This window comes from Candidatus Dadabacteria bacterium (assembly GCA_026705445.1).
Classification (GTDB): domain Bacteria; phylum Desulfobacterota_D; class UBA1144; order Nemesobacterales; family Nemesobacteraceae; genus Nemesobacter.
In genome coordinates this window covers 1-51,512 of sequence record JAPPAR010000020.1, presented here as the reverse complement: position 1 = coordinate 51,512, position 51,512 = coordinate 1, and the positions used below count along the sequence as shown (strand labels likewise).

The following is a 51,512-nucleotide window of genomic DNA, read 5'->3' as shown; positions in this document are numbered from 1 at the left end:
CATGGCTGCTGACCCTAAAAACCCTTCCATATCCCTATGCGGTGAGAAATGCGGGCTAAACACCCAGGAAGTAATTTGCCAACCTTTTCCTTCTCCACACGCAATCGCCGTCCACCAACCGACCCCGTAAACGCCATGTTGTCTTTAGCCTACGCATTGCTTACAAGGACTTTCACTACAATAATTTCGGCAGTCGGATTAGACCCTTATATGGGCTTCTACCACCGTCCCAGACACGGTCGCCCAGCATTAGCTCTTGACTTGATGGAACCGTTTCGACCCATCGTAGCTGATTCCTGCGTAATACAGGCCATAAACAACGGAGAAGTTAAACCGAAAGATTTCATTTTCAACGGACCAGCCTGCTCGCTGAAAGCTGGCGGCCGCAGGGCGCTTATTTCGGCTTTCGAACGTCGCATGGATCAGGAAACCACCCATCCGCTTTTCGGTTATCAGGTTTCCATGCGACGGCTAATAAATGTTCAGGCGCGATTAATGGCTAGGCACTTACAAGGTGAAATTCCCGTTTACCCTAACTATCTACCCCGCTAACAATGGCAAAGCAAAAGCTTTACATAGTTACTTACGACATCTCAGAACCTAAGCGGTGGAGAAAAGTGTTCAAGCTGATGAAAGGGTACGGCTATTGGTTACAGTTATCGGTATTTCAATGCAGACTAACTTCTAAACGCCATGCGCAAATGTGCGCACGCTTGGAAGAATTAATACATTCAACTGAAGACCATGTGCTGATCCTTGATCTAGGTGACGCTGATCAAGTCAATCCTAATGTCGAAAGTTTGGGAAAAAACTATAAAATGCCGACAAGAGAGGCTATAATCATATAGGTATGATTCATGGTAAGGGAAGAGTGCCGGACCTGTCACGAGAGCTTCAATGGAAAAATAATAATGGGGAGCACTCGCATCTCAGTTTTTCCTTATATTCGAGGGAGATATACAACACCACAGCAAATCTTTTTCGGGAAGTTTTAGCTCTTATAATCAAACGGATAGCAGCACTCGCAGTAAATAAGAATAATTTAATCTCCGTAGCAAGTTATGAAGGGGGCTGTTTTCCGAGGCAACTTTGCCTCGGCCTCATTGAAGCGAGTCCGAACCTTCTCGTCGTTTTGAGTCTCTGACATGGTTTTCCGAGGCAACTTTGCCTCGGCCTCATTGAAGCGAGTCCGAACCTTCTCGTCGTTTTGAGTCTCTGACATGGTTTTCCGAGGCAACTTTGCCTCGGCCTCATTGAAGCGAGTCCGAACCTTCTCGTCGTTTTGAGTCTCTGACATGGTTTTCCGAGGCAACTTTGCCTCGGCCTCATTGAAGCAAAGTTAACCCGGACAGTTACCTTGACCGTGGTATCCCGTTTTCCGAGGCAACTTTGCCTCGGCCTCATTGAAGCATTTTGGTGTCGGTACGAGTCGCTCGCTGTAGCTGTGTTTTCCGAGGCAACTTTGCCTCGGCCTCATTGAAGCGCAACGTGGAAATCCATGTTTTCCAACCTCGGATCGGGTTTTCCGAGGCAACTTTGCCTCGGCCTCATTGAAGCGGCGATTGTGCCAAACGTTGTCTGGAGCTCGGTATGGTTTTCCGAGGCAACTTTGCCTCGGCCTCATTGAAGCCAGGAATACGCGGAGGACATGTCCGCGGTGTTCGAGGGTTTTCCGAGGCAACTTTGCCTCGGCCTCATTGAAGCTGTCGCTGGTACGCTTTTGTCTCGTCGTGATAAGCAAGTTTTCCGAGGCAACTTTGCCTCGGCCTCATTGAAGCATGTTACAGTCTCGAAGAACACATCTTCCGCGTTATCGTTTTCCGAGGCAACTTTGCCTCGGCCTCATTGAAGCGTAAAGCAGGGCTCGCATTCCCTCGTGATCTTCCTCGTTTTCCGAGGCAACTTTGCCTCGGCCTCATTGAAGTTAGGTAATGATAGGTGGTTTCGTGGCGGTCCTGGCATTTCAATGGAAAGTTTCTCAGGACATAGGTCTGCTTCGAGAAAGAATGGCGAAGCTTGAGGGGATGATGGAAGTTCTTATGAAGACTTTTGTAGAGACTCGGCAGAACGGGTAATAGCTCCCTCCGTTTGACTTCACTCTCCCTTCCTGTAGACTTTTCGTTAAGGTGTGCGGCAAAATCTCCGTGCTCAATGCTGAGGAACCTCTGGGTCCAATAGGTTCCGTAGAGGGAGAAGGAGCCCCTCTCGCACATCCGGAGGCGACCAGGCGACGTCTCATCTTTTCTGCTTTCTCAACACCTTTCCTTCTGCCTTTTTTGCTTTCAGGAAATCTTCCTTTCCCTCCGTTTTCTTGAAAAACGTCTTCACCTGCAACCCGGTTTTCGTCGGCACGTGCGGGAAGACGTAAAGAACCTCGCCCACCTCGAGGAAAAATTCGCGCTTGAGGGGGTTTTTTTTGGGCTGTATAACCATTCCGTCGTCCACCGCTTCCTGCGCCCGGAGCATATCCTCTATCGTAATGTCGCTATGCTTGCCCGTGATTTTCCTCATGACCCCATGTCTCATTCTGACTGCCTGGAATTTTGCCTGCCCAGTGAGTCTTTTTGTTTCGGCGTTGAGTACCGCGACTGGAAACTTCTCGTTTTTTCCGCGAATTCTCTCCTTTTCAACGAACCTCTTGAGCACCGGTCCCGTAACCGCATCCTCAACATATTTGCGTGCGATATCGTAATCGTACTCTTCAAGGTCCGGCTGAAACATGGGCACCAAGTCACGGGCCATCCTGCTGTCAGACCAGCAGAGAAACAATCACCCGAGAATCACCCGAGAATCACTCTCAAGCAATACCAGAATATTCAGAAGAACATCGACTCCGCCGACCCTATGTGTCTGCCGGATAACCGAACCGGGTATTTGACGACGGAAAAGGGAGAGCAGCGTTTCACGGTCATAAAGACCACGCGGGACAAAAGAGAACTGTACCTTCTCTCGACGTATACGGTGAATGACCGGGCGGCCAGAAGCATCAAAAAGAAGAAGATAAAATGAGGCGTCGCCTGGTCGCCTCAGGGATACGCGAGGAGGGCTGCTTCCACCTCCTACGGAACTTTTGGGGTCCAGGATTCCCCTCAACAATCGTAAGCAGAATTTGCCGCATATCCTTGACAAAGAATCTACAGCAAAAGAGAGTGAAGTCAAACAAAAAGCCCTCGATTGCAAGGGCTTGGTTCTAAGATAGATTAGGAACTATTATTGATAGCTAGACATCTTGCTATCAACAACCAACTGACTGAAAAATACCCGCTATTCTCAACATTATCCTATCGTAAATGGGTTCAGAATATCATTTTGCTTCCGGCGGCACAAGTGTTTTAAGAAGGTCAATTAGCTGAGGAATATCATTCTTTACAATATCCCATACAACTTCCAAGCTTATCTGGAAATAGCCATGCGCTAGACGATTTCGAGTGCCTATAATATTTTGCCATGGAACTTTAGGATTCTTCCGCTTGGTTTTCTCCTCAACATGAGTTGCGGCCTCCCCGATGATTTCAATGCACTTGAAGACGGCATTCTGACGTAACCGGTCTTGGGCAAACTGCTGAAAGGTTAAACTGGATGAAAATTCCAAAGCGTCTTGAGCGGCCAGTAGCATGTCAAGCAAATAAGCGGCTTCATCGCGCTTCATAAAAAACCTCAGCGGATTTTAGAATGGCTTCACGCCGGATATAGTTTCGGCTGCGCTCAACATCGGGTCGAAAGACTAAATCGACCTCCCTCCCTAGAATGTCGCCCAATTCCCTCTCCATGCGTAATATATTGGAAATACTGTGACTAATTCCGGGATGTGGGTTTACAAGCACATCTATGTCGCTTTCTGAACTAAAGTCATCCCGCAAGACAGAACCGAAAAACGCAAGCTCTGCAATATTCCAGCGCTCGCAAAAAGCGACGGTTTCTTTTTTCGGTATTGAAATACGTATTCCCATCTTCAAACCTCTGAACTATATCAATATTATTCCTCTAAGTAATTATATCAACAACCAAAAACTGCTTAAGTCTTTTAGTTCACTCTATTTGCACTGGTCCTCCAATCTGTACTTAACACGTCAGAAAATCCCGCCTATGGATCTTTCAAGACCTGCCTGAAGATGTGGTTTTGCCTCTTCAAAGTCAAGATTAGCCTTGTTGGCAACGCTCACAATCCTGGTCCTGTAGATTTTCCACTTCACGTCATCAGTATGTGAAGTCTGCTTGGTCCGCGTCGCGGTACCCTGTGACGCATCGGTATCTTCAGTCCGATAAACAAGTTCTCCCTTCTGAACACGCCCGCTTATTTGAATATCTGTTACCATCGTGAAGAGATCATCCGTTACGAGAGCGTCAAAAAGAAAGCCCGCAACTCCGCCTGCAATAGCGCCCGCAACGGTGCCCTTGTTGATCTCGTCAATATCCCCGCCTATGGCGCCTCCTATAACTCCGCCGATAACCGCCCCCTCAACCACGCCTTGGTAACCTTCTCCGAACATGGCGTTTGTCTCTTCAAGATCAGATCTACCGACCTTAAGAATATTGGCCTGGAGAATGAAAGTCGCCTCGGCCGGATCTTCCGTGATCCTGTAACCGTTAGAAGCTATCCTGCCCTTGATTCCGTATTCAATTCCGGACAGTTCCTTGTCGGTCGTATTCTTTATGTCGACGTAAACAACCCTCTCCTTGGGCGACACCGGCTCAAGAAAAATCGTCTCCGACATCTTGGTCTCAACCCTGAGCTCTCTTTTCTCGATAAGGGTCCTGGTCGCCGCGCAACCGTTCACGATAAAAAGAAGACATATAAATACAGCAAAAAACAGGTTCCTTTTACAGACAAGATATTTTCTCATTCATCAAAACTCCTCGGGATTTTATTGCCGGAGAAAAATTCCCGACCTTCCAGATTAGAATGGTATGTAAAAAAAGGGAAAAAACAAGTAGAAAGAACGCGTGGAAAACCTCCGTACTCACATCTTTATCAGTTAGAAATACAAGACAAAAATCACGCCGTATACTCCTCATTAAGACATCACCGTGACCTTGCCAACGTAAATCAATCTAGTATGATTAGCCAATCCTTCTTTGCCGGGAGAACTGCGTTTTAATGCTTGAACTTATGGGAGAGTGGAAAAGATCGAATTTCTGCGGAGAGCTTGGGAAAAAACACGTTGACCGCTCCGTTACTCTCATGGGCTGGGTACAGTCACGAAGAGACCATGGCGGGGTAATTTTTGTTGATCTGCGCGACAAGGAAGGGCTTTGCCAGATTGTTTTTAACCCGCAGCACGACCCGAAGATCCATAAGACCGCTGAACAGCTGCGGGATGAATGGGTAATCGCGGTAAAAGGAACTGTAACCCCCCGGACCGAGGAAACTGTGAACCCGAGCCTCAAAACCGGCGAGATCGAGGTGGTAGCCGAGCAGGTAAGAATTCTTAACACGTCAAAGGTAATACCGTTTCTCATAGAGAACGAAGTGAACGCCGATGAGCTTCTCAGGCTTAAGTACCGCTACCTCGACCTCAGAAGACCCCCAATGCGGGACAACATAATCTTTCGCCACAAAGTCGCCGCCGCGGTGCGAAGTTACCTCAACGAAAACGGGTTTCTCGAGATCGAAACCCCCTATTTCACGAAATCGACGCCTGAAGGGGCAAGAGACTTTCTCGTTCCGAGCCGGCTTAACGAAGGTCAGTTCTACGCGCTTCCTCAGTCGCCCCAGACATTGAAACAGACCCTTATGATCTCGGGTTTTGACAGATACTACCAGATAGTTAAATGCTTCAGGGATGAGGACTTAAGAGCGGACCGCCAGCCCGAATTCACCCAGATAGACATGGAGATGTCGTTTGTCTCAGAAGACGACGTGATCTCAATCGTCGAAGGCATGATAAAAACAGTTCTTCGGGAAACAAAAGGAATTGACGTAAGCATTCCTTTTTCTAGAATGCCTTACGAAGAAGCCATGGAGAGGTACGGGACCGACTGCCCCGATACGAGGTTCGGCCTTGAATTAAAGGACATTTCATCCATATTCCGTGACTCGCAGTTCAAAGTCTTTCGCGGAGCCCTTGAGAAGGGCGGAGCGATAAAGGCCCTTAACCTCAAAGGAGGAGCCGAGAAGCTTACAAGAAAGGAAATAGACGATCTTACCGAGTACGCAATCTCGCTCGGAGCAAAAGGGCTTGCGTGGATAAGGGTCGGCGAGGACGGGTGGAACTCTCCCATAGTCAAGTTTCTAAGTGAAGGGGAGCGCGAGCTTCTGGCCGAGACCCTTTCGATGGAGAAAGGAGACATAGTGTTTTTCGGTGCCGACTCGGTTGATATGGTAAACCAGGTGATGTCAAACGTAAGGCTCAGTCTCGGTCGGACCCTCTCTCTCATTGACGAAGAAAAACTTGAATTTCTCTGGGTAGTGGATTTTCCGCTTCTTAAGTACAGCCCCAGAGACAAAAGATACGTCGCCGTCCACCACCCTTTTACCGCCCCCAAAGATGAGGACGTGGAGAAAATTGAGGATTCCCCGGACGATGCGGCTTCAAAATCTTACGACATAGTCTTAAACGGAGTGGAGATAGGCGGGGGAAGCATAAGGATTCACAGAAAAGACATACAGCAGAAAATATTTGACGCTATAGGAATCGGAGAGGATGAGGCAAGGGAAAAATTCGGTTTTCTCCTTGAGGCTCTTGAATTCGGAGCCCCTCCGCACGGAGGGATAGCGCTCGGTCTTGACAGGCTTTTGATGCTTCTCTCGGGCGGAGAATCGATAAGAGACGTAATAGCTTTTCCAAAAACGCAGAAGGGATCCTGTCCTCTGACGGAAGCTCCCTCGGAGGTCTCTCCAGAACAGCTCCTTGAAACCGGAATAAACACTATCGCAAAAAAATCAGAAGACTGACCTTCCCAGAGCCCTTTTCATACGCCACCTAGGACTGTTACCGCATCATTTTAACGAGAGCAAAAAATCCTTGTTTGCTTTATATTTTATGCTATGATTCTATGCGGTTACCGTTAGAGCAGGCGGAATTGTGAATAGCGTGGATCAGGCTTTCAGTCAGTTGAAATCCTCATATCTGCGTAATTCCCAGGAAGGTGCATGGACATCTGGAAAAACTTTCACGGGCTCAACTCAGGTTACGTAATGGATCTCTACGAACGTTACGTAAGAGACTCCTCTTCAGTAGATCCCGCCACGAAAACCATCTTTAAGGGATGGAAACCCGATAGCAAATACTCGTCTCTCAGGGTCGAGATAGAACCCGAGATCGAGAAGAACGGTTTCAAGCAGTCATCCGTAAGAGATGTAAACAAGGCCGTTGCGATCGCCAATATGGCTCAGGCAATCAGGAGGCACGGTCACCTGGCAAGCAGAATAGACCCCCTCGGGGGTCCAGTTCACGGAGACCTCACCCTGCACGCCGAAACCTTCGGACTTGACGAGGAGGAACTAAGAGACTTTCCCTCGACACTTGTAGGATGGCCTCTTTCGCAGAACTCACTTGACGCCCTTGACGGAATAAGAAAGCTGAGAAAAATCTACTCTTCCACCACGGGGTATAACTATGACCACATCTACGAAGCTGAAGAGAGAAGGTGGATGAGAGGCGCCATAGAGTCGGGTGTTTACCGCCCTCCCCTAAATCCCGTTAACGAAGTGGAACTTCTCGATACCCTCACCAAAGTGGAGGTATTCGAAAACTTCCTCCACAGCATCTTTCCCGGGAAATTCAGGTTCTCAATAGAAGGCGTCGACATGCTGGTGCCGATGCTGAATGAACTAATACTCCTCGCCATCAAAGCCGACATACACCAGATAATTCTCGGAATGGCCCATCGCGGAAGGCTGAACGTGATGCACCACGTGATGGAGAAAAACTACAAGTACACGCTGCTTAAGTTCAAGGACCCTGTTCTGGTAAGGGACTTCGCCGACGACATGGGATGGACCGGGGACGTAAAGTACCACGAGGCCGTAAAACGCGATATCCCGACGGGAGGCATGCTTGATCGCAACATGAGGATCACCATGGTTCCCAATCCCAGCCACTTGGAATCGGTAAATCCCGTAGTGCAGGGAATGTCGAGGGCATGCGGGATAAGCGATGATGTGCCTGGTTCTCCGCAATTCGACCCCTCAACGGTAATCCCGGTACAGATTCATGGAGATTCGGCATTCATGGGACAGGGGATAAACGCGGAAACGCTTAATCTCTCATCCCTTCCGGGCTACCGCGCCGGCGGAACCATACACATAATCACCAACAACCAGCTGGGCTACACCACGCTTCCCTGCGACAGCAGAAGCACTCTTTACGCAAGCGATCTCGCAAAGGGATTCGAAATACCGATTGTCCACGTAAATGCGGATGACCCGGTCGCCTGCATAGAGTCAATACGCCTGGCCTTCGGCTACACATCGAGATTCGAAAAACATTTCCTCATAGACCTTGTCGGCTACAGAAGGTACGGACACAACGAGGCGGACGAACCGGGATTCACTCAGCCCATGATATACAAAAAGATAGACAGTCATCCCCGGGTGATGGACATCTGGGCAAAGAAACTGATAGAAAAAGGCACCGTCTCGGAAAAGCAGGTAGAACAGCTACAGGAAGAATATATCAAGAAGATTGCCGAGGAATTCGAATCGATTTCCCCTGACGACTCCCCCGAGGAATCAACGGCGCCCTCCCCAGAACGCGAGATAGCGAAAAGAACGGTTACCAAGGTTCCCGACGAAACCCTGCGCGGACTAAACGACTCCCTTCTCTCGGTTCCCGAAGGATTCACGGTAAATTCGAAAATCGCCAGAATACGCGACAGAAGAAAAAACACTCTCGACGACCCGAAAGAAAAGACAATTGACTGGGCCATGGCGGAAGAACTAGCCTACGCTTCCATAATCGCACAAGGCATTCCCATCAGGATAACCGGACAGGATTGCGAGAGGGGTACTTTCAGCCATCGTCACGCAGTGCTCCACGACTCTGAGAACGGCGCAATTCATACTCCTCTGGAGAGGATCCCGCAGGCAAAAGCTGCATTCGAGATAAAAAACAGCCCGCTCAGCGAAAACGCCTGCCTGGGTTTTGAGTACGGATACTGTATCGAGAGAACAAACTGCCTTGTAATATGGGAAGCCCAGTACGGAGATTTCATAAACGGGGCTCAGACCATAGTGGACGAGTATCTTGTATCGGCAAGGGCGAAATGGGGACAGACCCCTTCCCTGGTTCTCCTGCTCCCTCACGCTTATGAAGGACAGGGCCCTGACCACTCGAGCGGGAGGCTTGAAAGATTCCTCATGTCGGCCGCCGAATACAATATAAGGATAGTAAACTGCACCACTTCAGCGCAGTTTTTCCACGTACTTCGCCGCCAGGCCCTGCTGCTTGAAAAAGATCCCCTTCCCCTGATCGTCATGACGCCCAAGGGACTTCTACGAAGCCCGATGATAAACTCGTCCCTTAAGGATCTATCCGAGGGAAAATGGCTTCCCGTAATCGACGATCCGATGACCACCAGACAGACGAAAAAAGTAAGAAGGCTGATATTCTGCAGCGGCAAGGTATACGTTGACCTCATCTCAAGTGAACTCAGAGCCAAATCGCCTGATGTTGCCATAGCCAGAATCGAGCAGCTTTACCCGAGACCCAAGGAAGAGGTAAGCGCCGTTTTGGAGAGGTATGGTAAACTTGAAGAGGTGGTCTGGGTACAGGAAGAACCTCAGAACGCGGGAGCCTGGAAATACATGCTGCCTTTTTTCAAAAGAAAAATCATCAAGAAACGGTTTCCACTCAGCTATATAGGAAGAAAGCGCTACTCAAGCCCGTCCGAAGGACTTTCCTCCATGCACAAATACAATCAGGGGTTGCTTATAAAGCAGGCGTTCAGCATAGACAAAGTAGTGGAAGGAAATGAGGAAAGCGGGATAACCTGGCACAGAAATATCTGAGACAAAGGCGCAAGCGAGGGAGAAAATGGCCAAGAACATCGTCGTTCCCCACTTGGGGGATTCCGTAATAGAAGCAACAATAATCAAGTGGACCAAGCAACAGGGAGACACGGTAAGACTCGGGGAAACCGTTGTTGAGCTTGAGACCGAGAAAGCTAACTTCGAAGTCGCCGCCGAAGCAACGGGAATCTTGGCGTCAATAGCGAAAAAAGCAGATGAGGATGTCGAAGTAGGAGACATCCTAGGAACCATTGAAGTATCCGAAAGCAAAAAGGATACAAGAAGCGGTGCAGAAGAATCTCCTAAGAAAACTGAAGCCTCACCCCAACCACCAACCGAAGGAACTCCCCAAGAAAAGCAGCCTGAAGAAGAACCCGAGACCAGAGTGACTCCCGTCGCGAGAAATATCGCCGAGCAGAACGAAGTCGACCTCTCCCAGATCGTACCCGAGGGAAACAGAATCACGAAAGAAGATGTGGAAAGGCACCTTGAGTCACAGAGAACCGGAGGGGAAATCCCGCAAGAAGCCCCCCCGGAGGAGGAAATTTCCGAAACCCCGGTATCGCCGGATATTTTCCCGTCCCTCTCACAGCTTACCGCAAACAGGGAGAGGAGAATGAAAATGTCGAGACGTCGCAGGACCATAGCAAGACGTCTCGTGGAAGCTCAGCAGACAGCCGCCATACTTTCCACTTTTAATGAAATCGACATGTCTAACGTAATGGAGCTTCGATCGAGAAAAAAAGACGCTTTCCGGGAAAAATACGGAGTGAGTCTCGGTTTTTCCTCCTTTTTCATAAAAGCCTCTATTGGAGCGCTCAGGCTGTTTCCTGAGATAAATGCCGAGATCCAGGAAGATGAAATAGTCTATAAGGATTACTATGACATCGGAATAGCCGTAGGGGCCGAGGGAGGACTTGTCGTTCCCGTCATAAGGGAGGCTGACAGAAAAACCTTCGCACAGATAGAAAAAGAAGTCAGGGAACTTGCCGAAAAGGCAAACACAAACACACTTTCACTCGATGAAATCTTCGGCGGGACTTTCACCATAACAAACGGAGGAGTGTACGGTTCGCTGATGAGCACCCCAATACTGAATCCGCCCCAAGTCGCGATACTTGGACTTCACAAGATAGAGGAAAGGCCCGTGGCGGTTAACGGAGACATAGTGATAAAACCGATGATGTACACGGCACTCAGCTACGACCACAGGATAGTTGATGGAAAGGAAGCCGTGCAGTTCCTCGTAAAGGTAAAGGAACTGATTGAAGATCCTGAAACTCTTCTTATCGAAGGTTAAGCCCTAAGATCGAATTAACAACCGCTCAATGCTATGAACTAGTATCCAGTTCAAGCATTTCGCCCCATTTCTCCGTTACATGCGCAAAGAGTTTTTCGTATTCCGCGTAATTATCCACCCTGTCCATCAGTTGGCGGGCACAGTCTCTTGATTCGTTAAGCAACGCGGAATCTCTTATAAGATTGGCAAAACTGAAACCGGGAACTCCAGACTGCTTCGTGCCCATGAATTCTCCAGGGCCCCTGTTGGCAAGATCAAACTCAGAGATTCTGAACCCATCTGAGGTCTCGCCCATTATTTTAAGCCTTTCTCCCGACTCCTCTCCCGATATGAACGAATATACTATATAGCAGGTTGATTCATGTTCTCCCCTCCCCACTCTTCCCCTCATCTGGTGAAGTTGTGAGAGCCCGAAACGCTCCGCGTTTTCTATAACCATTACTGTGGCGTTGGGAACATCGACTCCCACCTCTATCACAGTCGTGGAGACAAGAATATCACATCGCTTCGCAAGAAAATCATCCATCACCACGTCCCTTTCATCGCTTTTCATCCTGCCGTGGAGAAGAGAGACACGAAACTCAGAGAATTCCCTGCGCAGTTCCTCGACCATTCTGGTTACGTGTCTTACGCGTTTGAAATCCTGATTCTCGGATTCCTCTATAAAGGGATAGACGAAATACGCCTGGCGTCCCTCTTCAAGCTTTTTTCTTATCTGGGTGTAAAACCATGTTCGATTTTTCTGCGTATCCCCGAGAACAAAGGTCTCCACCTTTTTTCTTGAAGGAGGAAGTTCGTCAATCACTGAAACTTCAAGATCTCCGTACACGGTGATGGCCAGGGTTCTCGGAATCGGAGTAGCCGTCATAACAAGAACGTCGGGCACCATCGCTTTCTGTACCAGCTTGGCCCTCTGAATAACTCCGAACCTGTGCTGCTCATCTATTACCACGAATCCGAGAGCCTTAAAATCCACCGCTTCTGAGATCAGAGCGTGGGTTCCGACCACGATATCAGCCTGCCCGGTCTTTATCTCTTCGTGGACGCGGGATTTTTCCGCCTTCGAAAGCGCACTTTTAAGAAGAACTACGCTTATTCCCGTGTTCTCGGTCATCTGGCTAATATTTCGAAAATGCTGCTCGGCCAGTATCTCCGTCGGAACCATAAGTGCGGCCTGATAGCCTGACTCAACTGCCCGGAGCATCGAGACAAGAGCGACAAGAGTCTTTCCGCTTCCCACGTCACCCTGAAGAAGCCTGTTCATCGGTTGGGAGGAACCCATATCTGCCCCTATCTCCGAGATAGCCCTTTCCTGAGCATGTGTAAGGCTGAAGGAAAGTGAACGAAGAAGTTTTTCCGAAAGAGAACTGCCAGGACTAAAAGATATGCCCCGACTTTCGTCCACCTTTCGTTTTTTGGAGAAAAGGCCAAGCTGGAGAACGAAAAACTCGAAAAATATAACGGTTCTGTGAGGCCGCGAACTTGCAACCGAACCAAGGTCGTCAAAATCAACTGGAAGTACATCGCCAGGAGGGAAATGCACCTGCTCAAGGGCCTTGGGCAAGTCCATCAGGTCGTGCTTTTCCTGAATATCTTTCGGGATCAGTCCCTTGAAGTCCCGCGCGTAGCTGTCAAGAGCCCCTCTTACCGCCTCTCTCAGTTTCTTCTGAGTAAGACCTTCTGTAAGCGGGTAGACGGGAACAATTCTTCCAAACTGAAGAGGGTTTCCGACATCTTCTTCATCTTCTACTACCTCTATGTCCTGGGCAAGCGGATGAATTATCTGAAGAGCTCTGCCGCCAGGGGCAACCGATACCTTGCCGTGAATTATGAAGCTCAACCCCTTCTTAAAAATCCCCCTCAGGTAGGAAGGATTGTAATTAAACCAAGTGAGCCTGAGCCTGCCGGTCCCATCGTAAATCACCACCTGAAAAAAGCTTCTCTTTCTGTTTCTTATGTCCGCCACGGAGACAACTTCGCCCCGAACAGTGCAGGAATCCCCGGGAACGACCTCCGATATGTCCGCTATTTTCCTGCGGTCGTCATATTTTCTCGGAGAGTAGAAAAGAAGATCAGAGACGGTACGTATGGATTTTTTCGCGAGAAATCCCGCAATCCTCGGTCCGATTCTCTTAAGATTCGTGACGCTTACAGAAAATGGGCTCCCGCCTGGGGGAAGCTTTTTCCTGGAAACGGCTGCTTTCCTGGAGATATCCTTGCGTTCACTTTTTCTAACAAGCTTCATCGTTTCGCGAACGACCGATAGCGCAGAAGATATTCTTTTGGCTTTTTCTGGACGCGTCAGGGTTTTGAAGTCAGAGAAAGAATTCCTCAGTGACGCTACAGGAGTTTTTACTTCCTCGGGAAACTTCCCCGTAAGAAGTTTCGTCGAGATTTTCCTTATGTCCTCTCCAAGTTCGGGAACCTTGTCAAGATTTGAAAAATTATTCCTTGAGGCAAAAAGAAGTGGAGTTTGCAGAGAACGCAGGATTTTTTCCAGCTCGCCCCGCATAATGAATCAGACTTCTTCCGCTTTAGTGGCTTTTCTAACTATATTGCCGTCTTTATCGAGGTTGAGGGTGCTTTTGCACTTTGGATAACCGCTGCAGCCGAGAAAGCGCCCGCGGCGGCTGCGGCGAACAACCATGGGTTTACCGCATTTCTCGCATTTTATATCTTCACGGACCTCGGGAGGTTCTTTCTGCTTTATGACGATCCTGCCGTCCTGCCTCGTGAATTCCTTGGGATTTTTACAATCGGGATACTTTGAACAAGAAAGAAACTGCCCATAGCGCCCTTCTTTTATCACCATGGGAGCCCCGCATTTGTCGCATTCTATATCATCGCAGATCTCGGGGTCGGTTTTCTTGCCCACGACAATCTCTCCATCCTCCGCCCTTGTAAAGTCCTTCGCGTTCTTGCATTCAGGATATCTAGAGCAGGAAAGAAATTGCCCGTAGCGCCCTTCCCTTATAACCATCGAAGCTTCGCACTTGTCGCATTCTATATCGGTCGGAATTTCCAACTTGCGCCCCTCGATTTCCTCCTCGGCTCTGGTCACGCTCTTTGAAAACCCGTCGTAAAAACCCCGTAGGAGTTCAACCCAGTGAACTTCGCCTTCTTCCACCCTGTCAAGATCGCTTTCCATCCGGGCCGTAAACTCCTCGTTCATTATTCCCGGGAAACCCTCCACCAGAAAATCGTTCACGGAGAAACCCAAGGGAGTCGGAACGAACCTTGCCTTCTGCCGTTCGGCGTATCCCCTGTCCTGTATTGTCGAAAGGATGGAAGCATAGGTCGAGGGTCGTCCGATACCTTTTTCCTCAAGCTCTTTCACGAGCGAACTTTCCGAATATCTGGGCGGCGGCTGAGTGAAATGCTGCTTGGGGTCAAGCTTTAAAAGAGAAAGAATATCTTTTTCAGAAAGCTCGGGAAGCCGTTTGTTCTGGTCTCTTTTCGAGTTCTTATCAGTATCGCTGGTTTCTTCTTTTTCAGTTGCCTCCTCGTAGGCGGCTGTAAAACCCGGAAACTTCATCACGTTGCCAGTGGCCCTAAAAACGGCTTCACCCGCTGTGATGTCAACACGAGTCTGGTCGTACACAGCCGGAGACATCTGCGAAGCAATGAACCTTTTCCATATAAGGGAATAAAGCTTGTACTGGTCTTCTGTGAGAAACTTCCTCAGGTCTTCCGGACGCCTTGAGGGAAAAGTGGGCCTTATGCATTCATGGGCGTCCTGCGCGGATTTTTTTACCTTAAAAGTGTTTGGACGCCTTGGCACGTAATCCCCTCCGTAGTTCTCGGATATGAATCCCCTTGCTTCTGCTACGGCGTTATCAGAAGCCCTCACCGAATCGGTCCTCATGTAAGTTATAAGTCCTACGGGCCCCTTACTTCCAAGTTCAACCCCCTCGTAGAGCCCTTGGGCAACCAGCATAGTTTTTTTCACGGAGAAGCGGTATTTCTTCGAGGAATCCTGCTGAAGGGTGCTTGTTATGAAAGGGGGAAGGGGGTTTCTTTTACGTTCTTTCTTTTCGATCTTCCCTATGACAAAATCTTTTCCTGAAAGCGCAGAAACTATTTCTTCTGACTGCTGAGCATTTTCAATCTTGGCTTTTTTCCCCCGGAACATGTGTAGCGAAGCCGTGAAAGCATCCGCATCGGGATCTGCAATCTTCTTAACAAGCGCGTCAAGGGTCCAGTATTCCCGCGGCTTGAAATTCTGAATCTCCCTTTCCCTGTCAACGACGAATCTGAGAGCAACGCTCTGAACCCTTCCGGCGCTCAGTCCCTTTTTAACCTTCTTCCAGAGAACAGGACTCACCTTGTAGCCGACGATTCTGTCAAGAATTCTTCTTGCCTGCTGAGATTCGAAGCGGTCTATGTTAATAGCAAGGGGTCTGCTCATCGATTCCCTTACGCCCGCTTCCGTTATTTCGTGTATAAGAACCCTGTGGACCTTGTCCCAGAGATTAAGGCGGTTTGCGATGTGCCACGCGATCGCTTCCCCTTCCCTGTCCGGGTCGGAGGCAAGATACACTTTTTCCGCGTCCCGCGACGCTTTTTTCAGATTCTCAAGATACTTGGTTTTGCCCTTTATAACGCTATATTTGGGCTTGAAATCGTTTTGGATATCCACCCCGAGACTGCTGCTCGGAAGATCTACAAGATGTCCTGAAGATGCTTCCACGCGGAAATCCCGGCCGAGATACTTCTTTATTGTTCTCGCCTTTGAAGGAGATTCGACTATGACAAGGGATTTAGCCATAAGAATAGTTGTTCCGCAAAATCTATCTAAATCTTATAAAAAACCCACGGAATCTGTCAATACCGATTTAGACCATTCCCCCAAGGCATCCACAGCGTATCAAATTTCTATACTCCGTACAAGGGCCTTATTGGCATTATACCACCTAAGCGAGTTTTCAATACCGGTCTCGATATCAAAGCAAGGCTCCCAGTCCAAAATCTTTTTCGCCTTGTCTATACTTGCCAAGGTAACCCTGATATCGGAAGGATGCGGGGCACTGCAAGTAACTTTAGCTTTTTTGCCGGTTCCGCGTTCTATCACGTCTATGATTTCGTTTAGGGATACGGAGGCCGCGCTTCCGAGGTTTATTATCTCAAAGCCCAGATTCTTTATCGCCAGGACAGTACCCGCCGCGATATCGTCAACGTAGGTAAAATCCCTTTTCTGTTCTCCGTCGCCGAGTATTACTATTTCCTCTTCCTCATTTATCCACTTTATGAACCGAAAAACGCTCATGTCTGGCCTTCCCGCGGGACCGTAAACCGTAAAGTAGCGAAGCACCGAGATATCTAGTCCGTAAAGAGAGTTGTAAACCGAGCAAAGGCCTTCGGCCGATTTCTTCGAGGATGCGTATTGAGAAAGCTGATAATCGGTCTTCATATCCTCCCTGAAGGGGATTCCGTTTTCCCCGTAAACGCTCGAAGTCGAAGCGAGCACGAACTTGCTTATTCCTTCTGAGCGACAGAACTCAAGGAGATTAAGAGTCCCAGTCACGTTGGTAGAGTAATATATCCAGGGATTCTCAATGCTCTGGCGAACTCCGGCACGGGCCGCGAGGTTAATAACGCAGCCAATTCGGCCGCCCCCGCAAAGAGCTTTTATTTCCTCGCACACGGAAAGAAGTCCGGGATTGTCCGATATGTCGCATTCGAAAAAACTGAATCTCTCAAACCCTCCGAGAGTCTCAAGCCTGTGATGCTTGAGCCTCACGTCATAAGCATCGGACATGTTGTCGAGCCCGAAAACCAGATCTCCGCGCTCAAGAAGAAGCTCGCACACTTTGGCGCCTATAAATCCTGCGCAACCCGAAACGATTATGTTCATGACGGTAAAGACCGCTCCCAGTCTGTTCTCATTACCTGCCGATTCCGAAATACTTGATACCCATGGCCTCAAGTTTCATGTGGTCATAGATATTTCTTCCATCAAATATCACAGGGGTCTTCATCAGCTCCTTTATCATCTCGAAATTGGGCTGTCTGTACTGACTCCACTCGGTGTGAATCACAAGGGCGTCCGCCCCCCTGCAGGCATCGTAGTAGGACTCGAAATAATCCACGCTGTCTCCTAACACGGTTCTCGCGTTTTCCATGGCGGCGGGATCGTGGACGGCAACAGAACATCCCGCATCAAGAAGCCTTTCTACCACGTAAAGTGATGGGGCCTCTCTTATATCATCCGTGTTGGGCTTAAACGAAATTCCCCACACGGCAACTCTTTTTCCTCCAAGATCAGAGAAAAACCCGGCTATTTTATTAAAGAACCTCTCCCTCTGAGCTGCATTCACGCCGTCAACCGCGGCTACAACCCTAGGTTCATAACCTACACCGCGCGCCATTTTCTCAAGAGCTTTTACGTCCTTTGGGAAACACGATCCCCCGTATCCGATTCCCGGATAGAGATAATATCTGCCTATCCTCGCATCAGAACCTACCACCGAGCGGACCTCGGACACGTTCGCACCCAGAAGTTCGCACAGATTGGCTATATCGTTCATAAACGATATCCTGGTGGCAAGCATTGCGTTTGAGGCGTACTTTGACATTTCGGAAGATCGGATGGAAACCACTATCGTCCTGTCGGCAGACCTCATAAAGGGAGAGTAAAGTTCCCTTAGAACCGAGCCTACTGATTCATCCTCAACTCCTATTACCACCCTGTCGGGCTTAAGGAAGTCCTCAATCGCCGCTCCTTCCTTGAGAAATTCAGGATTCGACGCCACACCGAATTCCTGATCCGTGAGGGATTTTATAGTGTCGCGCACCTCCTCGGTAGTGCCGACGGGAACCGTGCTTTTGGTTACCACTATTTTGTATCCGTTAAGGTTGCTCCCTATCGACCGCGCCACGTCGAGAACGGAGGAGATATCCGCCTCGCCGTCTTGTGCCTGAGGAGTTCCAACCGCAATAAATACGAGAAAAGATTCCCTGACGGCCGAAGCTATATCGGTTGTAAATGAGAGTCTTCTCTCATCTATATTGGTGCGCACCATCTCATCAAGACCCGGCTCGAAAAAGGGAACTTCGGCGCGCCGAAGGCTCTCGATTTTGCTTTCATCTATGTCGACGCACACAACGCTCTTCCCGCTTCCCGCTAGACACGCCCCCGTGACAAGCCCCACGTAACCCGTTCCTATAACGGCTATTTTCATCTGACAAGTTTCCTCGGATAAATACACGGACAATCCCGCGCAGGAATTTTCAACCAATTAAAAGACAAGATAGGGTACAACAAATCCTCAAAAAATAAACAGACCGAGTTGGCAGTTGATATTATCAGTGACTATAAAAATAAAGATTAGCAAGCCGACTAAAGAAAGGTGATTTAAGTCCGTTTTTAACTGAGTCCGCCGTTGATTCGGCTTCAATAATACTTCCCTGATTTGCCCATGTTTCTAATTGTGATTCTGGCATTGCCATATCATATAAATTTCCAAATATCCTTGCAGAGTAGTTGATCTAAACTCTGGATGTGGTCTTTCAATATGTCTTCTGTAAGCATATTTGGGCGAATATCGCAGTAATAAACACCATCAAGGGGATTAAGCTTGACCGAGTAACCGCGGAAATGTCCAGGCAGGAAAGTTGAACTGATACCGTACTTGTTTTTCTTGCTGGTTTTCTTTCGCTGAACATCATTTAAAAACACAGCAACGTGTGGAATATTCGTATCAGTTAACTTGCTGTACAAAAACTTGTCGATGAAAATCTTGTCTATTCTATCTTTGCTGGAAGTTTTTATTGAACCAATAAGTTTTACCTCTTCATCGCGTTCAATAATCAAATCGTGCTGATAGCTCATTTGGAACTGCTTTTCTCCCTGAAGCATAAATGGGATTTTCACTACACCGGATTTGCACTCAACACCGGTCTCCTTGATGACAAGATGAATTAAGCGTTCAAAAAGGTCTCCGTTGATCTTTCTTGCTTTATTAGAAGCTCCTACCAAAGCGTCAAGGGTTGAACCGATGGCCATTTGCAAAGTATAAACTGTCTTATTGATAGACTCTCTTTTCTTCTTGGATCTTATATCTTTAGCATTGTTCAGTATTTTAGCAAAAGACTTTTTGGCAACAGGAAACTCAGATGCATTGTACATAAGTTTTGAATTTATGGGACGAGTAATCTGATAGTCACCGTCTGAACCGTATTGATAAAAGTGGTAGTGATTCTCGTTCTGGGAAACTATGACTGCTTGAAGTTTGGTAGCAGCATATTCTAAGTATTTCTCTGCGAAGTCCAAGAAATCAGGAATCGTGCTAAATTTTGTTTTGTCTGTTGCGATATCAGAGAGTTGGGTAATTTTCATCGTATTGAATTTCTGCGTTTAAGATTCTCGAAATCATATTGCCTCCATTTTTGTATAGGCCAATCTTCAACCAGTTCAACACGTTCTACTGCCCAATCGAGATATTCCTGAGACAAATCACATCCTATCCATTTCCGTTTGAGTTGCTCCGCGCAAACGGTTGTAGTTCCAGAACCGAGGAACGGGTCGAATACTACATCGTCTTCTTTAGACGAAGCAAGAATGATTTTACGTAGAAGTTCCTCCGGCTTTTGCGTAGGATGAGGGGTTTTTTCGTGCATTCCGTTGCAAGTCGTCGGGATTTCCAGAACATCTTTCGGTTTGGCTCCTTCAGGATTGGGTTCCCAGTAGTGCTGTTTGCCGTTTCCGTATTGACTTGTAGCTGCTTGTGGGTGCGAGGGATACTTCAAAGTGTGCTCCGAGTAAGGTATTCTCACAGCATCAACATTGATCTTATGCTTTTTTGTTTTTCGAAAATGCAAAATGCTCTCATGTGACCTCCCCCAGTCATTCGCTAGGCTCGCTTTGTTTTTATAGTGCCAGATTATCCAACGGCATTTGTGAAAAAAGTTCATCGCCGGAGATTTAATATCAGCCACTATTTCCGAAAAACCGCAAATGTAGAGCGAACCTGTTGGCTTGAGAATTCGGGCCGCCTGTTCTATCCAGACGCATGACCAGTCAATGTACTCTTTCTGTGAACTGAAGTGGTCCCAGTCAGCTTTTTTGATATTATATGGAGGGTCGGCAAAAACCAGATCGACAGATTCGTCGTCAAGGTCTTTCATTACGTTCACACAGTCCCCTAGATAAAACTTTCCATTTGGGTGAATGTAGTAAACTTGGGGGGAAAAAGTTTCTTGTTGGGGCAACTCTAGAATCTTGCCTCTGAGTTGCTTCCGGCCAAAGAACTCATCTAAATCGGCTTTCCGTTTGAAAGACTGTCCAGTGCTTTTTCCCATACTTGTCTAATTAAATAATCTGAACAACTTCGCATGCTCCAGAGCTTATAAACAGAGTCTTACAGGCTAACCCTACCTAGCTTGTGCTCTTTTACGAAGACAACCTTCGTGATAAGCTGACAGCTTTTTCCCTGCGAAATTACTCAAGATAACCATAGGAACTGACATGATTACCAAACACTCTTATAGAGTATAGATTATAATCCAGATTTCATAAAATTTCTAACCTGCTTTCTAAACCCTCACGGCCTATTAACGGCCACCCCGCAGCATGAAATCATTATAAATCTCTTAGAAGAATCTCGCCGCGTCCTCAAACATCCATTTCCAACGTTACAGCACTCCATTCTTTCTCCTTGCCATTGTAAAATCCGAGAACCTTGAAGGTGGCATCTTTCATGACAACCGTCCGCTTACAGTCAGGCTGCTTGCGTATACAGTCACCGCAGAGGAAAACCCGCAATAGACAAAGTATAGTTACAGGGAAAAAGCTTAAGGAGGTGCATCTTGAAATCTCATACCGAGTATCTTTGGTTTAACACGGACAAAAAAAGAGAGTTCGTTCATATAACTCCGACGGTAAGACAGATCGTGCAGCAAAGCGGCATAACAGAGGGTTTTGTCCTCGTATCCGCGATGCACATAACGGCTTCTGTCTTCGTAAACGACCTCGAGCAGGGGCTTTTTGAGGACATTTGGGAGTGGCTTGAAGGCATCTCCCCCTTCAGGGAAGATTACAAACATCACCACACCGGAGAAGATAACGGTGACGCTCATCTGAAAAATCTCCTCATGCACCACCAAGTGGTGGTTCCCGTGACGGAAGGAGACCTTGACCTCGGCCCCTGGCAAGAAATCTTCTACGGGGAGTTTGACGGCAAGAGAAGAAAAAGGGTGGTCGTGAAAGCTATCGGGATATGAAAAACAGACAAGAGAACAAAAAGCCCAGGATATTCATAGACAGTCGTGGCAGGTGGTTTCACGACGGGGTCAGAATAACCCACAGGTGGACATACCTTGAGAACAACAAAAACCTCGACATAGACACAGACGGAAAGCTTTTTGTTCAAGAACAAGGGAGCAGGGTTTACGTCGAGTGCGAGGATACCCCTTTTGTTGTTACTATGGTCACCAAAACGAAGAACGGTTTTTCCATAAGGTTAAACGACGAATCCGGGGAAGAACTGGATTTGACGACTCTCACCATAGCCGAGCAGAACATACCTTACGTAAGAGTAAAGAACGGGAAATTCGAGGCTAGGCTGCTTAGCGCGGCCTACTACGAACTAATGAAATACGCAGGAAAAGACGAGAAAGGCTTTTACCTGGAATCCGGACGGAGCAGATCCTATCTGCACCACAACTCAAGAACCGTCTAATTATTTGTGTGAAACCTGTTGGGGCATAGGTTACACTGTCTTTGCAAACTATCGGCTCCATCTGCTCAAAAAACAGATTTTGCAGTGCAGGCCATAAAACCGTGTATTGAAATCGCCATCAGCTTTGGCAATGCGATTGGAGAGAAAATGCCGCAAATTGAAATTATTACGGTTTCGTCGCAATCGGGACAGTCGAGGTCTTTAATGCCTGCAGTTTCGGCAACGGCTATGCGTATTATGCTAGTGATATCCGCACTCACGAAAACCCATGCGGGAATGCGTCATGGAGGACTGGGTTGACTTGCTGGGGTTATACCGGGGCCGAAGGTCCCGATAACTGGGGCTCGCTCTCACCGGATTACGCAACCTGCGCTATCGGACGCATGCAGTCACCGATTGACATCACCGATGCCTTTCCCGTCAAGGGACCGGCACTGAAATTCGATTACAGGCCTTCTTCTCTGAAGATTCTAAACACCGGACATACCCTCCAGGTAAATTACGCACCCGGCAGCACATTGACTGCAGCAGGTGAAATTTACGAACTGTTGCAGTTTCACTTTCACGTTCCGAGCGAGCATGCCTTTGATGGTTCGCACGCGGCGATGGAGGCACATTTCGTACACAAAAATCCAGCAGGCGTACTGGCAGTGGTTGGTGTTATGATGGAAGTAGGCACACGAAACCATGCTCTGGCTGCGGTGTTTGACAACGTACCGACCGAGGCAGGAGTGGAAATTGATGTTGCGGGCGCGACAGTGGACGCATCTGCGATACTGCCGACGGCAACCACCAGCTACTTCCATTACAAGGGGTCACTCACCACTCCTCCCTGTAGTGAGGGAGTACACTGGTTCATTTTTCCGGACGCAATTGAAGTGAGCGCGGAACAGGTCGCAAACTTTGAGCGGATGTTCGGACACAATGCACGTCCGTTACAAAAGTGCAACGACCGTCTGCTGATTGTATCTTCGTAGCTTCAGTGAAAAACCCCGCACACCCTTGCAACCAACTCATCGTTGAATACCCTTCCCTTGGCGGTGAGCCTGAGACGGTCGCCGTCGGTGAGAATAAAACCGTCAGATTCAAGGTATTCTAGGCCAGAGGCATCAGGTTCGCAGCCGAAGCGCTTCTTCAGGCCTTCAATTCCTACCCCGTCGCTTAGCCGAAGTCCCATAAGAAGCTTATCTTCAAGGGCTGTGGTCCGCGAGAGATCATAAGAGGCACAGACGGCATTTCCGTCGCCCGTAACTCGCTTCATGTAAAGCTCGGGATTCCTTATGTTTGACCATCTTATTCCCCAGCCCTCTTCTCCACCGCAGCTAATGTGGGAATGGGCTCCGGCACCCACGCCTAGGTAGTCATGACAGTTCCAGTAAATAAGGTTATGCCTGCACTCGTAGCCGGGCCGGGCAAAATTCGATACTTCGTAATTTCCGTACCCCTCTGCCTCGAGAATCTCCCGCGCGCTCCGCATGAACTCAACCAGAACTGAGTCATCGGGAAGAGAGAGTTTCCCTTTGCGCCAAAGCGTCGCAAACTCGGTGCCGGGCTCAATTGTAAGGCAGTAGGCGGATATATGGGCCGGAGAGAATCTCAGGGCAGTGCGGATATCTTCTTCAAACTCTTCCCGGGTTTCCTGAGAGCTTCCGTATATAAGATCAAGATTGTAGTTGTGAAAACCGGCGTCCCGGACGTCAACAAGCGCGCGGACACAGTCATCTGGAGTGGTGAATCTCCCGTAGAAATCAAGCTTTCTCTGCGAAAAAGACTGCACGCCGACGCTTATTCTGTTTACCCCAACGCACATCAGTGAAACGAGCTTTTCCCTGTCAGCAGTTCTCGGGTTTACCTCAAGGCTCACTTCTACCTTAGGCGAGAAGGAGGCAATCGAGGCGAGTTTCTCCATTACCATCCCTACGCTTCTGGGCTTTAAAAGCGACGGGGTCCCTCCCCCGAAAAACACCGTGCTTATCTCTCTGCCTTCAATAATGCCCCGGAAGTTTTCAATTTCCCGCTCCAGAGCACGGACGTAATCATCCTCCGGAAAGTTGCCATTAGTCCCATAAGAGTTAAAATCACAATAAGGACATTTGGTAAGACAATACGGAATATGGACATATACGCCAAGGGGCGCTTGGTATTTATCGATATTCTCTTTCATCCGCACTCAAGCGACACACCGCAGTTGCCACATGATGAGTATACCGAAAAATTTCCTCTTTCTTCTCAGTTCACTACTGCTGCTTTCCCAGACCGCGTGGACGCAGCAAGTAATCCCAATTGAACGGGCCGTCGAGATAGCACTGCTTAACAGCCCGGAACTCCGGATTTCCCGTTCCGAGGTCGACATCTCGAAGTCAATACTCAGGCAGGCAAAAGCTCCCCTTTATCCCCAGCTCAGCGGAAAACTCGTAGTACCGTTTGTGGGAAGAGAGTCCGGTTTCTACGTCGACCAGATGATATGGGACTTCGGAAAGACAAAGGCCAGGATAAGGGCAAAAGAACATCATCTGGAATCCGCAAGATACTTGTTCACGGGCTCAGAAACGACGCTCGTGCGCGACACGCGCATCACCTACTATCAGGCGCTTTCCGAGAAAAACCGGCTCGATGGAGCAGCTACAGAAACCAAGCGCAGGGAATGGCTCCTTGAGAAAACAGAAGAGCTTTTCGCCGTCGGGAAAAAGTCCGCCCAGCAGCTAAGCCAGGCGGAAATCGACCTGCAGCAGGCAAAACTCGAACTGGTCTCAAGAGAAAACTCCTACGAACTCGCCATGCTTAGCCTAAGACACCTGATGAATGACCCCTCGCTCGGACAGTTCGACATCCGTGAGGATCTTGCCTATGAGAAGGTATACGAAACCAGAGAAGATCTTGTAAGCTTCGCCCTTTCTGAAAACGCAGAGATAAAGAGCCTCCTGGCGGACCATGATGGAATAAGGGCCTCGATTGCGGAGAACAGGGGGAAATTTCTTCCGTCGATATTCGGCAGGGCAGCGTACAGATTTGAAGGAGAAGGCGCCGAGACGCCAGCTTTTATAGCCGGACTCGGCGTTAAGATTCCCATCTTTGAGGGATTCTCAAGGTTTGGCCAGATGGCGCAGTCAAAGGCTGAACTCACAAGAAACGAGGCGCAGACCGAGCTGCTCAAAAACAGAATAATCCTCTCGGTCGGGGAACTCTATCTCGAACTCAAGCACCTCGAGAAAAAAATAAAAATACTTGAGGACTCAGAATCGATATCGGAGAAAAACCTGCTTCTGGTCAAGGAAAGGTACAAGTCGCGAAGCGCTTCGAAAATAGAATTTGCCCAAGCGCAGGCGCTCTACGAGGAGGCGGTAGCGGACTACAAAAACTCCATATACGACTATAAAATGGTAAGGTTAAGGCTGTTAAGCCTCTGCGGAAAAGAGATACAATGAAAAATTTCCCCCGCTCAAACCTTCTCTACGCCGTCGCCGCCGTAGTAGTCATCGCAGGATACTTCATCTTTTTCGGAGGAAAGGAAGGCAAGGTAGAGTACGTAACGCAGAAAATCGAGAGAGGAGACATAACTTCCCTTGTAAGAGCTTCGGGAACCTTAGAACCGACTAAGGAAGCAAGGATATATTCACAAATAAACGGAACGATAAAAGAAGTCCGCTCCGAGGTAAACGACGAGGTCAAAAAGGGCCAAGTGCTGGCCCTTATGGAAGAACCGGAGGGGCTCTCAGGAGACGTCGAATACTTCAAGGAGATACTTAAGAAGACCACAACCGACCTTGAGATTTCAACCAACTCCCACGGGGCAAATAAGAGACTTTATGAAAAAGAGCTTATTTCCCGGGAGGAGTTCAACTTATCTCTCTCAGAACACAGCGCGGCAGTTGCCGCACGTGAGAAAGCCCAAGCCGACCTGGAAACGGCGCAGAGAAAACTTGACGCGACCCGAATCACTTCCATGCTCGACGGCATGGTGCTTGAAAAGAACATCATAATCGGCGAACAGATACACCCGAACAAATCCGAACCCCTGTACGTACTGGCTGAAAATCCTCGAACTCTTCACCTGGTCTCAAACGTAAGCGAAGCGGACATAGGAAAGATAAAAGAGGGTCAGGACGTCCTCTTCAGAGTTGACGCATTTCCGGGCAAGAATTTCAGCGCGAAGATAAAACAGGTGGCAAACTCTCCGAGCATAAAAAACGATGTCGTCACCTACGACGTAAAGTGTCTTGTACAGAACCCGGAACTCGAGCTTAAACCCGGGATGACCGCCGAAGTAAAGAAAGTCATATCAACCAAAAAAGACGTGCTTAAGGTTCCCACCGCCGCACTTCGCTTCATTCCCCCAAAATCTTCAGCCGTCGCTGCTGAGGCAGGCGAAAACGTCTGGGTCCTCAAGCAGGGAAAACTCTCTCCAGTAGTAATAGAGACCGGGATTAGCGACGACTTCCACACAGAAATTCTAAGCGGTCCGCTTTCCGAAGGAGACCCGATAGTGGTTGAGTACACGATTTCTGGCGGAAACAACAAAGGACCGGGCTTTGCGCTTCCCCAGCCGAAAAGATTCTGATGACACCGCCCGTAATCAAGCTCAAGAACATCGGCAAAACCTACTCGAACGGAAAAGTCGAGGTTGAAGCACTCCGATCCATAAACCTTGAGATAGCACAAGGAGAATTCGTCGCCGTCATGGGATCTTCGGGGTCCGGCAAAAGCACTCTTATGAACATTCTCGGCTGTCTAGACACGCAGAGCAGCGGAGACTACATGCTTGACGGTACCGACATAATGGAGCTCGGAAGCGATGAGAAGGCGGAAATACGGAGCACGAAGATTGGCTTTGTCTTCCAGAGCTTTAACCTGCTGCCGCGAACCACTGCACTTGAAAACGTGGAACTGCCGCTGGTCTACTCAGGCATGTCTGGAACCCAGAGAAAAAAACTTGCATCGGCCTCACTTTCCCTCGTGGGACTCGCAGACAGAGAGGATCATCTTCCCAACCAACTCTCTGGGGGACAGCAGCAGAGGGTGGCAATAGCCAGGGCGGTCGTAAACAACCCGAGGATGATACTGGCAGATGAACCAACCGGAAACCTGGATACGGCAACGAGTTATGAAATAATGAAGATATTCAAAGAACTGAACGAACAGGGAAAAACGATAATAATGATAACGCACGAAGAAGATATAGCTTCCCGTTCAAAGAGAATAATAAGCCTGAAGGACGGGGAGATCATCGAGGACAGACCGAGCGGCCCGATTTAACTCTGTCGACCCTCGCAAGCCGTGAACCACAGTTCGGGACATTCCAACTGAGAACACAACTGGGTTGCAGCCTGCCTCTGGACGCCCACGGTTCGGGCTGGAGGATTATCCTGACACTCTAATCAGTCCTCTTCCGGCATCACCACAAATTCTGGATAGGCTTCGATGCCCAGCTCGCCCACGTCTTGGCCGATGGTCTCGACATCCTTTGAAACCCGCAATCCCAAGGTCCGGTCGATGACAAACCACAACAGCATCGATGACCCAAACACAAACACGCCGATGGCCAAAATGCCGATGATCTGAGCAGAGAGACTTCCACCGGCGGCGATGCAGACCGCCAATGTCCCCCAGATGCCAGTGCAGAGATGAACGGGGACAGCACCCACGACGTCGTCAATCTTTACCATTTCCAAAGACTTCATAGACAACAGGCAAACCATGCCCCCGATTGCTCCGATCACTACTGCCCAGTGATGCTGGACGATATCCGGCGCCGCTGTGATCGCGACGAGACCGGCCAGAGCGCCATTAAGTCCGGCGAACAGATCGACACGGCCGAGTACGGGCCGGGAGAGACTCAGAGCCGCTAGGACCCCAGACCCCGCAGCTAGATTGGTGTTGGAGAAGATGTTGCTCACCGCCACGGCATCGAATGCGCCGCTGAGGGCCAGCTGCGAACCGCCATTGAAGCCGAACCAGCCCAGCCACAGGATAAAGACACCAAGAGTGACGACCGGAACATTGGATGGAGGGGTCGGCTTGACACTGCCATCAGCCCGGAACTTGCCCGAGCGCGGTCCGAGCATTATGGCCCCCGCGAGTGCCGCCCAGCCTCCTGTGGAGTGGACCACCGTGGAACCGGCAAAGTCCTTGAACCCCAATTCAGCCAACCAGCCCCCGGCCCAAGTCCATGCGCCAACTATTGGATAGATGACCGCGGTCAGTACAGCGATGAAGACAAAGAAAGGCCACAGCTTCACGCGCTCGGCCAGAGTACCCGAGACAATCGAAGCCGTGGTCGCCACGAACACCATCTGGAAGAACCAATACGACATCGCCGAGTAACCGCTCTCGACGACGGCCGCGGTGGCTGTTTCCTCGCCACCCAGCAACGCCACTTCATCGATGGTCGTGCCGTACAGGAATTCGAACGAACCAAACCAGCCGCCCGGCTCGACACCGACATACATGATGTTGAAACCGATCAGGTAGTACGCCAGTCCGGCAATGGAGTAGAGACCAATGTTCTTCAGGCAAATGACCGAAGCGTTCTTCGTCCGTACCGAACCCGCCTCGAGCATTGTAAAGCCTGCTGCCATCCACATCACGAGGGTACCCCACACAAGAAACCCAAACGTGTTGAAGACGAACTGCGCCTCGCCCTCGATGGCGGCCCATGCGGACACGGGCGACAAGACCAAGACCATTAGCATTGCGACAATGCCGAATCTAGTCACAACCCAGGCGGCAGAACTCCGACAGCCCTTAAATAACCGAAAGTCATGGATGATCATAGCTGATTCCTACCTCCTCCTACGATAGACAGCGGCCGCACAACGAGCGACAAGACGAAGACGCGGTTTTAGTAGAAGATCATAGTGCTTTCCGGTGTTCGTGTTGAGACCAGACCCAAAATAATGCCTGATTGCCCGGTAGCCGAAAAAATGTTTCTCTATCCTCTATTAAAACACGTTTTGAGCAACCCCTCAATAGAAAACAGCGAACTGTCAAACCATGATGACTTGAAACCATGTAGGGGCCCCAAGCTGATTCTACACCGCAGTGAACAAGCGATTCTGCCGGCTTTATTGTGAAATCCAGATGCCTGTAACTTCCAGACGTGACAGAAGGTCCTTGTTCCGCGTTGGAGACTGTCACCTTTGTGATGCCGGTTTTACGACATGTTTGAAAAATAGTTCCAATTCCGTACAATCAAACCCAAATCAGAGTTTGCGCTTTATAGTTGAACAGGCAACTCAAGAGGGAACAAAGATGTCAAAGATAAGCAGAATAAAAGCAAGAGAGATACTGGACTCAAGGGGAAATCCAACGATAGAAGTAGAGGTAAACTGCTCAGACGGTGCCTTCGGCCGGGCGATGGTTCCCTCGGGAGCATCGACCGGAGAACACGAAGCGCTTGAGCTTCGGGACGGGGAAAAGCACAGGTATATGGGAAAGGGGGTTTTGAAGGCGGTAGAGAATGTTCACGACATAATAGCTCCGCGCCTTGAGGGTCTTGAAGCGTGCAACCAGGCCATGATAGACCGGGTCATGATAGAGCTTGACGGGACGGAAACAAAGTCCCGTCTCGGAGCGAACTCCATTCTGGGCGTGTCGCTTGCCTCGGCGAGGGCGGCTGCGAACTCCAGGGGAACCTCCTTTTTCAGCTATCTAGGAGGCGAAGATGCCGATACCCTCCCTGTACCGCTTATGAACATAGTCAACGGTGGCACTCATGCGGACAACAACCTTGATTTTCAGGAATTCATGATAGTTCCCCATGGTTTCTCCACTTTCCGGGAAGCCCTTCGGGCGGGAGTGGAAACCTTCCACACACTCAAATCCATACTCAGCGCCAAGAACCTCTCGACGGCCGTCGGAGACGAAGGAGGTTTTGCACCTTCCCTGGGATCAAACGAAGAGGCGCTCGAATTCATAATAGAGGCCATATGGAAAGCTGGATACAGCCCCTCAGAGCAGATATCAATAGCGCTTGACGTAGCTTCAAGCGAGTTCTTCCGCGAGGGAAGTTATCATGTGGAGCGAAAAACCGTGCCGGTCGCCGGTTTAATGGAAATATACGAGAAGTGGATAAAAAAATACCCTGTTGTTTCGATAGAAGACCCCCTGGATGAAAACGACTGGGAAGGCTGGAAGACGCTTATGAAAAAAATAGGCTCCGACGTACAGCTTGTCGGAGACGATCTTTTTGTAACGAACACGAAGAGACTCTCAGACGGAATAGATTCGGGCGTGGCAAACTCCATACTCATAAAGGTAAACCAAATAGGAACGCTTACCGAAACCCTCGAGGCTATTGAGATGGCCAAGCAGGCGGGTTATAGTTACATAATATCCCATCGCTCGGGAGAAACAGAGGACTCGACGATAGCGGATATTGCAGTTGCCACAAACGCCGGTCAGATAAAAACCGGGTCGGCATCCCGAAGCGACAGAATAGCAAAATACAACCAGCTTCTGCGCATAGAGGAGGAGCTTGGGGAAAAAGCGCGGTTCGGGAACGAAAAGACAGTGCTCTGGAGCAGTTAACGATGGCAGGAAAAACTCTTTTTGACAAAATCTGGGAATCACACCTCGTTCACGAAGAAGAAGGTAAACCGTCCCTTCTCTACATAGATCTTCACCTAGTTCACGAAGTTACCTCTCCCCAGGCGTTTGAAGGGCTGAGAATTACGGGACGAGAAGTAAGGAGACCGGATCTTACTTTCGCCACCATGGATCATAACGTGCCGACCACCGACCGTAGCGGACCGATTTCGGACCCCATATCCGCAAAACAGATAGAAGCCCTGCGGCAGAACTGCACAGATTTCGGAGTAACGCTTTTCGGAATAAGAATCAACAACCACTCCCAAGGCATAGTACACGTTATCGGTCCGGAACTCGGCCTCACGAAACCCGGGATGACGATAGTGTGCGGAGACAGCCACACCTCAACCCACGGGGCGTTCGGAGCGCTCGCTTTCGGCATAGGAACAAGCGAGGTTGAGCACGTTCTGGCGACGCAGTGCCTGAGACAGAACCGCCCGAAGGTGTTTGAAATAAGGGTCGATGGCGAACGCCAGTACGGGGTCACAGCGAAAGACATAATCCTTGGGATAATCGGACATATAGGAACCGCGGGGGCCACCGGGACAGTTGTCGAGTACCGGGGGGAAGCTATAGAAGCCCTCTCCATGGAAGAGAGGATGACGGTGTGCAACATGTCGATAGAGGGAGGAGCGAGGGCGGGAATGATAGCGCCGGACCAGAAAACCTTTGAGTACGTAAAGGACCGCCGGTACGCACCGAAAAACGACAATTACGAAAAAGCGCTTGAGCACTGGCAGACTCTCCGAACGGACCCCGACGCCGTCTTTGACAAATCGGTCACTCTTGACGCCCGCAAAATAGCTCCGCAGGTAAGCTGGGGGACCAACCCCGGGATGGTGACGGACGTAACTTCAAAAGTGCCCGACCCGAGGGACTGCGAGGATCCGGGCGAGAGAAAATCAATGGAGCAGGCCCTTGAATACATGGACCTAAAGGCAAATACCCCGATAACGGACATAAACGTCGACAGGGTGTTCATAGGCTCCTGCACGAATTCCAGAATGGAAGACCTGCTGGCGGTCGCGAAGCTCGTAAAAGGCAGAAAGGTCGCAGACAGTGTAAACGCCATGGTGGTTCCAGGCTCCCAGATCGTAAAGAAAAAAGCGGAGGAAATGGAGCTTCACAGGATATTCACCGAGGCAGGATTCGAATGGCGCGAATCGGGATGCAGCATGTGTCTTGGAATGAACCCGGACATACTGGCCCCCGGGGAGAGGTGCGCAAGCACATCCAACAGGAACTTCGAGGGACGCCAGGGAAAAGGCGGGAGGACCCATCTTGTGAGCCCCATAATGGCGGCCGCGGCGGCGCTTTCGGGACATTTCGTGGACGTCAGGGACTGGGATATAGAAAAGGGAATCTGAGATATGGAAAAACTAAAGAAAATATCGGGGAAAGTGGCGGCTCTTGACAGAATGAACGTCGACACCGACCAGATAATTCCCAAACAGTTTTTAAAACGCATCGAGAGAACGGGTTTCGGCGAATTCCTGTTCTTTGACTGGAAGTATAACGACGACGGAACCCTGAACAAGGATTTTGAACTCAACCAGACTAGATACGCGGGGGCGTGCGTACTTCTTGCCCGGGACAATTTCGGAAGTGGAAGTTCAAGAGAACACGCGCCGTGGGCTATAAGGGAAGCGGGATTCCGTGTCATTCTGGCCCCTTCCTTCGCGGATATTTTCTACAACAACTGCTTTAAGAACTCGATACTTCCAATAGTTATCTCCAAGAACAAAACGGATGAGCTTTTCGGCCTTGTGCGGGAAAACGAAGGTTATTCCCTTGAGGTTGACCTTGTCAAAAGGTCCGTAACAGGGAAAGGGGTAGAGTTTTCATTCGAGATAGACGATTTCAAGAGAAAAGTGCTTCTTGAAGGGCTTGACGACATATCGCAGACCCTTGAGATGGAGACAAGCATAGAGAGGTATGAAAAACTCTTTATGAGCGAAAGGCAGTGGGTTCTTCCCGACGAGCGCAAGAACCCCTGACCCTCACCTTGGCTTACCCCTTTATTTTCTGAAGAAAAGATTGCCGAGAAGCGTAAGCAGAATGCTCAGCACCACGCAGGTCGCAATCGGAAAATAGAAACTGAAGTTCTCTCTTTCGATTCGTAATTATGCATTTGACAAACTAATGCACAACATGTAGAATTATCTACATGCTAAAGAATTCAGTTATTTCAATCTTTTCCTTCGGTTCTTCCGAGGTAATTTTGTCGAGTTCCTTCATTACTCGCTTGCCGAAAATACATTCCATAAGGTATCTGTCGTCTTTTTCGAGTATGTCTTTGGGGAGCTTTTTTCTTTTCTTAGGGGGTTTTTGAACCATGTTAAACCTTGTTTCCTTAATGGATAAATTTCAAACCGACGACGATTGCCGCGAAGCTTTGGAGAAAATTCGTTGGCCTCATGGTATACATTGTACCCGATGCGGATGCGTAGAGGTACTGAAACTTGAAAAACAGAACCGCTGGAAGTGCCTCGGTTGCAATTACCAGTTCTCGGTAATGAGCGGAACCATCATGCATGATTCCCACCTCCCGCTCCGCAAGTGGTTTATTGCCATCTACCTGATGTGCGAATCGAAAAAAGGCATTTCGGCCAACCAGATGAAACGCACCCTCGGGGTACAATACAGAACCGCGTGGTATCTTTGCCACCGAATCCGCCAAGCAATGGGCAATGAACCGTTTGAGGGCCCTACGCTTGTCGGAGTTGTCGAGGTAGATGAAACCCTTATCGGAGGCAAAACGAAGGGCAAGGGTCGGCGTTACACGGGAAATAAGACTTGGATTGCTGGAGCCATCCAGCGTGGTGGGAAGGTTCGCATCGAGAGAATCCCCAACACGAAAAGGGAAACGCTTCACGGGTTTATCAAACGGGCGGTGAAGGATGAAGCTGAAGCGGTCTACACGGACGAATGGAAAGCTTATCTCGGAGTTGAAGATTCCGACACTCGCCACGAAACGGTTAACCACTCCGAGGAAGAATGGGTCCGGGGGGATGTCCATACCAACAGCATCGAGGGCGTGTGGAGCCTGTTCAAGCGTTCAATTATCGGGGCGTTTCACAAGATGTCCGTTAAACACATGGACCGCTACATCGAGGAGCTTGAATGGCGGCTTAACAACCGAGATAACCCGCATATCTTCATTGATACTTTAAAGCGGATTATGAATACCGAAAATCTTACTTATAAGGAGCTTGTAGCTTAATGTCAACGAAAACCGACAAGATGAACTTAGATGAACTAATCGGTGTTGCCAGTGAGTTATTGAAATTGGCACATTTAGAACTTGCTTTTCCGGTGGAACAGCAATCACTTCGTGCTTTCGATAGAGGTTTTCTTTCAAAACCAGAGGACGACGTGTTAAGAACTCTTTTTAACGTGCAAGACAGATTAAGTCCCCTAATAAAAGAAATCGAACGTTTAGATAAACACGTAGAAACCAGAGCCTTTGAATTGATAATAAAACACAAAGTGCTTCCCCGGTACTTAGAAGAAAAGATTACATCTGGCGAAGCTGTTTTAGATTCCCACATAAAACGATGTGAGGAACTTTGTCAAAAGTTTAAGGTAAACCCCTACGATATTTCAGAAGAATAACCGCCAATGGGAATTATAATTTTCGCTGTCTTAATCGCTATCCCCTTGTGCTTGATCCACCACGGAAAAGGGCGCTGGGGAGCCTATGTCTTTGGGGTATATCTCATAGTGGCATATCTTCAAAACAGAGAAGGTCCCTGGGTAGTAGCGGCTCCGCTTTTCTTTATCTTGATAATTTTAGTCTTATATTGGCAAGTAAAACAAGATCACTAAAGGGATTATGATTTCTCATCAAAAGGATTTGGATTATCGCGGGTAAAAATACCCGGAAACATTTCCTCGGCTTTTTTTATTCTCTTTTCGAGCCGCTCCTCTTCCGTAAGCTTTTCTGCGAGAATTTCATTTACCGTCTGTTGCCTGACAATTTCAACAACGGGTTTGCTGGAATAGCTTCCCCCTCCTTCCTTCTGAATAAGCAAATCAAGTTTTTCTTCTAAACGTTTTTGCTCTTTGTCGGGCCAGAGAAGCCTTACAAAAATCAAAATAAAACCAAAAGCTATAACCGTCAGAACCCTCTGTCCTTCCGCATCTAGTATTTCCACTATGACACCACCCATAATTGCCGAAAGGAGGGAAACAATATCTCGTGCTGTCTTATTTTCCACAATGCGGGTATTCTATATTTTGTGTTGTAGTTAGTCAAATGCATAATTACGTTTCGATTTTTATGTCCCCTGGAAGTTTTCCGAGAAAACCGAGCTTCGCCACGTAGGGAAGCAGCACACCGAGCGCTATGAGCCCCGCGCCCAGAATGATAAGAACTCTCGCTGCTTCCGTAATGTTCATACAAGGAACGTTAACCGCAGAAAAGCAACAGGCAAACCGCGGACGCAGATGTCCGCGCGCGGCGCTACGCAAGACCGAGTTTTCTCCGTGCTTCTGACTTTTTGAGAGAAGAGGCTTTTTCAAGCGCCAGGACCGATTTCCCCCTCAGATCAAGCCTGCCCTTTCTGCTTTCCCACAGTCTGACCGAACCGACGCTTACTCCCGCAAGCCGTGCGAACTGCGCTGCGTTAAGACCCAGCCGCCCGCGAAGCTTCACAACATCCTCTCCCCTGAAAACAGACGGCTCGACCCGGGTAGGTTCCGTCGGCTTTTCGCTTTTTTTCTTGAGCGCCGACCGGGGCGTTCTGTCCCCCGCTTCGCCACTGTCCTCTCCCTCGCCGCTGTCTAGATCAACCCCGAACACATCGCCGACATCGTCTTTTATGCGCCTGTGTCCGCCCTGATTTTCGGGTATGGGGATATCCTCTCCTACCATATCCTCGTGGTTTACGCCACGGAGCCTGAAAAGCAGTTCGGGCTGCCTGTCAAGCGTTGTCCCCACGCCGTACAGTACGGCGGAGAGGTGTTTGCAAAGCGACGACCAGTCAGGACAGTCACAGTCAAGTTCTATTTCCCCGGGACGCGGAAACAGTCCGGTTTTGGGATGCGTAACAACCCCCATGACATTATCGGACAGTCTTCCCTGAAGCAGTTCCAGAACTGATCCTATCTGTCCCATGCACCGCTTTTTTATATCATCCCAGCGCCGGGGTGGAAGCGGAGTGATTGACACGTTGACCATGTACAGGTCCGAACCGCTGACAATGGCCCTTATTTCCCCTTCGCTTATTTCCATATTAAGCACCAGACCATTGCGCAGGTAGCTTTTCCCCCTGGGCAGACGGTTTGAGTAGTCGCTGAATTTCTCAAGATGATCGCACCACGCCCGTCCCCAGAATGTTCTGGCGATTTTTCTGCCCTCAATTTCAACAGGATGGAGTTCAATACCCTGCTTTCGAAGCTTCGCCACATCCCTGCGGGCCTTGGCGCGCCGCGCGGAAACAGAAGCCTGAGGCTTCCATGAACGATAACCCATACCGCGTACTCCTTCTCTAGGTAAGCACTCTGTCAACGTCAAGACTGACAATGTCTATGAGCTCGTCATTGCTCATTTCCGTCAGAATCGCTTCGCCGCCTCCGCTCAGTATATCATCGGACAGCGCACTTTTATCCATTATCATCCTGTCTATCTTGTCTTCTATAGTACCTTGGCAGACCATTTTGTGCACAAGAACATTGCGCTTCTGCCCTATGCGAAAGGCACGGTCCGTAGCCTGATTCTCCACCGCCGGGTTCCACCAGCGGTCAAAATGGATCACGTGAGACGCCTGGGTAAGATTGAGTCCGACACCTCCGGCCTTTATGGAAAGCACGAAGAAGGGCGGGCCGTCTTCCCGCTGAAACTGCTCGACTCTCTCCTTTCGGCGCGCTACCGGGGTGGCGCCGTGAAGTACCAGTCCCGATTGCCCGAAACATCCGGCAAGATACTCTGCAAGAGGCCTTGTCATCTCGCGGAACTGCGTGAATACCAGAACCTTTTCCTGGCGCGAAGCTATCTCCTCGCATATCTCGCCGAGGCGGGAGAACTTGCCGCTGTCCCGCGCGGTGTAGTTCCCGTCCCCGAACCACTGGGAAGGATGGTTACATATCTGCTTGAAGCGCATTATGTAGGAGAGCACAAGCCCCCTTCTCTTCATGCCTTCCGTCTCCGCACTGAGAGCGGTCTTCAGCTCGCCCACGGACTTTGCGTAGAGGGCCGCCTGTTTCTTGCTGAGACCGCAGTAGGCGTAGACTTCGGTTTTGTCCGGCAGGTCGGCGATAATCGTCTTGTCTGTCTTGAGGCGGCGCAGAATATACGGCCTCACAAGATTTCTAAGCGGCGCGTAACGGTCCCTGTCGCTGCCGTCCAGTGATTTAACAAACGCATGGAAGCGTTTCGCCGAGCCCAGAAGCCCCGGACAGATAAAATCAAACAGAGACCACAGGTCCGCAAGACGGTTCTCCACAGGGGTGCCGGTAAGAGCTATTCTGGATTCGGCTTTAATTTTTTTCACGGACCTGCTCTGCCGTGTGCCGGGATTTTTTATGGCCTGAGCTTCGTCAATAACGCCAAGATGCCACTGCTCCCCGAGCAGCCAGTCGTGACGGGACAGCATGCCGTAGGTGGTAATAACCAAATCCCTGCCGGCAAGGCAGTTGTCTTCCCCGTCCGGCCCCCACCCGTCGTTTTCCGGGGAATAGGACGGATGAACGAGAAGATAGCTTATCGAAGGAGCAAACCTGTCAAGTTCGCTTTTCCAGTTGCTAAGCAGGGACGCGGGCAGCACAAGCAGGGACGGTTTGCGGACTCCCTGTTTCTTCAGAGCGAGAAGCAGGGCTATGACCTGAATTGTCTTCCCGAGCCCCATGTCGTCAGCAAGACAGGCCCCCAGCTTCAGCTGCGAGAGATACCAGAGCCAGCCAAGCCCTTTTTCCTGATAGGGACGAAGAGTCGCGTCAAGTGTGTCGCCCACAAGCCCAAGAGCCCGCGTACCGGGGTTGGCGAGGTTGTCGAGAATCCTGCGAAGACCCTTGCCCGCCTGTACAGACGACCACTCTTTTTCCGCACCGCCTGCGTTAACCGCAGACAGGTCGGCGGGAGAACCCGCAAGCAGCCGCATTCCCTCGATAAACGAAATTCCGCCCTCGGCAACACTGTCTTCGACTTTTTTCCAGTGCTCAAGCGCCTCGTTCAGTTTTTCTCCGTCAACTTCCACCCACTGCCCCTTGAACATTACAAGCCCCTCGCCTGATGCCGTAAGTTCCTCCCATTCCTCCCTGCTCAGGGTAGAGCCGCCGAGAGTCAGGGCAATGTTGAAGTCAAGCAGGGTGCCGGCCGTGAATTTTCTCTCCTCCGAACTGTCTATTCTCACGGTAACCTGAGGACGGCTGCGCTTTTTCCACCAGTCAGGCAACCTGATCGAGAGACCTGCCTTTTCATAAACCGGAAGATCCCTTATAAACTTGCAGGCTTCAGAAGGCGTCCAGGCAAGCGGATAGTAAATATCTCCCGATTCAAGCAGTTCCCTGACCAGAGAGCTGGTTTCCGAAGCGAGATAAACCGGTGAGAGCAGATTAATCAGTTCCTCCTTGCGATTGTCCCCGGCGTACTGGCGCAGGGCTTCGCCCAGAGGTTTGTGCTTTACCCCTCCCCGGTCAGAAAGACGCGTGGTGTAGGTTGCCATGAAGGCGAAAGGATAATCTTCATCTCTTTTGTTCTCCGCAAGATGAAAGCAGACGCGGCCCACTTGATGCCAGAGAGGAGCCCGTTTTCTCAGAAATTCCGCAAAATCGCCTCCGGTTCTGCTGACCGATTCACAGAGCCAGAGGTCGAGTGTGGCCCACGCATGTTCGAAAACCGCGTGGGAGAGATACTCCGCCCCCTTCATGGGCGGCGCGCTCCGGAGCAGTTGGTCAAGCTCCGGGGAACGGGAAAATCCAACAGGCTTCATGGACCGCGCGGAAGATGTGGAGAGATTGCATCGCACTGTCAGGTAAATACACGCAAACTCTCCCCAGAACTGAAAGCCCGAAGAAAGCTCTGCGGTGTTCCTGCGGGCGGCAAGAGCAAACAATCCGTCGCCGATACCTTTCTCAAAGGCTTTCAAGACGGAAGAAGGCACCTGGACCTCGACCGATTTGTCTTCCGAAGAACTGTAGCAATGCAGACGCCCATGCGGCGTTATACCAAGCTTGATTGTCATCTTGAACTATTTCAGACGGTCCTGCATTCATCCAGCAGCTACACAGATATATGGAAAAGCGGGATACGGAGACCGGTTACTTAAATTTCTTTAACCATCTCATTCCTGCACCATACCCGGCCCAAGAAGCATATTCAGCTTTCCTAATACTTCCGCTATAAGGTATGACGGTGTCTTGCACTCGAAGCTTGCTTTTCTTGCCTGCCAGTCCAAGCTTTTGACTTGGTCAATCAACACGACTCCTTTTACCGTAATCGCGGACGGCAGCACAACCTCAAAAGGGTATTCTTAACTTTGGAGGCTATGGGACATAGCAACGCCAGTCTGGTCTTCTCGTTGTATTTTCGCGGACTAATCACCAAAGCGGGACGTCATCCTGCCTGCTCATGTCCGGATTGAGGACTAAGGGTAACCCATACTATATCGCCCGCGACCGGTACATATTTCGGTTTTACCATTGTTCGTTGCCCTGAGGTGGTCCGGTATCCTGTTCCACATGAAGATTGTTTTCTGTTATTTTGGCCAGCAAGTCATCGACTTTCCCGGTGAACAATCATACGGCCTCCAGACGATACGATCTCTACGGCAGAACCTTCATGAATACCCAACTGTTCGGCTACAGGCCTGGGAATGCGGATAGCAAGCCCCTTGCCCAAACTGGCAACATGCAACTTAGAAACCATTTTTAATACTCTCCACTATAACCCGTCTTATCACATAGGGACGGGCAAATTGACTTGATTTCCCAAACATCACAGTGCTATAACATCTCCTTGACATCAGAACTCCTGCAAAAAGAAAATCTCGCTACCAACAAAAACAATGTACTCTGCCTAAAACATTTTTCAACCGTGCAGCGGTTGCGTTTCGACTGCTTTTCGGGAATTTTATTAGGGATATTCACAGCCTTTCAAACTTTTCAGGAGAAACTCAGATGAAATACAAAAAAACTTTCCTGTTCCTAGCAATGATAGTCGCGGGACTCTTCATAGCCTCCTGCGGAGATGACGACGATGAGGATGCCCTGACCATACTTTTCTGGCAGGCCCCTACAATTTCCAACCCTTATCTCGCAAGCGGGACCAAGGATGTTGATATCAGCGCTCTTGTTCTTGAGCCTCTGGCAAACTACGACGAGGAAGGGGAACTGGTTCCTCGCCTGGCCGAGGAAATTCCGACTGTGGAAAATGGCGGAGTATCAGAGGATATGACCACGATAACCTGGAAACTTAAAGAAGGAGTACTCTGGTCCGACGGCACTCCTCTTACAGTCGAAGATATTATATTTACCCACAGGTACCTGTGCAGCCTGGCATCGGCGAACGATGTGTGTAATACCGTTCCCCTAGGGAATGTAGGCCCTGTAGAAGATTCCCCGCTCAGCGTCAGAATTACCTTCACCGAAACCGTGATCTATCCGTATGTTCTCTTTGTAGGGACATCCTCCCCCGTTCTGCAGAAAGCGCAATTTGCAGACTGCGTCGGTGAGCAAGCGGCCCGGGAATGCCAGATGGAGAACCTCCACCCGGTCGGCACCGGACCATACAGAATCACCGACTTCACGGTCAATGAATCTGAATCGGGAGCTGTCTCATCCTCTCTTGCTTATGAAAAAAACGAACACTTCCGCGCAGCCGGGAAACTTTTCTCCAGAGTTGTTGTAAAGGGGGGCGGGGATGCCGTTACCGCGGCGCGGGCTGTTCTTGAGACGGGTGAAGCGGACTACGGCTGGAACATGCAGGTAGAGCCCGGGACACTTAGAAATCTGGAAGATGGCGGCAAGGGGATGGTCAGCCCGGCCTTCGCGTCTCTTGTCGAGTCCCTGGTAATAAACTTCACTGATCCCGACCCGGATCTCGGAGACGGGCGTTCCGAGTGGTCAGGCGGAAATAACCCTCATCCCTTCCTGACTGACCCCGCCGTGCGCGAGGCCCTCTCGCTGGCTATTGACCGCCGAGCTATCGTCGAGCAGCTTTACGGAGCGGCGGGCAGGGTTACATGCAACATTATTCCGGCACCTGTACGGTACGCTTCTCGGAATAACGAGGACTGCCGTACCCCGAATACTCAGAAAGCGAAATCTCTGCTTGATGAGGCAGGATGGATGCCCGGGGCAGACGGCATCCGGGAAAAAGACGGAATCCGCCTGGAAATTCTTTACCGTACATCCGCCAACAACGCGGTTCGCCAGAGCACCCAGGAATTTATCCAGAAATGGTGGAAGGATATAGGGGTTGAGACCGATATCGCGAACAACATTGACCCGGGCACCTTCTTCAGCGACGGTCCGGACAATCCCGACAATGTCTGGAGATTCTATGCCGACATTCAGATGTATGCAGACAGCGGAGCATCCGTTGATCCGCAGAACCATCTTTCAAACTGGCAGACCAAAGAAATTCCAAGTGCCGAGAATGGCTGGATGGGCGGCAACGTACCGCGCTGGTCTTCTCGGCAGTACGATGATCTCTATCGGCAGCTTGTGGGTGCCCCTATCGGTCCTGACCGTGAGAACCTGGTTATCCGGATGAACGACATGCTGGTTCAGAACCACGTGATTATTCCCCTGGTTAACCGCGCCTCAGTCTCAGCTTTTAGCAACAGCTTGAAGGGGGTACGGGCAAACAACTGGGACTCCGAGCTCTGGAATATCCACGAGTGGTACCGCGAGTAATACGGCCCGGTTCCAGGATTCTGAACAAAAAATCTGCCGCTTCTCTGCCGCCCGTTTCCTCATGTCCCACGGCAAGGGTCGCTCCTTGCACAGCTCTCCGCCGCTTCTGCCACAGATTCCTGAAATTAAATAACAGATCAAATGGTGTTATAATTTAAACGGGTCGGTTTTACAGGAAACAGGGAAAGGAGAAAGTCATTTAAATGAGCGGATTCGGTCTTTCGCAGACCCCTAATGCAGCACAGAAGCAAAAGTTCATACTCACCCAGCATCTCAGGCTTTTCCTGAGCCTGGTACAGATGAACACAGTTGAACTCAGAGAGTACCTTGAGGAACAGTTAATAGAAAACCCCGCCCTGGAAGAAGACCCCGATTCACCTCCGGAGACGGAAAAAGACGATCAGGGAGAATCCCTTCTAAACGAGCTCGGTCAGATGGAAACCGACTATCCGCCACCTGGAGAGTTCTCTGCGGAAACAGGCGATGAAACCACATGGGAAAACCAGATCCCCAACCAGGATTCCCTGTTCGAACACCTGCACTGGCAGCTTGAAATGACCGATTTCAGCAAACGGCAAAGGCAGATAGCTTCGCTTGTTATCGGCAACATAAACGAGGACGGGTATCTAGAGATCGGTCTTGAGGAGATAGCAGAACTGCTTGAAGCAGGAGACTCATCAGAGGCAGGCGGTGACCGCATGGGGGAGATAACACGGGTAGCCGAGAATATACGCACCACGTTTGATCCCATCGGAGTCGGTTCCCGCTCCCTCTCCGAGTGTCTCGCCGCGCAGGCTCTTGATCTCGGGTATGAAAGGGAAAGCGTTATTATGCGGGTGGTGGAGAGTCATATCGACGATCTCGGCAGAAAAAACTACGACAATATCTGCGCCGAACTTGACATAAGCAGGGAAGAGATACTGGAAATTGAAGCCGCAATAACTTCCCTTGAACCAAAACCCGGGCGACCTTATTACACCAAGGACACAACCAGAAACATCGTTCCCGACTTCTATGTTTACAGGGTGGGAGATGAACTGCAGATGCAGTCAAACAGGAGTTTTCCGAAACTCAGGATAAGTTCCTATTGCAGAAAAATTCTCGCCGACCGCGCGAACCTGACAGGAGAAACCACGGACTATCTGCGGGAAAAAATCGAGGTAGCCCAGAGAATCGTCCGCTGCATCGAAGAGCGGGAGATGACAATACGCAAAGTCATGGAGAAAATCGTCGATGAGCAAAGGGAGTTTTTCGACCACGGCAGCGCTCACATAAAACCCCTGAAGCTAAAGGACATAGCTGATAAAGTGGGCATTCACGAATCAACCGTAAGCCGTATAACAAGCAGAAAATACATACAGTGCCCCCAAGGAGTTATAGAACTTAAAAAGCTTTTCTCAAGAGGAGTCCGCTCATCCAACGGACTAAAGGTTTCGATTGAGCGGATAAAATCAATGATCAGGGAAATAGTTGATGAAGAACCGGCCCAGTGTGCGTTCTCGGACGAAGATATATCCAGAATACTCTCCATGAAAAACGTAAAAGTCGCGAGAAGAACGGTCGCGAAATACAGAAAGATACTTGGCATACCCAGTTCATCAAAAAGACTCTCAAAGGAGGTTTGAACCATGAAAACCGATATCATTACGAAAAACATTCCCGACAAAAGAAGGTCGGAACATTTCAAACGTTACGCGATGAAGAAAATGCCGAAGATAAACAGATACATAGACCCGCAGAGAAATCCCTCGGAAGCAAGGATAGTCCTCTCCGCGGAGAAACTCAGAAACAGCGCGGAAATAACGCTCAGCTCGGGTTCCCTGAAAGCGGCGGCTTCGGTAGAGACAGATGAAATGCACTCGGCCATAGACAAGCTTTTCGACACGATCATAAAGCAGCTGAGAAGAAGAACTGACAAGCAACTGGCGCTCAGAAGAAGAAGTATCTCAAAAAAGCCCTCCGCCGCACGTAGAGACAGATATCAAGGGGAAAGCAGCGTCAGGGTGGATCACCAGCATCTCAGCCCCAAGCCCATGAGCGTTACGGAAGCGCTACTGCAGCTTGACGCGTCCGAAGAGAACTTCGTGGCTTTCAGAAACAGCGAAACACTTGAGATGAATGTCGTTTACAAAAAAGCGGATTCGAAAAAGGCAGGGCTTCTTACGCCCTGAGTGCGGAAAAAGTGAAGATTTCCGAATGTCTTGAAAAGAACTCCGTGTTTCCCCGGCTCGTTTCGACTACAAAGCAGGATTTGCTGCGGGAGCTTTCGGAGAAAGTCGGCGAGATTCTTCCCAGGATCAACGTGCAGAGGCTAAACGAGACACTGGCTGAACGGGAAGAAATGTGCAGCACCGCGATTGACTCGGGAGTGGCAATTCCGCACGTAAAACTCCTCGACATCCCTGATATGACCATGGCTCTTGCCAGAAGCGAAACGGGGGTTCGTTTCGACTCTCTTGACGGAGAGAAGACCCATCTTTTCGCACTGATAATAATCCCCGAGAGCTGCTCTGCGGAAACCCGGACAACCCTGCTTGCACGCATATGCAGGATACTCGCACAAGGTGACGTAAGGTCAAAGCTTATTGCGTCACAGGAGGCTTCTGATATTTACAGCCTGCTGATTGAAGAAGATGAGAGACTCTGAGAACAGTTATTCCCTTTCGGTCGGGGACTTCTACGGGGAATTCGGTGAAATACTCTGCCTTGAACCGATAGGCGGGGAAGCCGGATTTGAAAGACGCATAATTTCACCAAGCGCCAAGAAGCCGGGACTGCGGATGATAGAAAAGAAGATAGAGCTTGAGAACGGAAACGTACAAGTGCTCGGCAGAACGGAAATCTCCTACATAAACGGATTCCCCGGAAAAACGCAGAAAAAAATAATAACGAACCTTCTCTCAAACGACATTCCATGCTTCATACTCTCAAAAGATGCCCGTCCGGATGCGTCCTTTACCGCACATTTTGAAAAAAAACAGGTTCCGCTTTTTACCACAACTCTCGGCACGGGGAAATTCATAACCATTCTCAATGAACTGCTCGCTGAGGAATTCGCGACTCGCATAACAGTTCACGGAGTGCTTCTTGACGTGCATCGCAGGGGAGTTCTGATACTCGGGAAAAGCGGAATCGGAAAAAGCGAATGCGCTATTGATCTCATAATACAGGGTTCCAAGCTTATAGCGGATGACGTGGTTGAAATACGCAAAATAGGTTCTCATGCGCTTGTAGGAGTGGGGCCCGACAATATAAAGTACCTTCTGGAAGTACGGGGAATAGGCATAGTGAACATAGAGGATCTTTTCGGAACCACATGCGTTATGGAAAAAAGGCAGATAGACATGGTTGTGGAGCTTCACCAGTGGGACTCCGAAACTGAATACGACCGTCTGGGAATAGACACGAGAACATACTCGATACTTGACGTGGAACTGCCGTACATTGTGCTGCCCGTGAGTCCGGGAAGAAATATGGCATCGGTAATAGACGTGGCGGTGCGGAACCAGATACTCAAGGAAACCGGCAGGAAAATCGAGATCTCCTCAACTGCCCGGGAATGATGGAACAGATAATAATACTGAGCGGGCTTTCCGGTTCGGGAAAAAGCACGGCGGCAAAAGTCCTTGAAGATCTGGGGTTTTTCTGCGTCGACAATCTCCCTCCGGAACTTCTTTTCTCTTTTATCGACCTTTGCGGGAAATCTCTTACGCAGATAAAAAAAGCGGTCGCAGTCATTGATATACGGATACCGGTAAAAGATACGCTTTACGATTTCGAAAAAGTGCTGGAAAAGATAAGAGAGTCAGCTGAAAGGGTCGATCTTGTGTTTCTTGAATGCTCTGAAGAGACAATCGTTAAAAGATACAAGGAGACAAGGAGAATTCATCCGCTTGGAAGCGAGAAGACGCTTGCAGAAGGAATATCAGAGGAAAAGCAAATCCTGGCAAATATACGAGAACTCTCGGACAAGCGCATAGACACAAGCACCCTCAGCGTTCACGAACTGAAAGCGATCATAGCAAAGATTGCCGGGACAACCGACAAGCAGACCCCTCTTATCACCCTTCTCTCTTTCGGCTACAGGTACGGAGTTCCCGAAGACGCAGACTTGGTTTTCGACGTTCGGTTTCTGAAAAATCCCCACTTCACAGAATCCCTGAGGGATTTTGACGGAACCAGCGGCGAAGTCGTGGACTTTGTCATGTCGGATAAAGCTTCGCGGGAGTTTCTGGAGAAGCTGTGCTCTTTTCTGCGGTTTTTAATCCCGAAATATTCAGAGGAAGGAAAGTCCTATCTTACCCTGGGGATAGGCTGCACCGGAGGGAAGCACCGCTCCGTAGTCATGGCCGATGCTCTCGGCGAAAGCCTTTCCGAATATTCCGCTATTATTAGACACAGGGATATAAATAAGCTATAAAAGTGCTATGTTTTCCATAGTGGTGGTCACGCACGGAGAGCTCGCAAAAGAGCTTATATCGGCAGTGAACTTCATTCTGCCCGAGAAACCTAGGGTCAAGATGACCGCAGTCTCAATAGACGCCTCAAAAGACTCCAAGGATTTTGACAAAAAAATAAGGGCTTCAGTCGATAGCGTTGACGAGGGAGATGGGATACTGCTCGTAACGGACATGTTCGGGGGAACTCCTTCCAACATAAGCCTGATGTTTCTTGAGAGCGGCGAAATGGAGGTGATTTCAGGGGTGAATCTGCCAATGCTTTTAAAACTCGGCACCGTTGAGGAAAAAACCACTCTCAAAGAAGCGGTGCAGCTCGCGGCCAAGGCGGGAAGAGACAACATAATAGTGGCAAGTGAACTTCTTAGTAAAAACGGTTAGAATACGCCGGAGAGGATGCTTAAATGGACGTACACACACTTGATGCCGTAATCGAAATGTACACGAACCATCTCCTTCAGGGTGAACTTGAAGGGTTTCAGATCGAGATAGCCCCCGAGATAAAGGATGAGATCGCAGCGATAGCCCTTTACCTCGATTCAAAGACCGTCAGAGCTTCCGGAGAAATAGAAGAGTTCTACGAAGGATACAAAAGGGCTGCGTTTGACATACTTTCCTTCATGGGAGTTGAGTTTTTTGAAGACAGGGAAAACAAACTGATCAGGATAATGAAGTCTAATTACGACTCCGATCTTCAGGAAGAACTTAAAAAGAGTATCTGGGGATAGAACTGCCTCTCCCGTAAATTCCCGGCCCCTGTTATGGATTTTCAAAATTCGTTTGATCATTTTGTCTTTGACCTAGACGGGGTTATATATTCCGGCGAAAAGGCCATCGGCAACTCCCCCGAGGTGCTAGAGACATTAAGAAAGAATAAAAAAGAGATACGCTTTATAACCAACAACCCCTCGCGGTCTCCTTCTGACTATGCCGAAAAACTCAGAGGACTCGGAATTCGCTCGCACGATAGCGAGTTCGTAACCTCCCCCATGGCAACCGCTTCTATGATAAGGGAAAAACTTTCATCAGAGAAATGGAAAACGGTCTTCATAGCCGGAAGCGATTACCTAAAGAACGAGGTCAGGGAGACGGGACTGGTTGAAGTTTCAGGAAATGACTCTCTCGGCGCAGACCTCGTGGTGATAGGAAGTCACCCGGGATTTAATCTTGAGGAAATAAAGACCGCTTCCATAGCAATCGGAAACGGCGCAGACTTCATCGGAACAAACGGAGACTTCTTCTACCCTTGCGAACACGGCCGGGCCCCCGCTACAGGAGCCCTCCTCGCATCGGTGGAAGCCGCATCGGGGAAGAAAGCGGTTACATCTGGGAAACCCGAAAAATACATGTTCGATATTCTGGAGAAAAGTGGAGTGGCACACACGAAAAAAACTCTTCTGGTCGGAGACAGTCTCCGAACCGACATTGCCGGAGGGGAAAAAGCAGGGTACAGCACGGCACTTGTAATGACCGGAGTTACTAAAAAAACCGATCTTGAGGGCAATGCAATAAAGCCCGACTTCATCCTTAAGAATGTCTTTTTTCTTTTAAAACCGCTGTGATTGAAAGGTCATGAGTAAAAGCAATTGTGTCACTTAACCGAAACTTAATCTCGGGATGTTGACTTTTGATAACCGGGGTGTAGCTTTTGGTTGAAGATTTTTCCCGCTGGAGGTAATCATGCTCAAATTTATCAAAAAAGACGATGAAGACTTTCACTACCCGTTAGACATCTCCGACACGTTTGACGAAGATGATGGGCTTGAGGATGAATTCGCAGATGAGTTCGACGAACTCTTTGAAGAAATGAATTACCTTTATTACGATGACGATTCCGAGGATATTACAGGGGAAGAGGGAAGAAAAAGAGTGCTTCACTGAGTGAAAGCCGAACCTGCAACGTAAAATTGACTTGCCTTGGCAGGAGATATCCCCGGACCGGGCCCTTAAAACCTGATTCACTAAGAACTAGTCCACGCTTGCGTTTAAGATTTCGCGTGCTATTTCCAAACCGGAAGTATGGAAGTTGGTCTAAATCTACTTGTATATTATCAGCAATCATCCTTGCAATTACGGCATTAATACCGCAATTGCAAGGTACAAGTCTCATTTTTAACAAGGAAGATGAGTTTTAGTACACCTTCCCCATTATTTCATTAGAAGCGCATGCGCGTAACCACACCAAAAGTACGGGGCTGACCCACTCTGTAGGCAAGACGGGCCCGTCCTCCCCGCTCGCGGTCAAACGAAAGCTTAACGTTTTCATCCGTAATATTCTTTACGTAAGCCGTGAACTCGATATTGTCATATACCAAGCCCGCGGAAAGGTTAAACAGGTGGTATGAATCAAGCAGCAGATCAACTTCCGTCGCCTCGTCGGCAGAGGCACCCCTGTAGGGCAATCCATGTCCAAAAACTCCCCTGCCGGGAATCTGATCGCCTGACTGCGTGATGCTGTCGCCTACAAACTGCCATGAAGCCGAGAGAAAGCTTTCCCCGGCACTCAGAATACCCGGCAAAGTATAAGTGGCGGATCCTGCGAGCTGCCAGTCTGGAACAGAAGGTATGCGGTTACCCTCCTCTATTCCCTCAACCGCATCCCCACCTGCCGTCCTGATAGTGGAATCAAACTCTGCTTCTAAATAGCTTCCGGCAAAAGCGAGTAGCAAAGATCTTGTCGGTTGAATAGACAGTTCAAGCTCCGCTCCCGCAGTGTGAGATTCAGGTACGCTGATCGTAACCCTGGAAGAGCAGGGTCCCGCATCAACGTTTACACCCAGATTTTCAATGTCGGTATAAAAAACCGAGCCGTTGAATGTAACATTCTCAAAAGAGGACTTAAACCCAACCTCGTAGTTCCAGAGGGTCTCATCCTCAAACTCCTGATATCCCCGAAAAGTATCATAGGCATCTCCGCAAAGCAGCTGGTTAAGGGGGTCATTAACTCCACCGAGACGAAAGCCTCGGGAAATCTGAGCATTCACAGTAACGTTATCGTTAGCATCGTAGCTCACCATAAACCGAGGTGTAAATCCGTCGGAGGAAACTGTAATGTCCTGGTTCTGGGCATCAGCATTCGAGAAACCTCCACCGGATCTGAAAGTCTTATCCTCTTCCCAGTCATACCAGCGCAAACCCGCCGTCAAGCCGAGACGGTCAAGCAGGTTATAGGTCGCTTCTCCGAAAAGTGCAATCTGCCTTAAATCATATGTCAGATCGGAACTATAAGGCGAATCCACTGCATCGGGGAAGTTAGTGTCAGCCGAAGGTATAAATAACGCATCATACCCTGGAGTCGGCAAACGCTGAGAATAGTCACGCTCCACGTCGGAGTAGAAAACACCCGCAAGCCACTGAAATGCGCCGTCATCGCTTGAACTCAAGCGAAGTTCATGGGTCATCTGTTCAAGGTCGGTAGTGTCACGCAGATTGGATGGGTTTGCCACTTGATCCTCTGCAAATCCAAGGTCCACGCTCACGCTACCGGTAAGAGCACTCGCATCACGACTTACAAGAAGGTCGCGGTTTATATAGCTTACCGAGTATGTAACGTCAAAGAAGTCTTCAATGCTCCAATTTACCACGGTGTCAAAAATCAGAGTTTCATCTTCAAAAGCCTCGTCAAGCAGCAGATGCTGCTCTCTATCACCAAGCGGAGTCGGGGGATCGGTATAGGGGTTTGCAAAAAGGTTAAATACCTCGTCGCGGTTAAACCCTCCAAGATCAATGTTCTGATATATAACTCGCGGAGTAATGGACAAGTTTTCGGTTGGCTCCCATAAAAGGGAAATACGCCCACCGTGACGGGTGCCATCGTTTACATCTTCATCCACAGCACCCCCTTCCTTTTGCGCATCGATGAAACCGCCGTATCTAGTACCGTAAGCAACCAAGCGAAAGGCCGCATCTTCGCCTAAAGGAACATTGAGGGCTGTTTTCAGATGACCTCCAGCAGAACCTTCGTCAAGATAATTTCCGTCAATCTCGACTTTAACCTCGTTTACACCCAAAAGCGGCTGGTTGGTTATATAGCGAACGGTACCGCCGATTGAGCCTGATCCGAAGAGCGTGCCCTGCGGTCCTCTGAGGGTCTCCACACGGTTAAGGTCGAAAAGATCGATATCAGGAGTGAAAAGCGACAGTGATATAGGGGTTTCGTCGAGATACACGCCAACCTGTTCCTTTACGCCGGGCTGGTCCCGCGCTATCTGCCCGGAAGAAACGCCGCGGATTGTGACTACGCTTTGGCCCGGCCCGAGGTTCTGTATGGAGAGTCCGGCAACGTTGCGCGAAAGATCCTCCAAGTTAGTAGTGTTAAGGCGCTCTATATCCTCTTCTGACTGCACATTCAGGGAAAAAGGCACGTCCTGAGCAAGCTGAACACGCTTGGTGGCGGTTACAAGCATTTTCCGGAGCGTGTAACTGCTGTCTTCCACGGCACTGAGATTTTCTTTCTGCTCATCCTGGCTTTTCTGCCCATCTTGGGCAACAGCATTCAGCGAAAGAACCAGCGCAAACGAGAAAACAAATGCAAAAATGGCTACGTTAAGCCGAGTCCTAAAATTCATCTCCAAAACCTCCTTGAAATCAACCCTTTGTCCCAACTAGTTCTACTTGTTACATAATATTTCACATTTTAACACATTCGTTTTGGAATTTGGTAGAAAAAAATGCCCAGGGCCGGACTCGAACCGGCACGGGAGATACTCCCGAGGGATTTTAAGTCCCTTGCGTCTACCAATTCCGCCACCCGGGCATTACGCTGAACGGAGTTCAGAACTGGAGGCGGCGCCCGGAATCGAACCGGGGTATGACGGTTTTGCAGACCGTTGCCTTACCTCTTGGCTACGCCGCCCCTGTAACATGGGATTTTAAATTTTACCGAAAAAAAAAGTTTTGTGAATCTTGGCAAGCGACAAATCCAAGTTCCCTTATGACTCCGGATTGATTTCGAAGCTTCCATCAATAATCGCTTTTCCCGACAGAAAGACTCCTTTCTCAGAAAGTCTTGTATTAACGAGCCCTCCTCTTTCTGACGCCTGATAGCCCGTGAGTTCTTTTTTCCCGAGCCGGCGGCTCCAGAAAGGACAAAGGCAGCAGTGAGCAGAGCCCGTAACCGGATCCTCCTCTATCCCGGCGTTAGGAGCGAAAAAACGCGATACGAAATCGTAGCGGTGAGAACTCGAGACGCTCGTTATTATAAGTCCCCTGGAATCAAGCCTTCTGATGCGGGTGGACTCCGGGACAGCGCTTCTTACCGTCTCTTCGCTCTCGTAAAGAGCTATGTAATCAAAGCGGTTTCTGCCCACGTAAAGAGGCCTCTGGGAAATCGCCATAAGCAGGTCCTCCGGCATCTCAACTTCCCAAGGATCCTCCGAGGGAAAATCCATTTCTATGAGATCGCTTTTTCTCCTCGCGGTAAGAATCCCGCTTTTTGTGGAAAACACGGCGTCTTCCGTATCGGGAAGGATGCCGAGAGTGAAAAGAATATGGGCGCTTGCAAGGGTGGCATGCCCGCAAAGGTCAACTTCCATCTTGGGAGTAAACCATCTGAGTTCAAAAACGCCTTTTCTCTTGAGTAAAAAAGCAGTCTCTGAGAGATTTACCCGGGAAGCGATCTCCTGTTTCCTGACTTCGGCAGATTTTCAATCAAAAAGGGATAAGTTGTGACGTAAGCATCT

Annotated in this window: 46 protein-coding genes, 2 tRNA genes, 3 pseudogenes and 1 CRISPR repeat array; of the genes and pseudogenes, 28 read left to right on the top strand and 23 right to left on the bottom strand. The window is 49.4% G+C overall.

The genetic code is table 11. The features are described from left to right. Positions 1 to 69 precede the first annotated feature (69 nt). The 3 genes and pseudogenes from cas1 to OXG75_05215 all read left to right on the top strand — a co-directional run bounded on the left by cas1 (position 70) and on the right by OXG75_05215 (position 2,075). Positions 70 to 552 (top strand): annotated as a pseudogene (gene cas1 / locus OXG75_05225) (CRISPR-associated endonuclease Cas1). Between the two features lie 2 nt (positions 553 to 554). Continuing rightward, positions 555 to 848, top strand: coding sequence for a CRISPR-associated endonuclease Cas2 (cas2, locus tag OXG75_05220; GenBank protein MCY3625374.1), 294 nt, complete (start codon positions 555 to 557; stop codon positions 846 to 848). Positions 849 to 1,073: 225 nt separating this feature from the next. Further along, positions 1,074 to 1,925: direct repeats of the CRISPR family, unit length 37 nt; unit sequence GTTTTCCGAGGCAACTTTGCCTCGGCCTCATTGAAGC. A gap of 6 nt (positions 1,926 to 1,931) precedes the next feature. Continuing rightward, positions 1,932 to 2,075 carry a hypothetical protein gene (locus OXG75_05215; GenBank protein ID MCY3625373.1) on the top strand — a complete coding sequence of 48 codons (144 nt, stop codon included), beginning with the start codon at positions 1,932 to 1,934 and terminating at the stop codon, positions 2,073 to 2,075. A 160-nt stretch (positions 2,076 to 2,235) separates the two neighbouring features. Here OXG75_05215 and OXG75_05210 read toward each other — a convergent pair whose 3' ends face one another. Further along, on the bottom strand, positions 2,236 to 2,769 hold the full coding sequence (locus tag OXG75_05210; protein ID MCY3625372.1) for a hypothetical protein: 534 nt from the start codon (positions 2,767 to 2,769) through the stop codon (positions 2,236 to 2,238). 105 nt (positions 2,770 to 2,874) lie between these two features. Here OXG75_05210 and OXG75_05205 point away from each other — a divergent pair, with 105 nt between their 5' ends. Continuing rightward, entirely contained in the window at positions 2,875 to 3,009 is a 135-nt protein-coding gene (locus tag OXG75_05205; protein ID MCY3625371.1) for a hypothetical protein, read from the top strand. Positions 3,010 to 3,304: 295 nt separating this feature from the next. On the opposite strand, the gene OXG75_05200 is transcribed toward OXG75_05205, so the two are convergent. The 3 genes from OXG75_05200 to OXG75_05190 all read right to left on the bottom strand — a co-directional run bounded on the left by OXG75_05200 (position 3,305) and on the right by OXG75_05190 (position 4,844). Then, complete coding sequence (locus tag OXG75_05200) at positions 3,305 to 3,649, bottom strand: DUF86 domain-containing protein (protein ID MCY3625370.1); 345 nt, start codon at positions 3,647 to 3,649, stop codon at positions 3,305 to 3,307. Further along, the gene (locus OXG75_05195) at positions 3,636 to 3,950 is read right to left on the bottom strand and encodes a nucleotidyltransferase domain-containing protein (protein MCY3625369.1); all 315 of its coding nucleotides are present in this window, start codon (positions 3,948 to 3,950) and stop codon (positions 3,636 to 3,638) included. The genes OXG75_05200 and OXG75_05195 overlap by 14 nt, the downstream gene beginning before the upstream one ends. 120 nt (positions 3,951 to 4,070) lie before the next feature. Continuing rightward, a complete protein-coding gene (locus OXG75_05190; GenBank protein ID MCY3625368.1) occupies positions 4,071 to 4,844 on the bottom strand; it encodes a complement resistance protein TraT in 774 nt (257 codons plus the stop codon). 254 nt (positions 4,845 to 5,098) lie between these two features. Here OXG75_05190 and aspS point away from each other — a divergent pair, with 254 nt between their 5' ends. The 3 genes from aspS (at position 5,099) to odhB (ending at position 11,252) form a co-directional block, all read left to right on the top strand. Continuing rightward, positions 5,099 to 6,895, top strand: a complete 1,797-nt coding sequence (gene aspS, locus OXG75_05185) for an aspartate--tRNA ligase (GenBank protein ID MCY3625367.1) — start codon at positions 5,099 to 5,101, stop codon at positions 6,893 to 6,895. Between the two features lie 198 nt (positions 6,896 to 7,093). After that, entirely contained in the window at positions 7,094 to 9,952 is a 2,859-nt protein-coding gene (locus OXG75_05180) for a 2-oxoglutarate dehydrogenase E1 component (protein MCY3625366.1), read from the top strand. A gap of 25 nt (positions 9,953 to 9,977) precedes the next feature. After that, on the top strand, positions 9,978 to 11,252 hold the full coding sequence (gene odhB, locus OXG75_05175) for a 2-oxoglutarate dehydrogenase complex dihydrolipoyllysine-residue succinyltransferase (GenBank protein MCY3625365.1): 1,275 nt from the start codon (positions 9,978 to 9,980) through the stop codon (positions 11,250 to 11,252). A 31-nt stretch (positions 11,253 to 11,283) separates the two neighbouring features. Here the strand turns inward: odhB and recG are convergent, their stop codons facing one another. The 6 genes from recG to OXG75_05145 form a co-directional block, all read right to left on the bottom strand. Beyond that, positions 11,284 to 13,764 (bottom strand): ATP-dependent DNA helicase RecG, encoded by a 2,481-nt coding sequence (gene recG / locus OXG75_05170; protein ID MCY3625364.1) that lies wholly within the window; start codon positions 13,762 to 13,764, stop codon positions 11,284 to 11,286. A 6-nt stretch (positions 13,765 to 13,770) separates the two neighbouring features. After that, positions 13,771 to 16,020 (bottom strand): type I DNA topoisomerase, encoded by a 2,250-nt coding sequence (gene topA, locus OXG75_05165; protein MCY3625363.1) that lies wholly within the window; start codon positions 16,018 to 16,020, stop codon positions 13,771 to 13,773. 99 nt (positions 16,021 to 16,119) lie between these two features. Then, on the bottom strand, positions 16,120 to 17,106 hold the full coding sequence (locus OXG75_05160) for an NAD-dependent epimerase/dehydratase family protein (protein MCY3625362.1): 987 nt from the start codon (positions 17,104 to 17,106) through the stop codon (positions 16,120 to 16,122). A gap of 31 nt (positions 17,107 to 17,137) precedes the next feature. Continuing rightward, positions 17,138 to 18,433: a UDP-glucose/GDP-mannose dehydrogenase family protein gene (locus OXG75_05155; protein ID MCY3625361.1), complete on the bottom strand. Its 1,296-nt coding sequence runs from the start codon at positions 18,431 to 18,433 to the stop codon at positions 17,138 to 17,140. Between the two features lie 269 nt (positions 18,434 to 18,702). Continuing rightward, on the bottom strand, positions 18,703 to 19,590 hold the full coding sequence (locus OXG75_05150; protein MCY3625360.1) for a hypothetical protein: 888 nt from the start codon (positions 19,588 to 19,590) through the stop codon (positions 18,703 to 18,705). After that, positions 19,587 to 20,552, bottom strand: a complete 966-nt coding sequence (locus OXG75_05145) for a site-specific DNA-methyltransferase (GenBank protein ID MCY3625359.1) — start codon at positions 20,550 to 20,552, stop codon at positions 19,587 to 19,589. The genes OXG75_05150 and OXG75_05145 overlap by 4 nt, the downstream gene beginning before the upstream one ends. A gap of 507 nt (positions 20,553 to 21,059) precedes the next feature. Between OXG75_05145 and OXG75_05140 the strand changes: the two genes are divergently transcribed. From OXG75_05140 to OXG75_05130, 3 genes are all read left to right on the top strand, one after another. Further along, the gene (locus tag OXG75_05140) at positions 21,060 to 21,473 is read left to right on the top strand and encodes a secondary thiamine-phosphate synthase enzyme YjbQ (protein MCY3625358.1); all 414 of its coding nucleotides are present in this window, start codon (positions 21,060 to 21,062) and stop codon (positions 21,471 to 21,473) included. Beyond that, on the top strand, positions 21,470 to 21,931 hold the full coding sequence (locus tag OXG75_05135) for a DUF1285 domain-containing protein (GenBank protein ID MCY3625357.1): 462 nt from the start codon (positions 21,470 to 21,472) through the stop codon (positions 21,929 to 21,931). Before OXG75_05140 ends, OXG75_05135 begins: the two co-directional genes overlap by 4 nt. A 296-nt stretch (positions 21,932 to 22,227) precedes the next feature. Further along, positions 22,228 to 22,908 carry a carbonic anhydrase family protein gene (locus OXG75_05130; protein MCY3625356.1) on the top strand — a complete coding sequence of 227 codons (681 nt, stop codon included), beginning with the start codon at positions 22,228 to 22,230 and terminating at the stop codon, positions 22,906 to 22,908. A 2-nt stretch (positions 22,909 to 22,910) separates the two neighbouring features. On the opposite strand, the gene hemW is transcribed toward OXG75_05130, so the two are convergent. Next, a complete protein-coding gene (hemW, locus tag OXG75_05125) occupies positions 22,911 to 24,095 on the bottom strand; it encodes a radical SAM family heme chaperone HemW (GenBank protein MCY3625355.1) in 1,185 nt (394 codons plus the stop codon). Between the two features lie 31 nt (positions 24,096 to 24,126). Here hemW and OXG75_05120 point away from each other — a divergent pair, with 31 nt between their 5' ends. Genes OXG75_05120 through OXG75_05110 form a run of 3 tightly spaced genes read left to right on the top strand, consistent with a single transcriptional unit; the run spans position 24,127 to position 27,184 of the window. Then, complete coding sequence (locus OXG75_05120) at positions 24,127 to 25,356, top strand: TolC family protein (protein MCY3625354.1); 1,230 nt, start codon at positions 24,127 to 24,129, stop codon at positions 25,354 to 25,356. Further along, positions 25,353 to 26,489 carry an efflux RND transporter periplasmic adaptor subunit gene (locus tag OXG75_05115; GenBank protein ID MCY3625353.1) on the top strand — a complete coding sequence of 379 codons (1,137 nt, stop codon included), beginning with the start codon at positions 25,353 to 25,355 and terminating at the stop codon, positions 26,487 to 26,489. The genes OXG75_05120 and OXG75_05115 overlap by 4 nt, the downstream gene beginning before the upstream one ends. Further along, the gene (locus OXG75_05110; GenBank protein MCY3625352.1) at positions 26,489 to 27,184 is read left to right on the top strand and encodes an ABC transporter ATP-binding protein; all 696 of its coding nucleotides are present in this window, start codon (positions 26,489 to 26,491) and stop codon (positions 27,182 to 27,184) included. The genes OXG75_05115 and OXG75_05110 overlap by 1 nt, the downstream gene beginning before the upstream one ends. Before the next feature lie 122 nt (positions 27,185 to 27,306). On the opposite strand, the gene OXG75_05105 is transcribed toward OXG75_05110, so the two are convergent. Next, positions 27,307 to 28,701, bottom strand: coding sequence for an ammonium transporter (locus OXG75_05105; protein ID MCY3625351.1), 1,395 nt, complete (start codon positions 28,699 to 28,701; stop codon positions 27,307 to 27,309). A gap of 478 nt (positions 28,702 to 29,179) precedes the next feature. Between OXG75_05105 and eno the strand changes: the two genes are divergently transcribed. The 3 genes from eno to leuD are packed head-to-tail and all read left to right on the top strand — an operon-like array spanning position 29,180 to position 32,514. Next, on the top strand, positions 29,180 to 30,457 hold the full coding sequence (gene eno / locus OXG75_05100) for a phosphopyruvate hydratase (GenBank protein MCY3625350.1): 1,278 nt from the start codon (positions 29,180 to 29,182) through the stop codon (positions 30,455 to 30,457). A gap of 2 nt (positions 30,458 to 30,459) precedes the next feature. Then, the gene (gene leuC / locus OXG75_05095) at positions 30,460 to 31,884 is read left to right on the top strand and encodes a 3-isopropylmalate dehydratase large subunit (protein MCY3625349.1); all 1,425 of its coding nucleotides are present in this window, start codon (positions 30,460 to 30,462) and stop codon (positions 31,882 to 31,884) included. A gap of 3 nt (positions 31,885 to 31,887) precedes the next feature. Beyond that, complete coding sequence (gene leuD, locus OXG75_05090; protein ID MCY3625348.1) at positions 31,888 to 32,514, top strand: 3-isopropylmalate dehydratase small subunit; 627 nt, start codon at positions 31,888 to 31,890, stop codon at positions 32,512 to 32,514. A gap of 21 nt (positions 32,515 to 32,535) precedes the next feature. On the opposite strand, the pseudogene OXG75_05085 reads toward leuD, so the two are convergent. Both OXG75_05085 and OXG75_05080 read right to left on the bottom strand, forming a co-directional pair. Beyond that, positions 32,536 to 32,634: pseudogene (locus OXG75_05085) on the bottom strand (DUF2905 domain-containing protein). 46 nt (positions 32,635 to 32,680) lie between these two features. Continuing rightward, on the bottom strand, positions 32,681 to 32,854 hold the full coding sequence (locus tag OXG75_05080; GenBank protein MCY3625347.1) for a hypothetical protein: 174 nt from the start codon (positions 32,852 to 32,854) through the stop codon (positions 32,681 to 32,683). 178 nt (positions 32,855 to 33,032) lie between these two features. Between OXG75_05080 and OXG75_05075 the strand changes: the two genes are divergently transcribed. Then, positions 33,033 to 33,740: an IS1595 family transposase gene (locus OXG75_05075; GenBank protein ID MCY3625346.1), complete on the top strand. Its 708-nt coding sequence runs from the start codon at positions 33,033 to 33,035 to the stop codon at positions 33,738 to 33,740. Then, entirely contained in the window at positions 33,740 to 34,132 is a 393-nt protein-coding gene (locus tag OXG75_05070) for a hypothetical protein (GenBank protein ID MCY3625345.1), read from the top strand. The genes OXG75_05075 and OXG75_05070 overlap by 1 nt, the downstream gene beginning before the upstream one ends. A gap of 218 nt (positions 34,133 to 34,350) precedes the next feature. On the opposite strand, the gene OXG75_05065 is transcribed toward OXG75_05070, so the two are convergent. From OXG75_05065 to mazF, 5 genes and pseudogenes are all read right to left on the bottom strand, one after another. Then, a complete protein-coding gene (locus OXG75_05065) occupies positions 34,351 to 34,737 on the bottom strand; it encodes a hypothetical protein (GenBank protein MCY3625344.1) in 387 nt (128 codons plus the stop codon). Between the two features lie 46 nt (positions 34,738 to 34,783). Then, positions 34,784 to 34,918 (bottom strand): DUF2905 domain-containing protein, encoded by a 135-nt coding sequence (locus tag OXG75_05060; GenBank protein MCY3625343.1) that lies wholly within the window; start codon positions 34,916 to 34,918, stop codon positions 34,784 to 34,786. Positions 34,919 to 34,982: 64 nt separating this feature from the next. Beyond that, entirely contained in the window at positions 34,983 to 35,993 is a 1,011-nt protein-coding gene (locus tag OXG75_05055; protein MCY3625342.1) for a hypothetical protein, read from the bottom strand. A gap of 16 nt (positions 35,994 to 36,009) precedes the next feature. After that, positions 36,010 to 38,700: a DEAD/DEAH box helicase gene (locus OXG75_05050; GenBank protein ID MCY3625341.1), complete on the bottom strand. Its 2,691-nt coding sequence runs from the start codon at positions 38,698 to 38,700 to the stop codon at positions 36,010 to 36,012. Between the two features lie 99 nt (positions 38,701 to 38,799). Next, positions 38,800 to 39,158: pseudogene (gene mazF / locus OXG75_05045) on the bottom strand (endoribonuclease MazF). Between the two features lie 476 nt (positions 39,159 to 39,634). On the opposite strand from mazF, the gene OXG75_05040 reads away from it, so the two are divergent. The 10 genes from OXG75_05040 (at position 39,635) to OXG75_04995 (ending at position 47,712) form a co-directional block, all read left to right on the top strand. Then, positions 39,635 to 41,374 (top strand): peptide ABC transporter substrate-binding protein, encoded by a 1,740-nt coding sequence (locus tag OXG75_05040; protein ID MCY3625340.1) that lies wholly within the window; start codon positions 39,635 to 39,637, stop codon positions 41,372 to 41,374. 203 nt (positions 41,375 to 41,577) lie between these two features. Then, entirely contained in the window at positions 41,578 to 42,999 is a 1,422-nt protein-coding gene (rpoN, locus tag OXG75_05035; GenBank protein ID MCY3625339.1) for an RNA polymerase factor sigma-54, read from the top strand. 3 nt (positions 43,000 to 43,002) lie between these two features. Continuing rightward, positions 43,003 to 43,545: an HPF/RaiA family ribosome-associated protein gene (locus tag OXG75_05030; GenBank protein ID MCY3625338.1), complete on the top strand. Its 543-nt coding sequence runs from the start codon at positions 43,003 to 43,005 to the stop codon at positions 43,543 to 43,545. An 11-nt stretch (positions 43,546 to 43,556) separates the two neighbouring features. Then, positions 43,557 to 44,021 (top strand): PTS sugar transporter subunit IIA, encoded by a 465-nt coding sequence (locus OXG75_05025; GenBank protein ID MCY3625337.1) that lies wholly within the window; start codon positions 43,557 to 43,559, stop codon positions 44,019 to 44,021. Then, a complete protein-coding gene (gene hprK, locus OXG75_05020) occupies positions 44,008 to 44,937 on the top strand; it encodes an HPr(Ser) kinase/phosphatase (GenBank protein MCY3625336.1) in 930 nt (309 codons plus the stop codon). The genes OXG75_05025 and hprK overlap by 14 nt, the downstream gene beginning before the upstream one ends. Further along, on the top strand, positions 44,934 to 45,794 hold the full coding sequence (gene rapZ / locus OXG75_05015) for an RNase adapter RapZ (GenBank protein ID MCY3625335.1): 861 nt from the start codon (positions 44,934 to 44,936) through the stop codon (positions 45,792 to 45,794). Before hprK ends, rapZ begins: the two co-directional genes overlap by 4 nt. 7 nt (positions 45,795 to 45,801) lie before the next feature. Next, complete coding sequence (locus tag OXG75_05010; GenBank protein ID MCY3625334.1) at positions 45,802 to 46,212, top strand: PTS fructose transporter subunit IIA; 411 nt, start codon at positions 45,802 to 45,804, stop codon at positions 46,210 to 46,212. Positions 46,213 to 46,235: 23 nt separating this feature from the next. Then, positions 46,236 to 46,559, top strand: coding sequence for a hypothetical protein (locus OXG75_05005; GenBank protein MCY3625333.1), 324 nt, complete (start codon positions 46,236 to 46,238; stop codon positions 46,557 to 46,559). Positions 46,560 to 46,592: 33 nt separating this feature from the next. Further along, complete coding sequence (locus OXG75_05000; GenBank protein MCY3625332.1) at positions 46,593 to 47,393, top strand: HAD-IIA family hydrolase; 801 nt, start codon at positions 46,593 to 46,595, stop codon at positions 47,391 to 47,393. A gap of 118 nt (positions 47,394 to 47,511) precedes the next feature. Then, positions 47,512 to 47,712 (top strand): hypothetical protein, encoded by a 201-nt coding sequence (locus OXG75_04995; GenBank protein ID MCY3625331.1) that lies wholly within the window; start codon positions 47,512 to 47,514, stop codon positions 47,710 to 47,712. 275 nt (positions 47,713 to 47,987) lie between these two features. Here OXG75_04995 and OXG75_04990 read toward each other — a convergent pair whose 3' ends face one another. From OXG75_04990 to OXG75_04975, 4 genes are all read right to left on the bottom strand, one after another. Further along, on the bottom strand, positions 47,988 to 50,399 hold the full coding sequence (locus OXG75_04990; GenBank protein MCY3625330.1) for a TonB-dependent receptor: 2,412 nt from the start codon (positions 50,397 to 50,399) through the stop codon (positions 47,988 to 47,990). Positions 50,400 to 50,502: 103 nt separating this feature from the next. Continuing rightward, positions 50,503 to 50,587 (bottom strand) — tRNA-Leu (locus tag OXG75_04985). Positions 50,588 to 50,611: 24 nt separating this feature from the next. After that, a tRNA-Cys gene (locus tag OXG75_04980) sits at positions 50,612 to 50,686 on the bottom strand. Positions 50,687 to 50,762: 76 nt separating this feature from the next. Beyond that, entirely contained in the window at positions 50,763 to 51,449 is a 687-nt protein-coding gene (locus tag OXG75_04975) for a PhzF family phenazine biosynthesis protein (protein ID MCY3625329.1), read from the bottom strand. Positions 51,450 to 51,512 lie beyond the last annotated feature (63 nt).

Excerpts from the sequence above, each read along its gene's own strand:
- OXG75_05050 (MCY3625341.1), bottom strand. The coding sequence starts at position 38,700 with ATGACAATCAAGCTTGGTATAACGCCGCATGGGCGTCTGCATTGCTAC.
- OXG75_05150 (MCY3625360.1), bottom strand. The coding sequence starts at position 19,590 with ATGAAAATTACCCAACTCTCTGATATCGCAACAGACAAAACAAAATTT.
- eno (MCY3625350.1), top strand. The coding sequence starts at position 29,180 with ATGTCAAAGATAAGCAGAATAAAAGCAAGAGAGATACTGGACTCAAGG.
- OXG75_05075 (MCY3625346.1), top strand. The coding sequence starts at position 33,033 with ATGAGCGGAACCATCATGCATGATTCCCACCTCCCGCTCCGCAAGTGG.
- OXG75_05055 (MCY3625342.1), bottom strand. The coding sequence starts at position 35,993 with ATGGGTTATCGTTCATGGAAGCCTCAGGCTTCTGTTTCCGCGCGGCGC.
- OXG75_05180 (MCY3625366.1), top strand. The coding sequence starts at position 7,094 with ATGGACATCTGGAAAAACTTTCACGGGCTCAACTCAGGTTACGTAATG.
- leuD (MCY3625348.1), top strand. The coding sequence starts at position 31,888 with ATGGAAAAACTAAAGAAAATATCGGGGAAAGTGGCGGCTCTTGACAGA.
- hemW (MCY3625355.1), bottom strand. The coding sequence starts at position 24,095 with ATGAAAGAGAATATCGATAAATACCAAGCGCCCCTTGGCGTATATGTC.
- OXG75_04990 (MCY3625330.1), bottom strand. The coding sequence starts at position 50,399 with ATGAATTTTAGGACTCGGCTTAACGTAGCCATTTTTGCATTTGTTTTC.
- OXG75_05010 (MCY3625334.1), top strand. The coding sequence starts at position 45,802 with ATGTTTTCCATAGTGGTGGTCACGCACGGAGAGCTCGCAAAAGAGCTT.
- topA (MCY3625363.1), bottom strand. The coding sequence starts at position 16,020 with ATGGCTAAATCCCTTGTCATAGTCGAATCTCCTTCAAAGGCGAGAACA.
- OXG75_05120 (MCY3625354.1), top strand. The coding sequence starts at position 24,127 with ATGATGAGTATACCGAAAAATTTCCTCTTTCTTCTCAGTTCACTACTG.
- OXG75_05200 (MCY3625370.1), bottom strand. The coding sequence starts at position 3,649 with ATGAAGCGCGATGAAGCCGCTTATTTGCTTGACATGCTACTGGCCGCT.
- OXG75_05080 (MCY3625347.1), bottom strand. The coding sequence starts at position 32,854 with ATGGTTCAAAAACCCCCTAAGAAAAGAAAAAAGCTCCCCAAAGACATA.
- OXG75_04995 (MCY3625331.1), top strand. The coding sequence starts at position 47,512 with ATGCTCAAATTTATCAAAAAAGACGATGAAGACTTTCACTACCCGTTA.
- OXG75_05115 (MCY3625353.1), top strand. The coding sequence starts at position 25,353 with ATGAAAAATTTCCCCCGCTCAAACCTTCTCTACGCCGTCGCCGCCGTA.
- OXG75_05070 (MCY3625345.1), top strand. The coding sequence starts at position 33,740 with ATGTCAACGAAAACCGACAAGATGAACTTAGATGAACTAATCGGTGTT.
- OXG75_05000 (MCY3625332.1), top strand. The coding sequence starts at position 46,593 with ATGGATTTTCAAAATTCGTTTGATCATTTTGTCTTTGACCTAGACGGG.
- OXG75_05215 (MCY3625373.1), top strand. The coding sequence starts at position 1,932 with ATGATAGGTGGTTTCGTGGCGGTCCTGGCATTTCAATGGAAAGTTTCT.
- OXG75_05060 (MCY3625343.1), bottom strand. The coding sequence starts at position 34,918 with ATGAACATTACGGAAGCAGCGAGAGTTCTTATCATTCTGGGCGCGGGG.
- hprK (MCY3625336.1), top strand. The coding sequence starts at position 44,008 with ATGAGAGACTCTGAGAACAGTTATTCCCTTTCGGTCGGGGACTTCTAC.
- OXG75_05135 (MCY3625357.1), top strand. The coding sequence starts at position 21,470 with ATGAAAAACAGACAAGAGAACAAAAAGCCCAGGATATTCATAGACAGT.
- OXG75_05155 (MCY3625361.1), bottom strand. The coding sequence starts at position 18,433 with ATGAAAATAGCCGTTATAGGAACGGGTTACGTGGGGCTTGTCACGGGG.
- OXG75_05195 (MCY3625369.1), bottom strand. The coding sequence starts at position 3,950 with ATGGGAATACGTATTTCAATACCGAAAAAAGAAACCGTCGCTTTTTGC.
- leuC (MCY3625349.1), top strand. The coding sequence starts at position 30,460 with ATGGCAGGAAAAACTCTTTTTGACAAAATCTGGGAATCACACCTCGTT.
- OXG75_05005 (MCY3625333.1), top strand. The coding sequence starts at position 46,236 with ATGGACGTACACACACTTGATGCCGTAATCGAAATGTACACGAACCAT.
- OXG75_05190 (MCY3625368.1), bottom strand. The coding sequence starts at position 4,844 with ATGAGAAAATATCTTGTCTGTAAAAGGAACCTGTTTTTTGCTGTATTT.
- OXG75_05030 (MCY3625338.1), top strand. The coding sequence starts at position 43,003 with ATGAAAACCGATATCATTACGAAAAACATTCCCGACAAAAGAAGGTCG.
- odhB (MCY3625365.1), top strand. The coding sequence starts at position 9,978 with ATGGCCAAGAACATCGTCGTTCCCCACTTGGGGGATTCCGTAATAGAA.
- recG (MCY3625364.1), bottom strand. The coding sequence starts at position 13,764 with ATGCGGGGCGAGCTGGAAAAAATCCTGCGTTCTCTGCAAACTCCACTT.
- OXG75_05110 (MCY3625352.1), top strand. The coding sequence starts at position 26,489 with ATGACACCGCCCGTAATCAAGCTCAAGAACATCGGCAAAACCTACTCG.
- cas2 (MCY3625374.1), top strand. The coding sequence starts at position 555 with ATGGCAAAGCAAAAGCTTTACATAGTTACTTACGACATCTCAGAACCT.
- OXG75_05105 (MCY3625351.1), bottom strand. The coding sequence starts at position 28,701 with ATGATCATCCATGACTTTCGGTTATTTAAGGGCTGTCGGAGTTCTGCC.
- OXG75_05160 (MCY3625362.1), bottom strand. The coding sequence starts at position 17,106 with ATGAACATAATCGTTTCGGGTTGCGCAGGATTTATAGGCGCCAAAGTG.
- OXG75_05040 (MCY3625340.1), top strand. The coding sequence starts at position 39,635 with ATGAAATACAAAAAAACTTTCCTGTTCCTAGCAATGATAGTCGCGGGA.
- aspS (MCY3625367.1), top strand. The coding sequence starts at position 5,099 with ATGCTTGAACTTATGGGAGAGTGGAAAAGATCGAATTTCTGCGGAGAG.
- OXG75_05145 (MCY3625359.1), bottom strand. The coding sequence starts at position 20,552 with ATGGGAAAAAGCACTGGACAGTCTTTCAAACGGAAAGCCGATTTAGAT.
- rpoN (MCY3625339.1), top strand. The coding sequence starts at position 41,578 with ATGAGCGGATTCGGTCTTTCGCAGACCCCTAATGCAGCACAGAAGCAA.
- rapZ (MCY3625335.1), top strand. The coding sequence starts at position 44,934 with ATGATGGAACAGATAATAATACTGAGCGGGCTTTCCGGTTCGGGAAAA.